56 protein-coding genes, 1 pseudogene and 2 other annotated features (1 of these 59 running past the window's edge) are annotated in these 57,671 nt (G+C 38.3%); of the genes and pseudogenes, 49 read left to right on the forward strand and 8 right to left on the reverse strand.

The window, feature by feature from the left end; translation table 11 throughout:
• The first annotated feature begins 213 nt into the window (after nt 1–213).
• The 5 genes from HMPREF1654_RS05420 (at nt 214) to HMPREF1654_RS05440 (ending at nt 5,950) form a co-directional block, all read left to right on the forward strand.
• The gene (locus HMPREF1654_RS05420; protein ID WP_003076932.1) at nt 214–1,875 is read left to right on the forward strand and encodes a ribonuclease J; all 1,662 of its coding nucleotides are present in this window, start codon (nt 214–216) and stop codon (nt 1,873–1,875) included.
• 104 nt (nt 1,876–1,979) lie between these two features.
• Complete coding sequence (locus tag HMPREF1654_RS05425) at nt 1,980–2,771, forward strand: alpha/beta hydrolase (protein ID WP_014829719.1); 792 nt, start codon at nt 1,980–1,982, stop codon at nt 2,769–2,771.
• A 141-nt stretch (nt 2,772–2,912) separates the two neighbouring features.
• Entirely contained in the window at nt 2,913–3,614 is a 702-nt protein-coding gene (locus HMPREF1654_RS05430) for a matrixin family metalloprotease (protein WP_003076522.1), read from the forward strand.
• A 1-nt stretch (nt 3,615) separates the two neighbouring features.
• Nucleotides 3,616–3,981, forward strand: a complete 366-nt coding sequence (locus tag HMPREF1654_RS05435) for a hypothetical protein (RefSeq protein WP_009568837.1) — start codon at nt 3,616–3,618, stop codon at nt 3,979–3,981.
• 73 nt (nt 3,982–4,054) lie between these two features.
• The gene (locus HMPREF1654_RS05440; protein WP_003076833.1) at nt 4,055–5,950 is read left to right on the forward strand and encodes an ABC-F family ATP-binding cassette domain-containing protein; all 1,896 of its coding nucleotides are present in this window, start codon (nt 4,055–4,057) and stop codon (nt 5,948–5,950) included.
• 104 nt (nt 5,951–6,054) lie between these two features.
• Here the strand turns inward: HMPREF1654_RS05440 and HMPREF1654_RS05445 are convergent, their stop codons facing one another.
• Genes HMPREF1654_RS05445 through murT form a run of 3 tightly spaced genes read right to left on the reverse strand, consistent with a single transcriptional unit; the run spans nt 6,055 to nt 8,471 of the window.
• Nucleotides 6,055–6,312, reverse strand: a complete 258-nt coding sequence (locus tag HMPREF1654_RS05445; protein WP_003076604.1) for a lipopolysaccharide assembly protein LapA domain-containing protein — start codon at nt 6,310–6,312, stop codon at nt 6,055–6,057.
• Between the two features lie 30 nt (nt 6,313–6,342).
• On the reverse strand, nt 6,343–7,128 hold the full coding sequence (gene gatD / locus HMPREF1654_RS05450) for a lipid II isoglutaminyl synthase subunit GatD (protein WP_003076396.1): 786 nt from the start codon (nt 7,126–7,128) through the stop codon (nt 6,343–6,345).
• Nucleotides 7,128–8,471, reverse strand: coding sequence for a lipid II isoglutaminyl synthase subunit MurT (gene murT, locus HMPREF1654_RS05455; protein ID WP_003076245.1), 1,344 nt, complete (start codon nt 8,469–8,471; stop codon nt 7,128–7,130). The genes gatD and murT overlap by 1 nt, the downstream gene beginning before the upstream one ends.
• A gap of 108 nt (nt 8,472–8,579) precedes the next feature.
• On the opposite strand from murT, the gene cdaA reads away from it, so the two are divergent.
• The 6 genes from cdaA to HMPREF1654_RS05485 all read left to right on the forward strand — a co-directional run bounded on the left by cdaA (nt 8,580) and on the right by HMPREF1654_RS05485 (nt 14,113).
• Nucleotides 8,580–9,437, forward strand: coding sequence for a diadenylate cyclase CdaA (cdaA, locus tag HMPREF1654_RS05460; protein WP_003072382.1), 858 nt, complete (start codon nt 8,580–8,582; stop codon nt 9,435–9,437).
• A complete protein-coding gene (locus HMPREF1654_RS05465) occupies nt 9,424–10,152 on the forward strand; it encodes a CdaR family protein (RefSeq protein WP_003076410.1) in 729 nt (242 codons plus the stop codon). The genes cdaA and HMPREF1654_RS05465 overlap by 14 nt, the downstream gene beginning before the upstream one ends.
• 24 nt (nt 10,153–10,176) lie before the next feature.
• Nucleotides 10,177–11,529, forward strand: a complete 1,353-nt coding sequence (glmM, locus tag HMPREF1654_RS05470) for a phosphoglucosamine mutase (RefSeq protein WP_003077033.1) — start codon at nt 10,177–10,179, stop codon at nt 11,527–11,529.
• 106 nt (nt 11,530–11,635) lie between these two features.
• A complete protein-coding gene (serB, locus tag HMPREF1654_RS05475; RefSeq protein ID WP_003076416.1) occupies nt 11,636–12,286 on the forward strand; it encodes a phosphoserine phosphatase SerB in 651 nt (216 codons plus the stop codon).
• Between the two features lie 3 nt (nt 12,287–12,289).
• Entirely contained in the window at nt 12,290–13,402 is a 1,113-nt protein-coding gene (locus HMPREF1654_RS05480; protein ID WP_003076543.1) for a glycerate kinase, read from the forward strand.
• Nucleotides 13,403–13,618: 216 nt separating this feature from the next.
• Entirely contained in the window at nt 13,619–14,113 is a 495-nt protein-coding gene (locus tag HMPREF1654_RS05485) for an EbsA family protein (protein WP_003035038.1), read from the forward strand.
• Here the strand turns inward: HMPREF1654_RS05485 and HMPREF1654_RS05490 are convergent.
• Nucleotides 14,100–14,297, reverse strand: coding sequence for a ferredoxin (locus HMPREF1654_RS05490; protein WP_003035062.1), 198 nt, complete (start codon nt 14,295–14,297; stop codon nt 14,100–14,102). The two genes, HMPREF1654_RS05485 and HMPREF1654_RS05490, sit on opposite strands and share 14 nt — an antisense overlap.
• A 45-nt stretch (nt 14,298–14,342) precedes the next feature.
• Between HMPREF1654_RS05490 and HMPREF1654_RS05495 the strand changes: the two genes are divergently transcribed.
• From HMPREF1654_RS05495 to HMPREF1654_RS05525, 7 genes are all read left to right on the forward strand, one after another.
• Nucleotides 14,343–14,795 (forward strand): SAG1386/EF1546 family surface-associated protein, encoded by a 453-nt coding sequence (locus HMPREF1654_RS05495; RefSeq protein ID WP_003076958.1) that lies wholly within the window; start codon nt 14,343–14,345, stop codon nt 14,793–14,795.
• A 9-nt stretch (nt 14,796–14,804) separates the two neighbouring features.
• Entirely contained in the window at nt 14,805–15,482 is a 678-nt protein-coding gene (gene cmk / locus HMPREF1654_RS05500; protein ID WP_003035090.1) for a (d)CMP kinase, read from the forward strand.
• Nucleotides 15,483–15,508: 26 nt separating this feature from the next.
• Nucleotides 15,509–15,638 (forward strand) — a sequence feature (ribosomal protein L20 leader region).
• A gap of 15 nt (nt 15,639–15,653) precedes the next feature.
• Nucleotides 15,654–16,184 (forward strand): translation initiation factor IF-3, encoded by a 531-nt coding sequence (gene infC / locus HMPREF1654_RS05505; protein WP_003025051.1) that lies wholly within the window; start codon nt 15,654–15,656, stop codon nt 16,182–16,184.
• A 33-nt stretch (nt 16,185–16,217) separates the two neighbouring features.
• Entirely contained in the window at nt 16,218–16,418 is a 201-nt protein-coding gene (gene rpmI / locus HMPREF1654_RS05510) for a 50S ribosomal protein L35 (RefSeq protein ID WP_003025048.1), read from the forward strand.
• Nucleotides 16,419–16,464: 46 nt separating this feature from the next.
• The gene (gene rplT / locus HMPREF1654_RS05515; RefSeq protein WP_003072395.1) at nt 16,465–16,824 is read left to right on the forward strand and encodes a 50S ribosomal protein L20; all 360 of its coding nucleotides are present in this window, start codon (nt 16,465–16,467) and stop codon (nt 16,822–16,824) included.
• Between the two features lie 279 nt (nt 16,825–17,103).
• Nucleotides 17,104–17,490, forward strand: a complete 387-nt coding sequence (gene gloA, locus HMPREF1654_RS05520; RefSeq protein WP_003076252.1) for a lactoylglutathione lyase — start codon at nt 17,104–17,106, stop codon at nt 17,488–17,490.
• A gap of 231 nt (nt 17,491–17,721) precedes the next feature.
• Nucleotides 17,722–19,089, forward strand: a complete 1,368-nt coding sequence (locus HMPREF1654_RS05525; RefSeq protein ID WP_003072399.1) for a polysaccharide deacetylase family protein — start codon at nt 17,722–17,724, stop codon at nt 19,087–19,089.
• A 51-nt stretch (nt 19,090–19,140) separates the two neighbouring features.
• Here the strand turns inward: HMPREF1654_RS05525 and HMPREF1654_RS05530 are convergent, their stop codons facing one another.
• Together HMPREF1654_RS05530 and HMPREF1654_RS05535 are read right to left on the reverse strand one after the other, a co-directional pair.
• The gene (locus HMPREF1654_RS05530) at nt 19,141–20,226 is read right to left on the reverse strand and encodes a DEAD/DEAH box helicase (RefSeq protein ID WP_003077018.1); all 1,086 of its coding nucleotides are present in this window, start codon (nt 20,224–20,226) and stop codon (nt 19,141–19,143) included.
• The gene (locus HMPREF1654_RS05535) at nt 20,213–21,202 is read right to left on the reverse strand and encodes a Gfo/Idh/MocA family protein (RefSeq protein WP_003072403.1); all 990 of its coding nucleotides are present in this window, start codon (nt 21,200–21,202) and stop codon (nt 20,213–20,215) included. The genes HMPREF1654_RS05530 and HMPREF1654_RS05535 overlap by 14 nt, the downstream gene beginning before the upstream one ends.
• Before the next feature lie 104 nt (nt 21,203–21,306).
• On the opposite strand from HMPREF1654_RS05535, the gene udk reads away from it, so the two are divergent.
• Nucleotides 21,307–21,942 (forward strand): uridine kinase, encoded by a 636-nt coding sequence (gene udk, locus HMPREF1654_RS05540; RefSeq protein WP_003076593.1) that lies wholly within the window; start codon nt 21,307–21,309, stop codon nt 21,940–21,942.
• Between the two features lie 488 nt (nt 21,943–22,430).
• On the opposite strand, the gene pepT is transcribed toward udk, so the two are convergent.
• Nucleotides 22,431–23,654, reverse strand: a complete 1,224-nt coding sequence (pepT, locus tag HMPREF1654_RS05545; RefSeq protein ID WP_003076598.1) for a peptidase T — start codon at nt 23,652–23,654, stop codon at nt 22,431–22,433.
• A 378-nt stretch (nt 23,655–24,032) separates the two neighbouring features.
• Here pepT and hemH point away from each other — a divergent pair, with 378 nt between their 5' ends.
• Nucleotides 24,033–25,127: a ferrochelatase gene (gene hemH / locus HMPREF1654_RS05550; protein WP_016670398.1), complete on the forward strand. Its 1,095-nt coding sequence runs from the start codon at nt 24,033–24,035 to the stop codon at nt 25,125–25,127.
• A gap of 603 nt (nt 25,128–25,730) precedes the next feature.
• Here the strand turns inward: hemH and HMPREF1654_RS05555 are convergent.
• Nucleotides 25,731–26,546, reverse strand: a complete 816-nt coding sequence (locus tag HMPREF1654_RS05555) for a Cof-type HAD-IIB family hydrolase (RefSeq protein WP_003076476.1) — start codon at nt 26,544–26,546, stop codon at nt 25,731–25,733.
• Between the two features lie 136 nt (nt 26,547–26,682).
• Here HMPREF1654_RS05555 and lepA point away from each other — a divergent pair, with 136 nt between their 5' ends.
• From lepA to HMPREF1654_RS05705, 29 genes and pseudogenes are all read left to right on the forward strand, one after another.
• Nucleotides 26,683–28,506 carry a translation elongation factor 4 gene (lepA, locus tag HMPREF1654_RS05560; protein WP_003076236.1) on the forward strand — a complete coding sequence of 608 codons (1,824 nt, stop codon included), beginning with the start codon at nt 26,683–26,685 and terminating at the stop codon, nt 28,504–28,506.
• A gap of 719 nt (nt 28,507–29,225) precedes the next feature.
• Nucleotides 29,226–30,128: a UDP-N-acetylmuramate dehydrogenase gene (gene murB, locus HMPREF1654_RS05565; protein ID WP_003076465.1), complete on the forward strand. Its 903-nt coding sequence runs from the start codon at nt 29,226–29,228 to the stop codon at nt 30,126–30,128.
• Nucleotides 30,129–30,223: 95 nt separating this feature from the next.
• A complete protein-coding gene (locus tag HMPREF1654_RS05570) occupies nt 30,224–31,381 on the forward strand; it encodes an ABC transporter ATP-binding protein (RefSeq protein WP_003076856.1) in 1,158 nt (385 codons plus the stop codon).
• Nucleotides 31,362–32,168, forward strand: coding sequence for an ABC transporter permease (locus HMPREF1654_RS05575; RefSeq protein ID WP_003076384.1), 807 nt, complete (start codon nt 31,362–31,364; stop codon nt 32,166–32,168). Before HMPREF1654_RS05570 ends, HMPREF1654_RS05575 begins: the two co-directional genes overlap by 20 nt.
• Complete coding sequence (locus HMPREF1654_RS05580) at nt 32,165–32,938, forward strand: ABC transporter permease (protein WP_003076493.1); 774 nt, start codon at nt 32,165–32,167, stop codon at nt 32,936–32,938. Before HMPREF1654_RS05575 ends, HMPREF1654_RS05580 begins: the two co-directional genes overlap by 4 nt.
• Entirely contained in the window at nt 32,935–34,005 is a 1,071-nt protein-coding gene (locus HMPREF1654_RS05585; RefSeq protein WP_003076371.1) for an ABC transporter substrate-binding protein, read from the forward strand. Before HMPREF1654_RS05580 ends, HMPREF1654_RS05585 begins: the two co-directional genes overlap by 4 nt.
• 380 nt (nt 34,006–34,385) lie before the next feature.
• The gene (locus tag HMPREF1654_RS05590; protein ID WP_003072425.1) at nt 34,386–35,462 is read left to right on the forward strand and encodes an aspartate-semialdehyde dehydrogenase; all 1,077 of its coding nucleotides are present in this window, start codon (nt 34,386–34,388) and stop codon (nt 35,460–35,462) included.
• 45 nt (nt 35,463–35,507) lie between these two features.
• Nucleotides 35,508–36,389: a 4-hydroxy-tetrahydrodipicolinate synthase gene (dapA, locus tag HMPREF1654_RS05595; RefSeq protein WP_003076556.1), complete on the forward strand. Its 882-nt coding sequence runs from the start codon at nt 35,508–35,510 to the stop codon at nt 36,387–36,389.
• 1,062 nt (nt 36,390–37,451) lie between these two features.
• Entirely contained in the window at nt 37,452–38,378 is a 927-nt protein-coding gene (locus HMPREF1654_RS05610) for a cysteine peptidase family C39 domain-containing protein (RefSeq protein ID WP_003076373.1), read from the forward strand.
• 87 nt (nt 38,379–38,465) lie between these two features.
• Nucleotides 38,466–39,308 carry an AraC family transcriptional regulator gene (locus HMPREF1654_RS05615; RefSeq protein ID WP_003076550.1) on the forward strand — a complete coding sequence of 281 codons (843 nt, stop codon included), beginning with the start codon at nt 38,466–38,468 and terminating at the stop codon, nt 39,306–39,308.
• 155 nt (nt 39,309–39,463) lie between these two features.
• Nucleotides 39,464–39,598 (forward strand) — a sequence feature (ribosomal protein L10 leader region).
• Between the two features lie 36 nt (nt 39,599–39,634).
• Nucleotides 39,635–40,135, forward strand: a complete 501-nt coding sequence (gene rplJ, locus HMPREF1654_RS05620) for a 50S ribosomal protein L10 (protein WP_003029380.1) — start codon at nt 39,635–39,637, stop codon at nt 40,133–40,135.
• Between the two features lie 71 nt (nt 40,136–40,206).
• Nucleotides 40,207–40,575 carry a 50S ribosomal protein L7/L12 gene (gene rplL / locus HMPREF1654_RS05625; protein ID WP_003076254.1) on the forward strand — a complete coding sequence of 123 codons (369 nt, stop codon included), beginning with the start codon at nt 40,207–40,209 and terminating at the stop codon, nt 40,573–40,575.
• Nucleotides 40,576–40,849: 274 nt separating this feature from the next.
• Nucleotides 40,850–40,987, forward strand: a pseudogene (locus tag HMPREF1654_RS10235) (DUF5962 family protein); the annotation flags it as partial.
• A 104-nt stretch (nt 40,988–41,091) separates the two neighbouring features.
• A complete protein-coding gene (locus tag HMPREF1654_RS10240; RefSeq protein WP_225791053.1) occupies nt 41,092–41,196 on the forward strand; it encodes a DUF5966 family protein in 105 nt (34 codons plus the stop codon).
• 159 nt (nt 41,197–41,355) lie between these two features.
• Nucleotides 41,356–42,930: an ATP-binding cassette domain-containing protein gene (locus HMPREF1654_RS05630; RefSeq protein ID WP_003076454.1), complete on the forward strand. Its 1,575-nt coding sequence runs from the start codon at nt 41,356–41,358 to the stop codon at nt 42,928–42,930.
• A 239-nt stretch (nt 42,931–43,169) separates the two neighbouring features.
• Nucleotides 43,170–43,688, forward strand: a complete 519-nt coding sequence (gene rimM, locus HMPREF1654_RS05635; protein ID WP_003072468.1) for a ribosome maturation factor RimM — start codon at nt 43,170–43,172, stop codon at nt 43,686–43,688.
• A complete protein-coding gene (trmD, locus tag HMPREF1654_RS05640; protein ID WP_003072469.1) occupies nt 43,678–44,412 on the forward strand; it encodes a tRNA (guanosine(37)-N1)-methyltransferase TrmD in 735 nt (244 codons plus the stop codon). Before rimM ends, trmD begins: the two co-directional genes overlap by 11 nt.
• A gap of 120 nt (nt 44,413–44,532) precedes the next feature.
• Nucleotides 44,533–45,456 carry a metal ABC transporter solute-binding protein, Zn/Mn family gene (locus HMPREF1654_RS05645; protein ID WP_003076329.1) on the forward strand — a complete coding sequence of 308 codons (924 nt, stop codon included), beginning with the start codon at nt 44,533–44,535 and terminating at the stop codon, nt 45,454–45,456.
• A 10-nt stretch (nt 45,457–45,466) separates the two neighbouring features.
• Nucleotides 45,467–48,040, forward strand: a complete 2,574-nt coding sequence (locus HMPREF1654_RS05650) for a pneumococcal-type histidine triad protein (RefSeq protein ID WP_003076546.1) — start codon at nt 45,467–45,469, stop codon at nt 48,038–48,040.
• Nucleotides 48,041–48,269: 229 nt separating this feature from the next.
• A complete protein-coding gene (locus tag HMPREF1654_RS05655; protein ID WP_003076760.1) occupies nt 48,270–48,896 on the forward strand; it encodes an SAP domain-containing protein in 627 nt (208 codons plus the stop codon).
• The gene (locus HMPREF1654_RS05660) at nt 48,893–49,543 is read left to right on the forward strand and encodes a class I SAM-dependent methyltransferase (RefSeq protein WP_003076403.1); all 651 of its coding nucleotides are present in this window, start codon (nt 48,893–48,895) and stop codon (nt 49,541–49,543) included. Before HMPREF1654_RS05655 ends, HMPREF1654_RS05660 begins: the two co-directional genes overlap by 4 nt.
• Before the next feature lie 126 nt (nt 49,544–49,669).
• Nucleotides 49,670–50,167: a GAF domain-containing protein gene (locus HMPREF1654_RS05665; RefSeq protein WP_037584555.1), complete on the forward strand. Its 498-nt coding sequence runs from the start codon at nt 49,670–49,672 to the stop codon at nt 50,165–50,167.
• On the forward strand, nt 50,167–51,831 hold the full coding sequence (dnaX, locus tag HMPREF1654_RS05670; protein ID WP_003076756.1) for a DNA polymerase III subunit gamma/tau: 1,665 nt from the start codon (nt 50,167–50,169) through the stop codon (nt 51,829–51,831). Before HMPREF1654_RS05665 ends, dnaX begins: the two co-directional genes overlap by 1 nt.
• Before the next feature lie 222 nt (nt 51,832–52,053).
• Nucleotides 52,054–52,818 (forward strand): gamma-glutamyl-gamma-aminobutyrate hydrolase family protein, encoded by a 765-nt coding sequence (locus tag HMPREF1654_RS05680; protein WP_003072483.1) that lies wholly within the window; start codon nt 52,054–52,056, stop codon nt 52,816–52,818.
• A 13-nt stretch (nt 52,819–52,831) separates the two neighbouring features.
• On the forward strand, nt 52,832–54,205 hold the full coding sequence (locus HMPREF1654_RS05685) for an APC family permease (RefSeq protein WP_003076270.1): 1,374 nt from the start codon (nt 52,832–52,834) through the stop codon (nt 54,203–54,205).
• Nucleotides 54,206–54,221: 16 nt separating this feature from the next.
• Entirely contained in the window at nt 54,222–54,605 is a 384-nt protein-coding gene (locus tag HMPREF1654_RS05690; protein WP_003076321.1) for a RidA family protein, read from the forward strand.
• Nucleotides 54,602–55,741: a trans-sulfuration enzyme family protein gene (locus tag HMPREF1654_RS05695; RefSeq protein WP_003072489.1), complete on the forward strand. Its 1,140-nt coding sequence runs from the start codon at nt 54,602–54,604 to the stop codon at nt 55,739–55,741. The genes HMPREF1654_RS05690 and HMPREF1654_RS05695 overlap by 4 nt, the downstream gene beginning before the upstream one ends.
• Nucleotides 55,742–55,808: 67 nt before the next feature.
• The gene (gene pepV / locus HMPREF1654_RS05700) at nt 55,809–57,224 is read left to right on the forward strand and encodes a dipeptidase PepV (RefSeq protein ID WP_003076892.1); all 1,416 of its coding nucleotides are present in this window, start codon (nt 55,809–55,811) and stop codon (nt 57,222–57,224) included.
• Nucleotides 57,225–57,343: 119 nt separating this feature from the next.
• Nucleotides 57,344–57,671: the 5' portion of a helix-turn-helix transcriptional regulator gene (locus HMPREF1654_RS05705; RefSeq protein ID WP_003072495.1), read on the forward strand. 347 nt of this gene lie beyond the right edge of the window; the window shows 328 of its 675 coding nt (coding positions 1–328); the start codon lies at nt 57,344–57,346; its stop codon lies off the right edge, out of view.

The following is a 57,671-nucleotide window of genomic DNA, read 5'->3' on the forward strand; positions in this document are numbered from 1 at the left end:
GTCTTTTTTTGAAAAATTTGCTAAAAATCAACTCTCCTTTAACTTAAATATTGTTTTTTCTACAAAAGTTTACCACATTCTTGTATGCTCTCCTCTTTGAAAAAAATCATGAAAAGTAGTATAATAAATAAAATATGCAAAATACTTGCAAAACTGTAATTCGACTTGGGAAGCCAAGGGCCGTTAGTAAGAAAAATATGAAAAGGAGAATCAATGAGCAATATTAAATTGATTGCTTTGGGCGGTGTACGTGAAAATGGAAAAAATCTTTACATCGCTGAAGTGGATGAATCTATTTTTATCCTTGATGTCGGACTAAAGTATCCGGAAAATGAACAGCTTGGTGTGGACTTTGTCATTCCAAATATGGACTATTTATTTGAAAATAAGGACCGCATTGCAGGAGTCTTTTTGACACACGGTCATGCAGACGCGATTGGTGCTCTGCCTTATTTATTGGCGGAAATAAAGGTACCTGTATTTGGTTCGGAACTGACGATTGAGCTGGCCAAGTTATTTGTCAAAGGAAATGATACAGTCAAAAAATTCAATAATTTTCATGTGATTGATGAAGATACAGAGATTGACTTTGGAGATACGGTTGTGTCTTTCTTTAAAACAACACACTCAATTCCAGAGAGTTTAGGAATTATTTTGAAAACGCCTGAAGGCAATATTGTTTACACAGGTGATTTCAAGTTTGATCAAACAGCTAGCCAGTCTTATGCGACAGATTTTGCTCGTTTGGCAGAGATTGGTCGCGAAGGTGTCCTAGCTCTTCTTAGTGATTCTGCCAATGCGGATAGTAGTATTCAAGTGGCAAGTGAGAGTGAAGTTGCAAAGGAAATTAGTGATACGATTGGGGATTGGGATGGGCGCGTGATTGTTGCGGCAGTTGCGAGCAATCTTTCTCGTATTCAGCAAGTTTTTGAAGCAGCTGCTAGAACGGGACGTCGTGTTGTATTAACTGGATTTGATGTTGAAAATATCGTTCGTACAGCTATTCGCTTGAAGAAATTATCCCTTGTAGATGAACGCTTGCTGATTAAACCTAAAGAAATGTCTAAGTTTGAAGATCATGAATTGATCATTTTGGAAACTGGTCGAATGGGTGAGCCCATCAATGGGTTGCGTAAGATGTCTATTGGTCGTCACCGCTATGTAGAAATTAAGGAAGGCGATTTGATTTATATTGTTACCACACCGTCTATCGCAAAAGAAGCCTTGGTGGCACGTGTAGAAAATATGATCTACCAAGCAGGTGGTGTTGTTAAATTGATTACGCAAGATTTACGAGTGTCCGGTCATGGAAATGAACGCGATTTGCAACTGATGTTAAATCTCTTGCAGCCAAAATTCTTGTTTCCGATTCAAGGAGAATACCGTGAATTAGCAGCGCATGCTAAAGCTGCGATGGCTGTTGGAATGTTGCCAGAGAACATTTTTATTCCAAAACGTGGTAGCATTATGGAATATGAAAAAGGCGATTTTTTACCTGCTGGAGCAGTACCTGCTGGTGACGTCATGATTGACGGAAATGCGATTGGTGATGTGGGAAATATTGTTCTGCGTGACCGTAAAGTTTTATCCGAGGACGGTATCTTTATCGTAGCGATTACAGTGAACCGACGTGATAAGAAGATTATTTCCAGAGCGAAGATTCATACACGTGGTTTTGTTTATGCCAAGAAAAGTCGCGATATTTTACGTGAAAGTGCTGATTTAATCAATAAGACAGTTGAAGATTACCTCGCAAAGGATAATTTTGATTGGGGCGAATTGAAGGGGGCTGTACGTGACAATCTTGCGAAATACCTCTTTGAGCAAACGAAACGTCGGCCAGCCATTTTACCAGTTGTAATGGAAGTGCGTTAAGATCGCTGGAGGCATTTGACAAGATAGTAACAAAAATAATGGGGTCAGGACACTTGTTCCAACCCCTTTCTTACATTCATATGTAGATATAAAAAGGAGACAACATGGCATTTTTTGAAATTGAATATCATTCTACAGTATTAGAAATGGAGCGTCGTGTCAATGTCATCTATCCTGATGCAGACGCGGTAGAGCCAAGTCGGATGACAGACACCGATATTCCCGTTCTTTATCTTTTGCATGGTATGGGTGGAAATGAAAATTCTTGGCGGAAGCGGACAAATATTGAGCGTCTATTACGCCATACAAATTTAATTGTAATTATGCCATCAACAGATCTTGCTTGGTACACGAATACTACTTATGGATTAAAATACTATGATGCTATAGCCAAAGAACTGCCTGAAGTCATGCAACGTTTCTTTCCAAATATGAGTCGAAAACGTGAAAAAACATTTATCGCTGGTTTATCTATGGGAGGTTATGGGGCTTATAAAATAGCATTGACAACAGATCAATTCTCTTATGCGGGGTCCTTCTCAGGTGCCATTGGAATCGGTTTGGATGATGTGAATATAGAGGACCTTCCTGGAGGAACACTCAACTATTGGCAAGGTGTGTTTGGTGATTTGAAAGCAGCTGGTGTTGAGCAACATTTTCTAACAACGATGGCAAAGAAGTCAGATAAAAGAACTAAATTCTATGCTTGGTGTGGAGAGCAAGATTTTCTCTATCAAGCAAATGAAATAGCCGTTAAAAAATTACGCGAGTGCGAGTTAGATATTACGTATCATCATGCTCCAGGAAAGCACGAGTGGTATTATTGGGAAAAACAATTAGAAAAATTTCTTAAATGGTTGCCAATTGGTTTTGAAGTAGAGGAACGCCTATCTTAAGTGTGGTATCTTGGGTTCTTATATTTGACAGGGAATGATTTTTAGAGATTTGTTATTTCTATTATGCTCTATCTATTTTAAGAATTTTTTAAGTGAATCTCATTATACTTACTCTTTATATTTTAAATTAGGAGGGCGAGAATGAGGTTTGTATTTGGAATGTTTTCGGCGTTCTTGCGCTTGATGTGGTGTTTGGTTTATACTATTGCCTTGGTAGCACTTCTTTTTGTAGGAAGTTTGTATATCATGAGTCCTTCTAAAACGAATTTTGTTACAATTCTTCAGCAAGATGTGCGACAACTTTATCGTTATATAAATGGGCAAGATCGTCAACGAAGCGTTGGGCAACATGTGAAAGATATTACCAAGCAATTATCAGACAATCATGTTCACCAATCTGGTGTTCGGTGGGATAAAGCAAGTGCTACGGTGTATATAGATACAAAAAATTCAACGCTTCGCTTGGCTTATCAGGAAGCCATTCATGCTTGGAATAAAACAGGTGCATTCACTTTTCAGATAGTAGATGATAAAAAGCAGGCGAATATTGTGGCTACGGAGATGAATAATGCTACTGTGAATGCAGCTGGTGAAGCAGAATCACAAACAAATTTGTTGACTAAACGTTTCACAACTGTAATTGTTCGTTTAAATCGTTATTATCTATTAAACAGTCAATACGGCTACTCTTATGAACGAATCGTAAACACAGCAGAACATGAATTGGGACATGCGATTGGATTAGAACACAATGAAGAAAAATCTGTCATGCAGTCCTCTGGTTCATTTTATAGTATTCAAGCAGTGGACGTTCAAACAGTAAAGGAGTTGTATCAATCATAAAATGTTAAAAAATATATTTAAAGTCATTAGATATTTCCCAGAGCAAGTTTTTTTGTTTCTCTTTAATTCTAGTATTTTTGCATGGTTATGGAAAAGTGGCTCTGATATCGCAAATCGTATTGGAGTGACAGCTGCATGGCGAGAACATATTCCAGCTCCTATCCAAAGTTTTTTTGGCGAAAACAGTCAGGCAGTTCAAGGCTTTTTCAATCATTCAGCTGTTATGTGGTTGATTGGTTCTATGATGATCCTTTGGGTAATCCGTTTTGTAAAAGGAATCATCAAATTCGTTCTTTTCATTTTGATTATTTTATTAGGTATTTACCTCGTGATGCAAAATCAAGAAATTTTACATACTTTTAGATGAAATGCGGTTTATCTTGACCGTATTTTTATTTTCTAGAATGGTAGTTGGACTATGAATTTGCTATAATAGGGTTATGATTATTTTACAAGCAAGCAAGATTGAGCGCTCTTTTGCAGGTGAGCTTCTTTTTAACAATATTAACCTGCAGGTGGATGAGGGTGATCGAATTGCCCTCGTCGGTAAAAATGGAGCTGGAAAGTCAACCCTGCTCAAGATTTTGGTGGGCGAGGAAGAGCCTACTTCTGGTCAGATCAATAAAAAACGAGACCTGTCCCTGTCCTATCTGGCTCAGGACAGCCGCTTTGAGTCGGAGAATACCATCTACGACGAGATGCTGCTGGTCTTTGATAGTCTGCGTCAGCAAGAGAAGCGTTTGCGGCAGATGGAGCTGCAAATGGGAGAATTGTCAGGGGAAGACCTGACTGCTCTCATGACCCAGTACGACCAGCTGTCAGAGGGCTTTCGCCAGAAAGGTGGTTTTACCTACGAGGCCGATATTCGAGCTATTTTGAATGGTTTCAAGTTTGACCAGTCCATGTGGCAGATGAAGATTTCTGAGCTTTCGGGCGGGCAGAATACCCGTCTGGCTCTGGCTAAGATGCTTTTGGAAAAGCCAGAACTGCTGGTACTGGACGAGCCGACCAACCACTTGGATATCGAGACTATTGCCTGGCTGGAGACTTACTTGATTAACTACAGCGGTGCATTGATTATCGTCAGTCACGACCGTTATTTCCTGGACAAGGTTGCAACTATCACGCTGGATTTGACCAAACATTCCTTGGATCGTTATGTGGGCAATTATTCTAGCTTCGTGGTCCAAAAGGAGCAGAAGTTAGCCACTGAAGCTAAGAATTACGAAAAGCAACAGAAAGAAATTGCTGCGCTAGAGGACTTTGTCAATCGCAATCTAGTCCGAGCCTCCACTACCAAGAGGGCTCAGTCCCGCCGCAAACAGCTGGAAAAGATGGAGCGTTTGGACAGGCCGGAGACTGGCAGCCGCTCGGCTAATATGACCTTCAAATCCGATAAGGTTTCTGGAAATGTTGTTCTGACTTTGGAAGACGCAGCTATTGGCTACGGAAAGGAAGTCCTGTCAGAGCCGATTAACCTTGATATTCGCAAGTTTAATGCGGTAGCTATTGTCGGGCCAAATGGGATTGGAAAGACTACCTTGATTAAATCACTAATCGGTCAAGTGCCCTTCATCAGAGGTAAGGAGCAGTTGGGGGCTAATGTGGAAGTAGGCTACTATGACCAGACCCAGAGCAAACTGACTCCCAGCAATACGGTTCTCGATGAGCTATGGAATGACTTCAAGCTGACGCCAGAGGTCGAGATTCGCAATCGCTTAGGCGCTTTCCTCTTCTCGGGAGACGATGTCAAGAAGTCTGTCGGCATGCTATCAGGTGGAGAGCGGGCGCGGCTGCTTCTAGCCAAGCTGTCTATGGAAAACAACAACTTTCTCATCCTAGACGAGCCGACTAACCACCTGGACATTGATAGCAAGGAAGTGCTGGAAAATGCCCTGATTGACTTTGACGGCACCCTGCTCTTTGTCAGCCATGATCGTTACTTTATCAACCGTGTGGCCACCCAGATTATTGAGCTCTCTGAGACAGGCTCCACCCTTTATCTGGGTGATTATGACTACTATCTGGAAAAAAAGGCAGAGCAGGAAGCCTTGTGTGAGGAGGCGGAGCAGGTCAGTCCTGACAAGCCAGCACCTGCCAATAACTATCAGCTTCAAAAGGAAAACCAGAAAGAACAGCGCCGGCTGGCCCGCCGCCTAGAGCAGCTGGAAGCGCAAATCGAGGACTTGGACAGTCAGATCAGTCAGCTTCAGGAAGCCATGCAGGCAACCAACGACGCCGGCGAACTCATGGAGAGCCAGCAGCAAATCGACCAGCTGACCGATGCCCAAGAAGAAGTCCTGCTAGAATGGGAAGAACTGGCGGATAAGGTGTAGGAGTGTGCAGTTTCTGTGTAAAATGAGCTTCTTAGAGATTACAATGTTTTCCCTACCCTTACTAAAAGAGAATATAAAAAAACTAGGCTGGAATAATTTCCAACCTAGTTTGTTGTATGTGAGTTTTCAAGAGCTTCTTTGGTTTTCTTAAGTTCTTTTTTCAGTGAGAAATTTTTCACCATGCTGATGAGGAAGGTCGTGACAGAACCCAGGAGAACTGAGATCAAAATCAATATAATCAAGGGAAGTTTGAAGCTAAATAGGATAAAGCTAACATTGACGCTCTGCATATTGGCCAAGGAAATACCGGCCACCAATAGAATGGTAATTAAAAGCAGGATGTAGTGTAGTTTTTCTTTCATAATGATTCTCCAATATATTTATATTATTCTTTATTCAAATTCAGCCTTGCTCTTGATATCTCCGTATTCTTCTGGGATTTCTTGAGCTAGGATATCTTCATAAGCAGCCAGTTCAATATTTGAGCCATACCTGTTTTTCAGAGCGGTGGTCACCAGACGGTAGGCCAAGTTTGCGTTTCGGGATAAAATGGGGCCATGGAAGTAGGAGCCAAAGACATTTTTATAATGAACGCCTTCGCAACCATCCTCTTGGTTGTTACCATTTCCATAGACAACCTTGCCCAGTGGTTTTTCATCATCAGACAGAAACGTCCGTCCTTGATGATTTTCAAAACCATAGTAAGTTTCATCAAATTCTTCATTATGAATCTTGATGTCGCCGATGTAGCGATTATTAGTCTGATTGAGGGTATAATGTCCCATGATACCTAAGCCCTCGATCCGTCGACCTGATGCTTCGATATAGTATTGGCCTAGGAGTTGGAAGCCGCCGCAGATAGCTAGCATTACGCCATTTTCGTTAATAAAACTTTCTAAAGCCTCTTTTTTAGCTGGCAAGTCACGAGCCACGATCGTTTGCTCATAGTCTTGACCACCCCCAAAGAAGACGATGTCGTAGCTGTCCTTGTCAAAGTCATCTTCTAGAGAGACAATATCGACCTCAACCCTAGCGCCTAACTTTTCAGCCACATACTTGAGCATGAGCACATTTCCATTGTCCCCGTAGGTATTCATGAGATTGCCATAGAGGTGGGCAATCCTTACATCATAGCGATAATCCTGGTTTTCAGGAGAAGTGAGGGATCTATAAACCATTAGTTCATCTCCTTTCTGACAACCTGATTAGAAGCAAGTAGTTCACGAAATTCTAACATGGCGGTGTAGGTTGCTAAGATATAGGCATGTCTGGTTTTCTGATGTTTAATTTCTTCAAAGACTTGACTCAAATCAGCTACTTCATTGATTTGCTTGGCATCATAACCAGTGACTCGCAAGCGACGAGCAATTTCAGAATGACGAACACCACCAGCAATGATATGCGAGATATCCATGTCTAAAATTTTCTCAAAATCAGCGTCCCAAATCCAGCTGGTATCAATGCCATCTGCGTAGTTGGCGTTGAGGAGAACTGACAAACTGAATGAATAAGGAGCAAGCTTGATCATTTCTAGAGCTTGCGTAGCTCCAACTGGATTTTTAATCAGAACTAGCGTGCATTCTTTGTCGCCAATCTTGAACGTTTCCTGACGTCCGAAAACGGCTCTACTTTTGTCAAAACCAGCCTTGATGGTAGCTGAGTCGACTTCAAAGAACTGAGCAACAGAAACGGCTGCTAAAGCGTTGTAGATGTTATAAAGGCCTCCAATATTGATGTGATAGTCTTGATCATCAATGACGAATTCTGAACTATTGTGGTGAAGGCTAGTTAATTGGGTCAGTTTGTAGTTTAATTCAGGGCGTTTAAAATGACAATATTCACAAATATAATCACCTAAATTAGCATAAGTATTGAGCTTGTATTTTAGAATATGCTGACACTTGGGACAGAGGATGCCCTCAGTATTATAATGCGCTAACTCAGCTTGCCCTTTTTTGGTGTCAAATCCATAGTAGCGGACGGGATTCTTCAGTCTGACCGAGTTAAAGAGCGGGCTGTCACCGTTCATCAGTACAGTCGCTTCAGGTACTTTCGCTGCAGCATCGAGAATCATTTGGTAGGTCGTGTAAATCTCTCCGTAACGATCCATTTGGTCACGGAAAATATTGGTAAAGACAAAAAGGCTTGGCTTGATATAGTCACAAATACGAGAAAGACTCGCTTCGTCAATTTCTAGTACAGCAATATTCTTGCCAGATTTGCCTTTCTTAGCGGTCAGGAAAGTTGTGGTAATCCCCGCAATCATATTGGCACCACTGGGATTGGTCACCACTTCTCCGAAAACTTCCTTGAGAATGCCTACCGTCAGAGCTGTAGTTAGAGTTTTACCATTGGTTCCGGTAATAACCACGACCTCATAGTTCTTCGCTAGGTTTTGTAAAATGTTTTTGTCAAATGTTAGGGCAACTTTCCCTGGCAGGGTCGAACCACGCCCCATTTTGCTGAGAACAAAGTGGGAGGACTTGCCTGCCAAAAGGCCCAATGCTGTATTTATCTTCATAAGAAATATTTTATCATAAAAAAGTAAAGAAGGTTACAGAAAAATATCTTGAAAAGTGATATAATAGTCAAGAACGTTTTTTAGGTTGAGAAAGTGAGGACACTGAAAATGAATTTTCAGCAATTGTCCAATCTCCAATATTGGGCTAGTTTATTTTCTAGCCCTTGGAGTATTGTCATCAATATTATCGATATTGCGCTAATTGCTTGGATTTTATTTTATTTTACAAAAGCAATCGCTGGTACCAAAATTATGATTCTTGTTCGAGGGGTTTTAATTTTTGTGCTTGCTCAAATTATTGCCAATGCTATTGGTTTAACCACAGTTTCTTGGTTAATCAACCAAGTCATTACCTATGGAGTAATTGCGGCAGTTGTAATTTTTACACCTGAGATTCGTACAGGTCTGGAAAGATTGGGACGCGCAACGGATTTGTTTTCGACAGCACCCATCAGCTCTGAGGAAAGAATGGTACAGGCATTTGTCAAGGCAGTAGATTATATGAGTCCTCGGAAAATTGGAGCTCTTGTTGCTATCCAAGGAAGTAGAACTTTACAAGAATACATTACCACAGGAATTTCTTTAGATGCTGATGTTTCAGGTGAGTTGTTAATCAATATTTTTATTCCGAATACGCCATTACACGATGGAGCTGTTATTGTAAGAGATAATAAAATAGCCGTTTCTTGCGCTTATCTTCCGCTTACGGAAAACACAGGAATTTCGAAAGAATTTGGGACGCGCCACCGTGCCGCAATCGGTCTTTCAGAAGTGTCAGATGCTCTTACTTTTGTAGTGTCAGAGGAAACGGGAGGTATTTCCATCACACATAACGGGGTTTTCAAACATGATTTGACCTTAAAAGAATTTGAAGCAGAGTTGCGGAAGGTGTTAGTTTCTGATGAGCAGCCAAAATCATCATTTAGAGTTCGTGTGCTAGGAGGTCGGAGACATGAGAAATCATAAGCAGATTTGGTATATTGTTTCTTCTATCTTTTTTGCTGTTGTTTTATTTATTTATGCAACAACGACAAATTACCAAAATAACTCAAGTGCCAGACAAACTAAGTCTGAAACATATACCAATACCTTACCTAGTGTTCCAATTGATATCAAATACAATAGCGAAAAGTATTTTATTAGTGGTTTTGCATCAGAAGTATCAGTAGTGTTAACAGGTTCCAATCGTGTAACACTTGCTAGTGAGATGCAAGAAAGTACTCGAAAGTTTAAAGTTGTAGCGGATTTAACAAAAGCTACGGAAGGAACAAGAGAGGTACCTTTAGCTGTTAAAAATTTACCAAGTGGGTTGACTGCTACTGTTACACCGGCTAAGATTACGGTGAAGATTGGTAAGAAGGCAAGTAAAACATTTGAAGTTAAAACAACTATTAGTTCTGCTCAGTTGGCAGAGGGGTTAACAATTGATCGAGTGACTGTTGGTGACCATAAAGTAACCGTTACAAGTGATGAGGACACGCTAGCCAAGGTCGATCATGTAGAAGCAGTAGTGCCAACTAGTGAAAAAATATCTGCTAACTATTCAGGCAATGCCCCACTACAGGCAGTTGATGCGAATGGTACAGTTTTGCCAAGTGTGATTACTCCTTATGAGACAACCATAAAAATTACTGTTAAATCATCAAGTTCGTCTTCAAGTTCGACGAGCTCATCCAAATAAAAGTATTGAAAGGATTTTAAAAAAATGGGAAAATATTTCGGAACGGACGGAGTTCGTGGAGAAGCAAATGTGGAATTAACGCCAGAATTAGCGTTTAAATTAGGTCGATTTGGTGGCTATGTATTGAGCCAACATGAAAAAGAAGTGCCTCGTGTTTTTGTAGGACGTGACACACGCATCTCAGGAGAATTGCTGGAAAGCGCTCTAGTAGCTGGACTTCTTTCTGTTGGGATTCGTGTTTATAAACTCGGGGTAATTGCAACACCAGGTGTAGCTTATCTGGTGAAATCTGAAAAAGCAAGTGCTGGGGTTATGATTTCAGCTAGCCATAATCCTGCACTTGACAACGGTATTAAATTTTTCGGCGGAGATGGTTATAAGCTAGATGATGATCGCGAGTTAGAAATTGAAGCACTTCTTGATGCTAAAGAAGACAATTTACCACGTCCAAGTGCGGAAGGCTTAGGGACGCTAATGGATTATCCAGAAGGGCTGCGCAAATATCAGCAGTATCTCGTATCGACTGGTCTTGATTTAGACGGAATGAAAGTGGCTTTGGATACAGCGAATGGTGCTGCTTCAACGAGTGCTCGTCAGGTATTTGTAGATTTGGGAGCTAGATTGACAGTTATTGGAGAAAATCCAGATGGGTTGAATATCAATTTAAATGTAGGTTCTACACATCCTGAAAAATTGCAAGAAACAGTTCGTGAATCAGGCTCAGCACTTGGTTTGGCATTTGATGGAGATAGTGATCGCTTGATTGCGGTAGATGAAAATGGTGAGATTGTTGATGGTGATAAAATCATGTACATCATTGGGAGATACCTCTCTGGAAAAGGGTTGCTAGCCCAAAATACAATCGTAACAACTGTTATGTCAAATCTAGGTTTCCATAAAGCCTTGGATCGTGAAGGTATTAATAAAGTGATTACAGCTGTTGGTGACCGTTATGTCGTAGAAGAAATGCGCAAATCGGGTTACAATCTTGGTGGTGAGCAATCAGGGCATGTTATTATCATGGATTATAATACGACGGGTGACGGTCAGCTGACAGCCGTTCAATTGACAAAAGTAATGAGAGAAACAGGCAAAACTTTATCTGAATTAGCTTCAGAAGTAACAATTTATCCGCAAAAATTGGTTAATATCCGTGTTGAAAATACTATGAAGGATAAGGCCATGGAAGTTCCTGCTATTAAAGCTGTGATTGAAAAAATGGAAGAAGAAATGGCTGGAAATGGTCGCATTCTTGTTCGTCCAAGTGGAACGGAGCCTCTTTTACGAGTCATGGCGGAAGCACCAAGTCATGAGGAAGTCGATTATTACGTTAATACAATTGCAGATATTGTACGCGCTGAAATTGGTATTGAATAAAGTAAAAAATCTCTGTTTGTTATATAGGCAGAGATTTTTTACTTTATATTGTAGTTTCTTTTGTCAAGCAAATTTTTATATATTCAAAAATGTATGAGGTAATAATATGAGAGCCATAGGATTATTGGTAATGGATGTGGATAGTACTTTGGTGAAAGAAGAAATAATTGATTTACTAGGGGCTGAAGTAGGAGTTGGTGAGCAGGTTGCAGCTATTACAAAATGTGCCATGCAAGGAAAATATGATTTCGAAGCGGCTCTGCTAGAGCGTGTGACCCTGCTTAAAGGACTCCCTGAGGCCATTTTTAAACAAGTTTCTAAGAAAATTCATTTTACTAAAGGGGCTCGACAGTTGATAGAAGAAATGCATCAGCGTGGTTATAAGGTTGGTATTGTATCAGGTGGATTTCATGAAATAGTAGATGAATTAGCAGTGAAGTTGGACATAGATTATGTAAAAGCTAATCACTTGGAAGTAAAAGATGGCCAGCTGACAGGTAGGGTTTTAGGGACAGTTGTCACAAAAGAAGTCAAAAAAGCAATGCTAAAGCAATGGGCAGAGGAAAACAACTTGACTCTTGCTCAAACCATTGCTGTAGGAGATGGTGCTAATGACCTTCCAATGATATTAACAGCAGGAATTGGGATTGCTTTTAATGCCAAGCCTATTGTGAGAGCGCAAGCACCTTATCAAATTCATCAGAATGACTTGTATCAGGTCGTAAAACTTTTGGAAGAGATAGAAAGCGAGGATTAGAGTATGCATATTTTAATTGTACCTGACTCTTTTAAAGAAAGTTTATCGGCTAAAAGTGTTGCAGAGGCCATAAAAGAAGGTTTTTCTAAGGCAATCCCGGAAGCAACATTTGATTTACTACCTATTGGAGATGGTGGCGAAGGAACAGTTGCTGCTTTAGTCGCCTCAATGAAATTATCCGAATATGAAAGGACAGTAACCGGACCATTCGGCGAGGCAGTTACGATGAAATATGCTCGTAAAGGCGATGTGGCTCTCTTTGAAATGGCTGACTTGGTTGGGTTGGCGAGTATCTCATCAGAAAAAAGAAACCCTTTGACTCTTGATACCAGAGGATTAGGAGAGTTAATTTTGTATCTCGCCAAAGAAGATGTGAGGCAAATTTATATTGGCGTAGGTGGTTCGGCTACCAATGATGGTGGAATTGGAATGGCAGCTGGATTGGGTTATGAATTTTTTGATAAGGATAATCACTTGCTCCAAGCAAAGGGTTCGTCTTTAGACCGTGTGGCTCGCATTTCAGCGGATAAAGTTCCTGCAAGTTTAGGAAATTTGGATATTCAGATTCTGACAGATGTTATGAATCCTCTCTGTGGTGAAAACGGATCTACATACATTTTTGGGGGTCAAAAAGGCTTGCCTGATTTGCTATTTTCTCAAGTAGATCAAGCCATGGCAACGTTTTATAAACAGGCGAATCCAACAATCTTTTCACTGGCTGGTGCCGGTGCTGGAGGAGGTATGGCAGCAGGGCTAGTGACATTTGCGCATGGAAAAATTGTATCAGGGATTGATACTTGTCTCAACTTGCTCGATTTTGATAATCGTGTCAAAAAGGCTGATTTAGTGATTGTGGGTGAAGGTCGAATGGATCAGCAAAGTCTGTCAGGTAAAGCCCCTATTGGAGTAGCAAGGAGAACGCCAATCAATATTCCTGTAATTGCTATTTGTGGTAGTCTAAGGAATGATTTACCAGATTTTCCAGTAGAGAACATTCAGGCTGCTTTTCCAATCATTTCTCAAGTCGAACCTTTAATTATTACTTTAGATAGGGCAGAAGAAAACCTCGTCCGAACAGCACAAAATATCGGAAATTTATTGAGAATGAAAATATGACCATCCATTCTGTCGGTTGAATATTAGGAAAATAAAATGTCAAGTTACTTGTGAGTCAGTTGAGGTATTCTTCTCTTAACATAGCTATCATTTTCGACTACTGTGATAAGGGATGAGAGAGATAGTATCTTGCCTCCTTAATTTTTTTCTTTGTTGTTTAATCTCACTCCCATTTTTCTTTTTTTTATGATAAACTATATAAGAGGAGGTGTAGATATGATAAAGATTTTTGGGCAATTGCGTTACCATTGGCAGCCAGATCTTTCTCTTCTAATTATTTATTGGTCTTTATCGGTTATTCCGATTTTTATAGGTTTTGCATTTTTGTTTGAAAGTTCAGAAGTTCCGTTTTTAGTCCTGTTCTCTTTCTTTTTATTCATGGTATTATTGGGAATTGGCGTGCATAGATATTTTACGATATATGACGATGGGATTTTAAGAATCATAACGGCAAACCCATTTACACCTTCAAAGATTGAAATTTCAACGATTCGTAAGGTAGAGGTAACAAAGACCTCTATTACTCTCTTCTTTGATGGCAAAGAAAAAGGCCGTACGTTTTGTATGCGCAAGTGGCCTAAGAAGTATTTTGTAAATGCTTTGGCTTTGAATGACCATTTTAAAGGGGAAGTTGAATTAGTGGATAATTTAACCCATGTAGACTATTTTGAACTATATTATGCTCATCCTAAAAAAACTACTCTTTCATAAGAGCTTTTGTAGGACAGTTTTTGATCGCTTCAATAATATCAGGTGTTTCGGGAACTTCCTTTTCCAGAAGCTCATTATCTTTATAAAATTTGACAATACCATTATCATGGTAATCAAATAGGTCAGAATAGGTTTGACAAAGACCACAAGCAATGCATCGTTCAGGAATGAGTGTAACTTTCATACTCATATTGTAATCGGAATTTGGAAAAAATACAAGGAGGAAGTCATGGCAAAGGAACCATGGGAAGAAGATATTTACGACAAGGGAGAAAATGAATTGGCGAGAAGCAAAAAAACGAACGGTGTAGTAGCTAATCGTGTGTTGACGATTTTAGCTGTTATTTTTTTCGTTATAGTGATTGTAATGGTAGGAATGATGATTTATTTATCTACTGGTGGAAGTAGTAAGAAAGCAGCAACGGAGGGCTTTTATAATGCTGCAAAAACTACTAGTAAATCAAGTGAAAGTTCTAGTGCTCCCACTTCTTCTAAAGCAGCAAGTGATAGCAGTCAGCCGCAATCATCTGAAGGAACGATTACCGTTCAGGCTGGAGAAGGAGAAGCTGCCATTGCTGCGCGTGCGGGGATTTCAATTGCGGAATTAGAGCGTTTAAATCCGTCTCACATGACAACAGGTGCGTGGTACGCTAATCCAGGTGATGTAGTAAAAATTCGATAGGAGTGCCGAATGAAACAGATTCAAATTGCTATTGATGGCCCAGCTTCAAGTGGAAAGTCAACAGTTGCAAAAATTATTGCAAAAGATTTTGATTACACTTACTTGGATACAGGTGCGATGTATCGTGCAGCGACTTACTTAGCTTTAAAAAATGATTTATCAGCGGAAAAATGGTCTGAAATTGTTGCGCTATTAGATACTTATCCTGTTAGTTTTGGACGTGGTAAAAATGGAGAGCAACTCGTTTTTGTTGGAGATGTAGATGTGACGCATCCGATTCGAGAAAATGAAGTCACTAACAATGTTTCTTGGGTGTCTGCAATTCCAGAAGTACGAGAAAAGTTGGTTGATTTACAACGAGAAATTGCCACTCAAGGCGGTATTGTTATGGATGGGCGTGACATTGGAACAGTTGTTTTGCCTCATGCAGAGTTAAAAATTTTTCTTGTAGCCTCAGTTGAGGAAAGAGCTCAACGCCGCTATAAAGAAAATCTTGAAAAAGGTATTCCAACTGATTTGGAAACCCTCAAAAAAGAAATTTCAGATCGTGATTATAAGGACAGTCACCGTTCAGTTTCTCCTTTAAAACCAGCAGATGATGCTATTCATTTTGATACGACTGGTGTCGGAATTGTGGAAGTTGTGAATTTTATCGAAGAAAAAGCTAAAAAAATCCTTGACAAATAATCCGAAACTTGTTATCATATAAAAGTTGAGAAAAGCAGAAGTGAGAACTTCTCGCCTTGCGACTAACGTTGTCTGGCTCTACGGATTAAGTTTCAGGAATGAAATACTATCATGTAGTGCGGACTTGCGTTAGCAAGTCCGCTCTTGTTTTTCTCTAAAAATAAAAAAGAGGTGAAAACCATAGCAAAACAAGACTTATTCATCAATGATGAAATTCGTGTACGTGAAGTTCGTTTGATCGGTCTTGATGGTGAGCAATTGGGCATTAAACCACTTAGCGAAGCGCAAGCGATTGCTGACGATGCAAATGTGGATCTTGTTCTGATTCAACCACAAGCTAAACCGCCTGTTGCAAAAATTATGGACTATGGAAAGTTCAAGTTTGAGTATCAGAAAAAACAAAAAGAGCAACGCAAAAAACAAAGTGTTGTTACTGTGAAAGAAGTTCGTCTTAGTCCAACTATTGACAAAGGTGACTTTGATACAAAACTTCGTAATGCACGCAAGTTCCTTGAAAAAGGAAATAAAGTGAAAGTTTCTATTCGCTTTAAAGGGCGGATGATTACTCACAAAGAAATCGGAGCGAAAGTATTAGCCGACTTTGCTCAAGCAACGCAGGATATTGCGATTATTGAACAAAGAGCTAAGATGGATGGACGTCAAATGTTCATGCAGTTAGCACCAATCCCTGACAAAAAGTAATCTGTTAGAAGTTAGAAAAAGGAGAAAAATATCATGCCAAAACAAAAAACACACCGCGCATCAGCTAAACGTTTCAAACGTACAGGTTCTGGTGGCTTGAAACGTTTCCGTGCTTACACTTCTCACCGTTTCCACGGAAAAACTAAAAAACAACGTCGTCATCTTCGTAAAGCAGCAATGGTGCATTCAGGAGATTTCAAACGTATCAAAGCAATGCTGACAGGTCTTAAATAAGAGATTTTGCAGTAGATTATTCTAGGAAATATTGGAGGAAATATAAATGGCACGTGTTAAAGGTGGCGTTGTATCGCGCAAACGTCGTAAACGTATTTTAAAATTAGCTAAAGGTTACTATGGTGCAAAACATATCTTGTTCCGTACAGCAAAAGAACAAGTAATGAACTCATACTACTATGCATATCGTGACCGTCGTCAAAAGAAACGTGATTTCCGTAAATTGTGGATTACGCGTATCAATGCGGCAGCTCGTATGAATGGACTTTCATATTCACAATTGATGCATGGTCTGAAATTGGCTGAAATTGAAGTAAACCGTAAAATGCTTGCTGACTTAGCTGTCAATGATACAGCAGCTTTCACAGCTCTTGCAGATGCGGCTAAAGCAAAATTAGGTAAATAAAGAAAAAGAGGCTGGGACGAATTGTTCCCAGCCTCAAAGCATACTATGGTACAAGTCAATGATGCAGTGCTTGCTAGTTCAATGGTTTACTTTGAGGTTGCAAGAGGAAATTTTGCGCAACAAGTCTCAAGATGAGTTGCTTTTTGAGCTTAGAAACTTTAGAAGAATGGGATAGGAATAACTTTTTGGTTAGTCCTATTTGCTGCTATCTGTTTTTTATGGCCGAGGCTAGAGAAAAGTTGTAATTTACGATATAATAAAAAGTAAAGGAGGATAATGATGACTTCTAAAATGTTACATACTTGTTTGCGAGTGGAGAGTTTAGAACAATCTATTGCATTTTATGCAGATGCATTTGGATTTAAAGAATTACGGCGCAAAGATTTCCCAGAACATCAGTTTACAATTGCTTATTTGGGACTTGAAGGTGATGAGTATGAGTTAGAATTGACTTATAACTATGATCATGGACCTTATATGATTGGAGATGGTTTTGCTCATATGGCTTTGAGTACGCCTGATTTGCTGAAGCTTCACGCTGAACATACTGCTAAGGGTTATGAAGTTACCCAACCAAATGGTCTTCCTGGGACGAAACCGAATTATTATTTTATTAAAGACCCAGATGGCTATAAAGTTGAAGTTATACAAGAAAAGACCCTTTAAGTTTTCGCACTAAAAAATGAAAGGCTTGAAAAATAATTACGTTTTTAGCCTTTTTTGTTAGATGGAATAGTTTTGGAAATGATATCCTTTGTTGCGCAAGTTGAAGGTATAGTTACCGAATTTACAATAGTTTTGTGGTAAAATGCTACGTCTTGCAGTTGGTGTACATAGTTATAAAGTTCTATAATTTTGAAGCAAAGTCATGAAGAGATATCTAAGAAAGGTCGTGGAGTGAAAAAAATAATTCTCATTGTGCTGAATGTCTTTCTTTTAAGTATTGTTATTTTTGGAAGTTTTCAGGTTAAAAAATTATTGCAAAAGAGAAAATTAGATCATCAAATTGTCCAGATTTTAAAAAAGGCAGATACCAAATATAATCAAGATTCAGTACGAAAGCAGACAAGACGCATAGGAAGTCGTTATATTACATCTTATTATCCACTAACAGATAGTGGTAAGCAAGATATTGGCATTGTTAAGGAGAAAATCAATGAAGATATTCGAAGGCTTTCCAATAAAAAAAATCGGAATTTGGAGATTGATAGGTTAGTTTTTTATATTAGCCAACTAACTGCAACAGATTTTTCAGGAGTTAGGAAGGTTAATATTAAGAGAATTTCTTATCCGATATTGACTACAAAAGTTGGAGAAGTTGAAGAGGATTTCCTTGATTTTGTTTATGTATCATCTGATAATAAAGTGTTTAGCTTAAATCGTTTGCTTAAAAATGTTGAGCAAGGTAAAAAAATCTTATTAAAAGATATTCACCAGAAGATTGCTGCGCTCAATAAAGTTGAGGGACAGAAAATTTTACAGGAATTTCAAGCGAAAGATATCTCTCAATGGGTATTTAGTTATGAAAGGGGAAAACTTAAGCTATTTTATAAAAACAATGAGCGAGTTTCAAAGATAGAAGTTCCCTTATCAACCTTATATGAAGTGATTGATGAGCATTATTTAAAAGGAGAGGAATTGGTGGCTTATCAGTCTTACCTAGCTAAAAAACAGCAAAAATTAGTAGCTTTGACGTTTGACGATGGTCCCAATGCAGAAACAACACCACATGCTTTGGATATTTTAGCTAAGTACCATGTCAAGGGAACTTTCTTCATGTTGGGAAAAAATGTGGCTGGAAATGAACAACTGATCAAACGCGTCCATAATGAGGGACACGAAATCGGCAATCATAGTTGGAGTCATCCACTGTTGACAACTCTTTCTCTTGACCAAGCGAAAAAACAGATTGAGGAAACACAAGTAGCCCTTCAATCTGTTATTGGGGAAAGTCCAAAATTGATGCGTCCACCTTATGGAGCAATCAATGACACGATCCGAAATGCGATTGATATGTCTTTTGTTATGTGGAATGTGGATAGTTTGGATTGGAAAAATCGCAACACTCAGTCTATTATGGAGCAAGTAAAAAAACAGACAACTTCGGGCTCTATCATTTTAATGCATGACATTCATCAAACGACTATTAACGCTTTACCGAGTGTGATTGAGTATTTACAAAAGAATGGTTACACCTTGGTTACTGTAAGTGAGCTCTTGCAACATCGACTAGAGGGACATCAGTTATATTATGGAGGATATTAAATAGAAAAAGGGATAGGATGATTACTTCCTATCTCTTTTTCTATAACATTTTTATTTCAGATAAAGTTCACGGTTTTTTAAGATAATTTCTTGAACTTGGGCATATTTTTGAAGTGTTTTTAATTCTTCTGGGTGGCTGATGAATGTAATGACAGATCCTTTTTTGCCCATTCGTCCAGTTCGCCCAGCACGGTGTGTATAGGTTTCAAGGTCGATAGGTAGGTCATAGTTGATGACGCATTCGAGAGAATCAATATCAATTCCTCTAGCTACTAAGTCAGTAGCTAGTAACAGCGTAAGTTCGTCATTTTTAAACTGATCTAAGATAACCTTGCGGAATTTTATGTTGACATCACTAGCTAAGGATACAGCCTGAATGTGACGATATTGTAATTTTTCCTCTGCACTTCCTAAGTTTGAAAGGATGTTGAAAAAGACAAGAGCACGAAATTCTGATACATGAGCGAGCTTTCGCAAGTATTCAACTTTGTCGCGTTGTTTGACCTGCATATAAAAATGCTGAATATTATCAAGTTGTTGATTGTCTAATTTGATTTGAAGTGTATTTTCAGCAAGTTTCTTTTGATCAAATTTAGCAGTCGCACTCATATAAATCAATTGATGTTCACGAGGTACATGATGTAGAATATGTTGAATAAAATGATATTGCGAATCACTAAGTAACTGATCAAATTCATCCAGAACGATTGTATCAACATTCATCATTTTTATTTTTCGAAGTTTGATAAGTTCAAAGACGCGTCCAGGTGTTCCAATGAGAATTTCTGGCCCTTTTTTTAAACGTTCAATTTGTCGCTTTTGACTGGAACCGGATAGAAATAATTGAGTTGTTAAGCCAAGTGGTTCAGCCCACATTTTGGTGACGTCGAAAATTTGTCCAGCAAGCTCTGTATTGGGAGCCAAGATTAGTAATTGCTGGGATCTCTTGGGCTTTAGCTTTAGAAGGTTGGGAAAAAGATAGGCAAGTGTTTTTCCAGTTCCGGTAGGGCTTATCCCAAGGACATTTTCTCCTTCTGTAATAGGCGAAAAGAGTTGCTCTTGAATAGGAGTTAAATGCTCAAAGCCAAGTTTGGTGAGTTGATTTTGCCAAATTTTCGGAAAATTAGTTGTTATCATGATCAGCCTCAAATCTAATGCCAGCATCTTGTCGCATGCTAAACAGAATTTTATGCACAGTAGTAGCAGCATCTAGCCAATTTTGGTAAGTTTCTTGTTTTATCTCACCACTTAATACTTGAGCGAATTGTTTGGCTTCTTCTGCCATGGTGTGAGAAGAGCGCGTAATTTCAAGAGTCTTTTTCTCTTTATTTAAATCTTGAAAAACAGCCGATGTGATAAATTCAATCGAATTTAAGGTCAATGTACCGTCTGTTGTGTAAATCTCGGCAGGGAAAAAGCTATTGATATTTTTTCCAGTTTGGATAGTCACTTGAAATTCTGGATAGATCAAGCTTCCTATCCCATTTAAATCGATAGTATTTGGCAACTGTTGAGCGGTGTAATAAGCACTTGCTGGCGCTCCAAACAGCCGTACAGCAGCATAGATAGGATAAATACCTAAATCCATTAGAGCACCGCCTGAAAACTTAGCAGAAAAGACGTTTGGCTCTTGTCCAGCTAACAGAGCTGGCATTTTGGAAGAATACTTCGCATAGGTGAAATGTGCCCCAAGAATCGTTTTATTTTTGAGAAAGTCTGTGATGATGTCAAATGCTTGTTCATGATAGTTTCGAGCTGCTTCAAAAATGTAAACATGTTGTTCTTGAGCTAATGTTACCAATTCAGCCCATTCTTCTGGGCATGAAACAGCAGGTTTTTCCACAATCACATGCTTATTCGCTAAAATAGCAGCTTTTGCTTGAGGAAAATGTAGAGAATTTGGGCTTGCAATATAGACAATATCAATAGAGCTTGCTAAAAAATCAGCTATGTCTGTACTACACTGGACATCTGTATAATGACTGGCAAATGTTTGAGCGGTTTGTATTGTTCGTGAATAGACCGTAGTCAGTTGATACTGTTTTGTCGAATGAGCAGCCTTGACAAATTGGTGAGCAATATCGCCTGTTCCAATTGTTCCGAGTTTTAACATCATGATCTCCTTGTGTTTAATCTTGTTATTTCTTTTGTGTTACCTCTTTCATTATATCATGATTTGGTGTAAAATAGATAGGATGATAAGAAATGGAGTGAATAATGCAAAATAGACCGATTATTATTGGTGTGACAGGTGGGTCTGGCGGTGGTAAGACGAGTGTTTCAAGAGCCATTCTTTCAAATTTTCCAAATGAAAAAATTTCTATGATTGAGCATGATTCCTATTATAAGGACCAATCTCATTTGACATTTGAAGAGCGAATCAAGACCAACTATGATCACCCTTTCGCTTTTGATACAGACTTGATGATTGCACAAATCAAGGAATTGTTAGCCGGACGTCCAGTAGACATTCCGACTTATGATTATACAGCTCATACACGTAGCGATAAGACCTATCGTCAAGTTCCGCAAGATGTCTTTATTGTAGAGGGGATTCTTGTTTTAGAAGATAAACGTTTGCGTGATTTAATGGATATTAAGATTTTTGTGGATACAGATGATGATGTTCGGATTATTCGCAGGATTAAACGAGATATGGATGAACGCGGTCGCAGTTTAGATAGTGTGATTGAGCAATATCTAGGTGTGGTAAAACCCATGTATCATCAGTTTATCGAGCCCACTAAGCGCTATGCAGATGTGATTATTCCAGAGGGAGCATCTAATACGGTAGCGATTGATTTGATTACAACAAAAATTGAAAAAATCTTGCAAGAAGCAAGGGAACAATAAAAAGGAAGTCTAGTGAGAAATTGCTAGACTTTTTAAGTTATGAGAATGAATGTTGGCAAAAGGAAAAGGAAGTTTCGTGCATATTTGATATCTTTTGTATGTTTGCTGACTTTTGTATTGGAGGAGCTACAAAATAATGGTTGTGAGCTAAAGCAAAAAACTTGTTTTCTTAGTAGCTAGCTAAGTTGAGTTGCTTTGAGAAAGAAGAAAAAGTGAGGCAGACAACGATATTGGCTTTTAGTTTTTGGGGGTGCTAAGGGAGCAAAATGGACTTTGAAACATTTTTAAGGATTCTTTCATTGCTTTTGCTTTGCAGTCGTACAGGATTTCTATCTGGTCAGCATTCAATCTTTTTATTGTCTTATTGATTGATTTTTTATGGGTCTAATGGTAAGGCCTTTTAGTAAATTAAAATGGGAGTGGACGAAGAGAAAAAACCTTTAGTTCTACCATAATAGGAGCTAAAGGTTTTTCTATTTGATTGGGAGCTACTCATCTTTGTAGGAAACAATACCAATAATAGTATCAACGGCACGTTCCATTGTTTGCAGACTGACGTATTCGAAGCGTCCATGCATGTTTTCACCACCGGCAAAGATATTTGGTGTTGGAATCCCCATAAAGGAAATTTTAGAGCCATCCGTCCCGCCACGAATAGGTTCAATAATCGGTTTGATGTCCAATTTGTTCATGACTGCTTTTGCGATATTGATTGGTGTCATGTCTTTTTCAATGACTTGGCGCATATTGTAGTATTGATCTTTCAGTTCTAAATGAACCCGTTCACCACGTTTTTCGTTCATTTTATTGGTAATGGAGCGCATGAATTCTTTGCGTTTTTCAAAGGTTACTGTATCAAAGTCACGAATGATATAACTTGCTTTTGCTTCCTCAACAGTTCCTTCTACATTCATAAGATGATAGAAGCCTTCGTAGCCATCTGTTAACTCAGGGCGGTCACCATTTGGCAATTGATTATGAAAGTCAATAGCTAATTGCAGAGCATTAATCATTTGGCCTTTGGCTGTCCCTGGGTGGACATTGCGTCCTTGGAAAGTGATTTCTGCACTAGCTGCAGAGAAAGTTTCAAATTGAAGTTCTCCAAGCGGGCCACCGTCAACCGTATAAGCGAAATCTACATCGAAATCTATCGCATCAAACTTGTCAGCTCCAACACCAATTTCTTCATCTGGACCAAAACCAACTCGAATTTCGCCGTGTTTGATTTCCGGGTGACCTGATAGATACTCAATTGCTGTCATAATTTCAGCGATACCTGATTTATCATCAGATCCAAGAAGAGTCGTTCCATCGGTTGTAATTAAGGTTTGTCCTTTGTATTTTTTCAAACTAGCAAAATCAGCAGGGTCAAGATTAAAACCAGACTGCCCAAGCGGAATCACTTCGCCATCATAATTTTCAATAATTTGTGGATTGACACCTTCTGCGTTGAAATCTGCGGTGTCCATGTGAGAAATAAGACCGATTTTGCGCGTGAAACTTGGGTCATTTGCAGGAAGAGTACCGATGGCGTAGCCGTTAGGTAAGTAGTAGACATTTTCCAAGCCGACCCGCTTCATCTCAGGGATGAGGATATTAGTCGCAAAGTCCACTTGACTCTGGGTGCTGGGAGTAGTAGTGGAGGTCTCGTCTGAGCGTGTATTGACTTTAACATAAGTCAGAAAACGGTTTAAAAGATTAGGGTATTTCATAAAAACTCCTCTTTCATTTATTCAAATCTATTTTAGCATAATTGGGGAAAGGTGAGAAATATTTTTTACTGCTGTCGCTTCTAACTAACGTCTTAAAAACCATTTTATATAAGCGTTAAAAAATATGAATTTCACAGGGAAGGCTTTAAAAGATGAAGTCGCAAACTATTTTTCAGTTCTGGAGAGCAGCAATCCGTTCTGTTTTATTTTTGTTTTTCAATTGTTAAAATGTCTGAATTATTAAATTTGTATTTTCTTCGTAGAGAATGGGATTTTAGGCTATTCAAGTCTTTTTTAAGATGTTAAAATGAAAGAAATTACAAGTAAACCATTGAAAGGCTAGTTTGGTTTTCACAAGGGGATTGAAGAGGAAAGATGATGAAGAAAGCAGTTCTAATGATGACTTTTGGCTCGCCAGAGGAGATTAGCTTTGAGGGAGTGGCTGAATTTTTTACCAATATTCGCCGCGGTGTCAGGCCGCAAGACCATGAGATTCAGACCCTCTATGATAACTATGTCCTCATCGATGGAACGCCTCTGCAGCGTATCAGTCTAGAAGAGGTGGAAAAGGTCCGTCAGCGTTTATCTGGTGAATATGCGGTTTATTTTGCCAATAAATTCTCACGTCCTTTTATCCCAGACGTGATTGAGCAGATGGAAGAGGATGGTATTGAGGAATGTATCTGTTTGATCCTAGAGCCGCATTTTTCTTACTATTCTGTCATGGGCTATGAGAAGTTCATCCAGAGTGATCGCATCCACTTTAATATCATTAAGGAATGGTATCAAGAAGAAGCTATTCTTGATTATTGGGCAGAGGAACTGAGAAAGATTCTTACAGAAGAGGTTGGAGAGGAGACCTTCAAGATTTTCTTTTCAGCCCACAGTGTGCCTATTCTGGCTTTAGATTTTGGAGATCCTTACATTGATCAGATCTATGACAATGCCCGCTTGATTACTGACAGGTTGGGTTTGACAGAGGAGGATTATCTCAATGTTTGGCAGAGTGAGAGTGACATTGGACTCCCTTGGATCAAACCTGACGTGCTGGACTACATGCGCCAGCAAGAAACACATCCTCAGCATTATATTTTTGTGCCGATTAGCTTTATCAGTGAGCATATAGAGGTCCTTTTTGACAATGACGTGGAGTGCAAGGAACTTTGCGAAGATCTGGGTGTTGCCTATCATAGACCGCCTATGCCCAATGCAGATGACCGTTTAATTGAGGCCCTGATTCAAAGTATTCGCCGCCATGAGCATGAACCCTTCAAAGAATGTTTTCCAGAAGAAGAAACCTTTGATGAATTGCAGCCGTCGGAGGAGAGCAGTCAGATTCTGGCAGAAGGTGCAGAGCTGAAAATGCCAGATTTTGTCAAGAAATTGATTGAGAAAAAAGGACGCGAAAATGTTAAAATGCCATACTTTGTCAAGAAAATGCTGGAGAAAGCAGGAAAACTGCCTAAAAGCTGATTATGCATTTTCGTTGCTGACTTTATAACATGATTTCAGAAGGGAAATTCGCGATACTTTGGCACCAAGATTTGATCAGGGAACTGCTTTGCCAGTAGTCTTTGTGCCAGCACTAAGAATATGTAACTTTACATGGAGGAAAGCCGTTGCGATGGCCAATTATGTTTTTGGACATAATCCTTATCGGCTTTATGTTTATCATTTTCTAATTATGGAGGAGATGTAGCGGAGCACTCTGGCTGGATTAGGATCATTGTGTTAAGATCTGTTTACTGCACCGTATCAGCAGCTTTCTGACAGAAGCTAGGCATTCCCATCTTACCAACTACCTGCAAGTATACTGGAAAATGTGAAAAAAGAAGGGATAGAGATTTTCTAATCTCGATACTTTTTAGATTGCAACAAAAAAAGGCTGAGACACTTTTGTTTCAGCCTCGCTTTGTTCTGATCAACAGTTTCCCAGATTGTTTAATCTAACAAGGTAATAAAAGATAAACTAAGTAATAACAAAATAATGTGAAAGATCCTTTTAATCTCAGTCTAGAGGCAAGAGGATGAAGTAAAATTTTAAAAAATTACTTCTGTCCCACCATCTTTTATATCTCATTGATTCAAAATAAACTTTTCAATAGCTGTGGCGACACCGTTCGCATCATTGGTATCTGTCACATAATTGGCTAGTTTTTTAACATGATCGCTAGAATTGCCCATAGCAACGCCAAGACCTGCAAATTGGATCATTTCAATGTCGTTGTTGGCATCACCAAGTGCCATAATTTCTTGAGGTTCAATCTCTAAGTGTTGAGCTAATTGCTTAAGAGCTGTTGCTTTAGTAGTGCCCTTTGGCATGGCTTCGTAAATGACCGGTTGTGAGCGAACACCGCTGAAACGTTGAGAAATCTGCGAACCAAATTGTTTTTCAAAGGTATCTAACTCATTAGGCTGGGCTAAAAACATAGCTTGAAATATAATATTTTTACCGCTGATAGCTTCTTCGAGACTGATTTCTGTTGGGGTTGTGAAGACAAGGCTAGCGTCATAGGTGACTAGGTCGCTTGGTTTTTCGTCAACTACTAAATAGCGTTCTTCGTCAAAAAGAGTCAGTTGGGCAGGAGTTTGCTTGGCGATTCTGTCCAGATAAAGCATATCCTCTGCACTTAGCTCTTTCCAATCAACAAGCTTCCAATCCTTTGTTTGATGAGTGGAGCAGCCGTTATTGATAATGACATATTCATTATCTCTACTCAGTCCTAATTGTTCATAATAAGGTTTCACTCCGACTAGAGGGCGGCCTGTACAAAGAACCAGCTTTACTCCATGTTCGACAGCTTGATGAATCGCTTGAATATGTGCTTGGGGAATTTCTTTTTGACTATTTAAAAGCGTACCGTCCATGTCTAATGCGATTAGTTTAATCATAGCATTCTCGTTTCTGTAAATGTATTTATTTTTATTATAGCACAAATGAAACGGAATATGGCATGCCTTTTCAAGACTGGTAAAAGTCACCTTTCTTATGTTATAATAAATAGAATACCCGAAAAGGAAGAGAAAAATGAATGTAGATGAATTAAAAAAGCGGCAGGAGCGGATTCGGAATTTCTCCATCATTGCTCACATTGACCACGGTAAGTCAACCTTGGCAGATCGAATTTTGGAAGCGACGGATACTGTATCCAGCCGGGAAATGCAAGCTCAACTTTTAGATAGTATGGATTTGGAAAGGGAGCGGGGCATTACTATTAAGCTCAATGCGATTGAACTCAATTATAGAGCTAAGAACGGTGAAACTTATATTTTTCATTTGATTGATACACCAGGGCATGTGGACTTTACTTATGAAGTATCGCGATCGTTGGCAGCCTGTGAAGGGGCTATTCTGGTGGTCGATGCAGCACAAGGTATTGAAGCACAAACTTTAGCCAATGTTTATCTTGCCTTAGATAATGATTTGGAAATCTTACCAGTTATCAATAAAATTGACCTTCCAGCTGCTGATCCAGAGCGAGTTCGAACAGAGATTGAAGATGTCATTGGTTTGGATGCAAGCGAAGCTGTGTTGGCTTCGGCTAAAGCTGGTATCGGGATTGAAGAAATCTTGGAGCAAATCGTGGAGAAAGTTCCTGCACCGACAGGCAATGTGGCAGCACCGCTCAAGGCTCTCATTTTTGATTCGGTTTACGATGCCTATCGTGGAGTAATCCTGCAAGTGCGGGTTATGGACGGTGTGGTCAAGCCAGGAGATACCATTCAGCTCATGAGCAATGGTAAGACCTTTGACGTGACTGAAGTCGGCATCTTCACTCCGAAAGCCATTGGTCGTGATTTCTTGGCTACTGGGGATGTTGGTTATATTGCAGCTTCGATTAAGACTGTTCAAGATACTCGGGTTGGTGACACAGTGACTTTGGCAGATGATCCAGCAGATGAACCGCTTCATGGCTACAAGCAAATGAATCCTATGGTTTTTGCTGGCCTCTATCCTATTGAGTCCAATAAGTACAATGACTTGCGTGAGGCTTTGGAAAAACTCCAGCTGAATGATGCTAGTCTACAATTTGAACCAGAGACATCTCAGGCACTAGGTTTTGGTTTTCGTTGTGGATTCTTAGGCTTGCTACACATGGATGTCATTCAGGAGCGCTTGGAGCGCGAGTTTAATATTGATCTGATTATGACAGCACCTTCTGTTATCTATAAGGTCAATATGACAGATGGTACCTCGCTTGATGTGTCTAATCCGAGCGAGTTTCCGGAGCCAACCAAGATTGAGTCAATCGAGGAGCCTTATGTTAAAGCTCAAATCATGGTGCCACAGGAATTTGTTGGAGCAGTGATGGAGTTGGCTCAGCGCAAGCGCGGTGACTTTGTGACCATGGACTATATTGATGAAAATCGGGTCAATGTCATCTATCAAATCCCGCTGGCGGAAATCGTTTTTGACTTCTTTGACAAGCTCAAGTCTTCTACTCGTGGTTATGCTAGTTTTGACTATGAAATTTCAGAATATCGTAAGTCTAATCTTGTCAAGATGGATATTCTCCTCAATGGTGACAAGGTTGATGCTCTTAGCTTTATTGTTCACAAGGAATTTGCTTATGAACGTGGAAAATTGATTGCCGAAAAATTAAAGAAAATTATCCCACGTCAGCAATTTGAAGTGCCAATTCAAGCCGCTATCGGTCAGAAAATTGTGGCTCGGACAGACATTAAAGCCCTGCGTAAAAACGTCTTGGCTAAGTGTTATGGTGGTGACGTATCCCGGAAGCGTAAACTCCTAGAAAAACAAAAAGCTGGTAAGAAACGGATGAAAGCGATTGGCTCTGTTGAAGTACCACAGGAAGCCTTCCTCAGTGTTCTCAGTATGGATGACGAATAATTTTTTATAAATACGAAAGAAGCTAATAATACATCTCAAAATCTCAAGTTTGTTGTAATTAATAATGAACAACACAGTGTCTATTTTAGTCTTTGAAGAGTGGGACAGAATCAAAATTTGACAATCTTTGGTTCTGTTCTACTCTATTTTTAATTATTCAGAAAGTGTTTTTTTAACATAAATATAATAAGAGGACAGGAGGTTATGATAAATAAAAGAAAGTAATACTTCATGATATGTTTAACACTGTTAGTTAGCGTTTCCCTTGTGGACTGTAGTTCAAAAGGAACAGTTGTGCAGATGATAACGAAGCCTATCAAGTGAATCTCGTAATGAAATTAAGGCAGTACCTGATTAACTGAATTTTCAAAAGAGACGAGAAAGATTCTCTTATTGCGTTTGAAAGTGATCGAAAGACACTCGTAACGTTCATTTCTTATATTGAAACGAGATGGAGTTTGAGTAAAGAAAACTCAAAGATTTAAAGAAAAAATTTCAACTTGGTAGTCAAACCTAAACATTGAGAGAGCGGGAAGAAGTTGATTTCTATGAAATCATGGATTGTCTCTCGCTCTCTTTTAAATAGCCAATGACATCTACAAGGAAAGAATTTTACAATTATTTTTAGGAGTGATTAAGAGAATATTTTTCTTTAATTTATCGTAAATATTTCTTAAATTTGGTATAATAAAGTGAATTTTGTTTAAGAGAGAGAAAATATGTCAACTTTAGAAATGTTAAAATCGGAATTGAATGGAATTGATGTTCGCTTCAATGAACCTTTAAAACAATATACATATACAAAAGTAGGTGGAGCTGCTGATTATTTGGTTTTTCCACGAAATCGTTATGAATTGGCACGAGTGGTGAAATTTGCTAATCGGGAACAGATCCCTTGGATGGTGCTAGGGAATGCAAGCAATATCATCGTTCGTGATGGTGGTATTCGTGGATTTGTGATTATGTTTGATAAGTTAAATAATGTGGCAGTAGATGGTTATACGATTGAAGCAGAAGCAGGTGCCAATCTGATTGAGACGACTCATGTTGCACTTCATCACAGTCTGACAGGTTTTGAGTTTGCTTGTGGTATTCCAGGCAGCATTGGCGGTGCTGTTTTTATGAATGCTGGTGCTTATGGGGGCGAAATTGCACATATTTTACTTTCTTGTAAGGTGCTGACGCGCGATGGAGAAATCAAGACTCTCAGTGCTCAAGATATGAAATTTGGTTATCGCCGTTCATATGTTCAACAGACAGGAGATGTGGTAATTTCTGCCAAGTTTGCCCTAGCGCCAGGTATGCATCGTGTGATTCGTCAGGAAATGGAACGATTGACACATCTTCGTCAATTGAAGCAGCCTTTGGAGTATCCTTCTTGTGGGTCTGTTTTTAAGCGTCCGACGGGACATTTTGCAGGGCAATTGATTAGTGAAGCAAATTTAAAAGGATACCGTATTGGCGGGGTAGAAGTTTCTACAAAGCATGCAGGTTTTATGGTCAATGTTGATAACGGAACAGCTGCTGATTATGAAAATTTGATTGCACATGTGATTGAGGCTGTCAAAGTTCAGTCAGGTGTTACCTTGGAAAGAGAAGTTCGAATTATTGGTGAGAAGTGATAATAATATTGAACTTTTTGATAACATCTCCAAGAAAATGAGTCAAGACAAGACTTTAAACTGTCAATCTATGAAAAAGAAGGAATTTATGGCAATTGAACAAACCAATCATTGAATTTAAAAATGTATCAAAAGTTTTTGAGGATAATAATACAGTTGTCTTAAAAGACATCAATTTTGAATTAGAAGAAGGGAAGTTTTACACTCTTTTAGGTGCTTCTGGATCAGGAAAATCAACCATTCTAAATATCATCGCTGGCTTATTGGAAGCATCAAGCGGTGATGTTTTTCTTGACGGCGTCCGAATCAATGATATTCCGACCAATGAACGTGATGTGCACACAGTGTTTCAGTCTTATGCCCTTTTTCCTCATATGACCGTTTTTGAAAATATAGCATTTCCGTTGCGTTTGCGTAAGGTTGAAAAAAAAGAAATAGAGCGTCGTGTTACGGAAGTTTTGAAAATGGTGCGTTTAGATGGTTTTGGGAAACGATCTATTCGTAAATTGTCCGGTGGACAGCGGCAACGTGTCGCAATAGCACGTGCTATTGTCAATGAACCACGTGTTGTTTTGTTGGATGAACCTTTATCTGCATTGGATTTAAAGTTACGGACAGATATGCAGTATGAATTACGGGAATTGCAACAGCGTCTGGGAATAACCTTTGTCTTTGTTACTCATGACCAAGAAGAGGCGCTGGCTATGAGTGACTGGATTTTTGTTATGAATGAGGGAGAGATTGTTCAGTCAGGAACACCTGTTGATATATATGACGAACCTATCAATCACTTTGTAGCGACCTTTATCGGCGAATCTAATATTCTTCCAGGAAAGATGATTGAAGACTATCTGGTTGAGTTCAATGGCAAGCAATTTGAAGCAGTAGATGGAGGGATGCGTCCTAATGAGCAGGTGGAAGTGGTCATTCGTCCAGAAGATTTACAAATTACGCTTCCAGAAGAAGGGAAACTACAAGTTAAGGTTGATACGCAACTTTTCCGCGGAGTGCATTATGAGATTATCGCTTATGATGACTTGGGTAATGAGTGGATGATTCATTCGACTCGCAAGGCCATTGTCGGAGAAGAAATCGGGCTAGATTTTGAACCGGAAGATATTCATATTATGCGTCTCAATGAAACAGAAGAAGAGTTTGATGCTCGGATTGAAGAATATGTCGAGATGGAAGAGCAGGAAGCAGGCTTAATCAATGCTATTGAGGAGGAGCGCGATGAAGAAAACAACCTCTGATCTTTTTGTTGCTCCTTATATTCTTTGGATTCTATTGTTTGTATTAGCGCCTGTTGCCATGATTGTTTGGCAGTCGTTTTTCAATATTGAAGGTCACTTTACTCTTGAAAATTATAAGACCTACTTCGCTTCGCAAAATCTAACCTATCTTAAAATGAGTTTGAATTCAGTCTTGTATGCAGGAATTATCACAGTTGTTACCTTGGTAATTAGTTACCCTACTGCGTTTTTGTTGACACAATTAAAGCATAAACAGCTTTGGTTGATGCTCATTATTTTACCGACCTGGGTGAATTTGTTGCTCAAAGCTTACGCTTTTATCGGGATTTTTGGACAAAATGGTTCAGTCAATCAGTTTTTAAGTTTTATCGGGATTGGTTCTCAGCAAATTTTGTTCACAGACTTTTCTTTTATTTTTGTTGCTAGTTATATTGAGCTACCCTTTATGATATTGCCGATTTTTAATGTCTTAGAGGACATGGATGAGAATCTGGTTCATGCTAGCTATGATCTGGGCGCCAATCGCTGGCAAACGTTTCGTCATGTGGTTTTTCCACTTTCTATGAATGGAGTGAGAAGTGGTGTTCAGTCTGTCTTTATTCCTAGCCTCAGTCTCTTTATGCTGACGCGTTTAATTGGTGGCAATCGAGTTATTACACTTGGTACAGCGATTGAGCAACATTTCCTAACTACGCAAAATTGGGGCATGGGCTCAACGATTGGTGTTGTCTTGATTGTAGCTATGCTCGTTATCATGTGGGCAACAAAAGAAAGGGGGGAACGATGAAAAAAACAGCTAGTATTTACTTAACAGTCGTCTTCTTAATTCTTTATTTACCGATTTTCTATTTGATTGGCTATGCCTTTAATGCTGGTGAGGATATGAACAAGTTCACAGGGTTTAGCCTAATACATTTTCAAAAGATGTTCAGCGACAGTCGTCTGATGTTAATCTTGGCACAAACTTTTTTTCTGGCTTTTTTGTCTTCTTTGATTGCAACAGCTATCGGGACGTTTGGTGCTATTTATATTTATCAGGCAAGAAAAAAATATCAAGAAGCCTTTTTGTCGGTCAATAATATTTTAATGGTAGCACCAGATGTTATGATTGGTGCGAGTTTCTTGATTTTATTTACAACCGTCAAATTTCAATTAGGTTTTCTATCTGTTCTGGCCAGTCATATAGCTTTTTCAATCCCGATCGTAGTCTTGATGATTTTGCCGCGACTAAAAGAGATGAATGATGATATGATTAAAGCAGCCTATGATTTAGGAGCAAATCAAGTTCAGATGTTAAAGGAAATCATGTTGCCTTATTTGACACCAGCGATTATTGCAGGATATTTTATGGCATTTACCTATTCTTTGGATGATTTTGCCGTGACATTCTTTGTAACTGGGAATGGTTTTTCAACTTTGTCTGTTGAGATTTATTCGCGAGCTCGCCAAGGAATCTCACTGGAAATCAATGCTCTCTCTGCTTTAGTATTTCTTTTTAGTATTCTTTTAGTAATTGGCTATTACTTTATTTCTCGTGAGAAGGAGGATGTGGCATGAAAAAACTTTATTCGTTTTTAATAGGTATTATTGCCATTATCCTTGTTCTCTGGGGATGGAGTCGCCACATTGAAAGTCGTACAAAAAGAGGATTTGGTGACAAATTAGTCATCTATAATTGGGGAGATTATATTGACCCAGAACTATTAACAAAATTTACTAAAGAAACTGGTATTCAGGTTCAATATGAAACCTTTGATTCCAATGAATCCATGTACACGAAGATTAAACAAGGTGGGACAACCTACGATATTGCTATTCCCAGTGAATACATGATTTCTAAGATGATGTCGGAACGATTATTAGAAAAGCTGGACCATTCGCAGATTAAAGGGCTAGAAAATATTGGCAAAAGGTTCTTAAATCAATCGTTCGATCCTAAAAATCAATATTCTATTCCTTACTTTTGGGGAACGCTAGGTATTGTTTATAATACTGAATTGGTGAAAACAGTTCCTAAGCATTGGAGTGACTTGTGGCGACCTGAATATAAAAACTCTATCATGATGATTGATGGAGCACGCGAAGTGATGGGTATCGGCCTAAATGCCCTAGGCTATAGTTTAAATTCTAAAAATCCCAAGCAATTACAAGAGGCAGTTAACAAACTCTATAGATTGACACCAAATATCAAAGCAATTGTAGCAGATGAGATGAAGGGGTATATGATTCAAAATAATGCGGCCATTGGTGTTAGTTTCTCTGGGGAGGCACGGCAAATGTTAGCAAAAAACGATAAACTTCGTTACATTGTCCCCACAGAAGCCAGCAATCTTTGGTTTGATAATATCGTCATTCCTAAGACGGTTAAAAATAAAAAAGCTGCCTATCAATTTATCAACTTTATGTTAAAACCTGAAAATGCCTATAAAAATGCTTTGTATGTTGGTTATTCAACACCAAATGTACCAGCTAAGGCAATGCTCCCTAAAGAAGTACAGGAAGATAAAGCTTTTTATCCAGATGAGGAAACTTTGAAGCATTTAGAAGTCTATCAACAACTCGGCGCAAAATGGTTGGGGATTTATAACGATTTGTATCTTCAAATGAAGATGTATCGGAAATAAAAAACAGTGAGAATTTCTTCAAATTTCGTTAGTATTAATAGTCCGAGAGTTTGTGAGAGGTGACAGATGATGAAAGTGAAATTTGTCAATTTTCTTATAGCTTTTCTTACGGATTTTGTCAGTTTCATCTCAAATCTTAAATGCTCTATCGGAACTTTTGTTCCCTCTTTCTTCCCCTCTAACCTCAATTGTCTGAAATATGAGATTTACGCAGCGAACATCTTTAAGGCTGTTTGTCAACTGTAGTGAATGCCTTAGCATCAGTATGAGAAAGAATCAAATCGGTTCTTTCTTTTTTCTTATAAGTCTTTTCAATTTATTAGAAAAGTAGTATAATACCAGCAATACACAAATTTTTTGAAAATTCAGAGAGGTATGTTATGGGATACACAGTTGCTGTGGTGGGGGCTACAGGTGCCGTTGGGGCTCAAATGATCAAAATGTTAGAGGAGTCATGCCTTCCAATTGAAAAAGTACGCTATTTGGCTTCAGTCCGTTCGGCAGGGAAGAAGCTGCGTTTTAGAGACCAAGAAGTGATCATTGAGGAAACAACTGAGGAAGCTTTTGCTGGTGTGGATATTGCCCTTTTTTCAGCAGGTGGATCAACGTCTGCCAAATATGCACCTTATGCTGTAAAAGCAGGTGCAGTTGTAGTGGATAACACCTCTTATTTTCGACAAAATCCGGATGTTCCATTAGTGGTTCCCGAGGTCAATGCGCATGCACTTGCCAACCATAAAGGGATTATTGCTTGTCCAAACTGTTCAACCATTCAGATGATGGTAGCTCTTGAGCCAGTTCGTCAGAAATGGGGCTTGGAGCGTATTATTGTATCGACCTATCAAGCTGTATCTGGAGCTGGTATGGGTGCTATTCTTGAGACCAAACGTGAACTGCGTGAGGTTTTAAATGATGAGGTGGCTCCGCGTGATCTTAAAGCTGAAATCCTACCTTCTGGCAGCGACAAAAAACACTATCCAATTGCTTTCAATGCTCTGGCGCAAATCGATGTCTTTACGGACAATGACTATACCTATGAAGAGATGAAGATGACGAATGAGACCAAGAAAATCATGGAAGATGATACGATTGCAGTTTCTGCAACCTGTGTTCGTATTCCGGTTCTATCAGCTCATTCAGAATCTATTTATATCGAAACAAAAGAGAAAGCTTCTATTGAGGAAGTGAAAACAGCGATTGCAAACTTTCCAGGAGCAGTATTGGAAGATGATGTTGCTCATCAAATTTATCCCCAAGCTGTCAATGCTGTTGGGAAACGAGAGACATTCGTTGGACGAATTCGTAAGGATCTGGATGCCGAAAAAGGAATTCACATGTGGATAGTGTCAGATAATCTTTTAAAAGGGGCAGCTTGGAACTCTGTACAAATTGCTGAAACTCTACATGAGCGTGGATTGGTCCATCCAACAGCGGATCTTGTTTTTAAATTGATGTAAAACATGAGATAGAGTGGGATCTTGTAAACTAGGAGGACGATAGTTATGTCTATAGAAGATTTAAAAAAAGCAAGAATAATTACAGCACTTGTCACACCTTTTAAAGGGGATGGTAGTATTAACTTTGAAGTTCTTCCTAAATTAATTGAACATCTTTTAGCGCATCATACAGAAGGATTGATTATCGCAGGAACGACTGGCGAAAGCCCAACTCTGACGCATGAAGAAGAGTTGGAATTATTTGCAGCAGTTCAAAAGATTGTAAAAGGACGCGTTCCGTTGATAGCTGGAATTGGTACAAATGATACTCGAGACTCCGTTGAATTTGCGCGTGAAGTTGATAAATTTGGTGGTTTTGTTGCTGGTCTTGCTGTGACTCCTTATTACAACAAACCGACTCAAGAAGGCTTATATCAGCATTATAAAGCGATTGCGGAGGCTTCAAATCTGCCAATTATTGTTTATAATGTTCCTAGCCGAACGGTTGCTGGTTTGACAGTAGAAACTACCTTGCGCTTGGCACAATTGCAAAATATTATTGCTATCAAAGACTGTACAGGTATAGAGCCCCTGACTCATTTGGTTGAAAATGCTCCAAAAGACTTTCTAATTTATACTGGAGAAGATGGACAAGCTTTTCATGCAAAGGCTATTGGAGCTCAGGGAGTTGTATCTGTGGCAGCTCATACCAATGGAGATGATTTTTATGAAATGTTTGCAGCTTTAGATAAGGGTAACCTAGAAAAAGCTGCTCAGATTCAACGTCAGTTATTACCCAAAATAGAAGCTCTCTTTTCCATAACAAACCCAGCTCCACTTAAAACTGTGCTAAATAATCAAGGTTTTGAAGTCGGATCACTCCGCCTCCCATTGGTTGCTTGTACAGAGCAAGAAAAAGCCGTTATTCTTTCAGTTTTTGAAGATTGAAGGAAGCGTTTTAGGTTTGTAAAATGTTGGGAACATTTACGATGAACTAGTGAATTTTTTATTACGGAGGACTTTAGCATTTAAATCTGCAAGAAGAAATGTTTGAAAAGACAAAACTAGGCTGAATGGAAAGACTGATATTACAAGATTGTCATATTTTCTGTTATGATGAGATAAAAGTGGGAGATTTAGTATAATAGAAATGGATAAATTGAAAGTTGATGAGAAGTTGGAGCATATTAAGAAAAGAAAATTGAGAATCAGTTCCATTGAAATTATGGCGATTTTAGGATTATTAATTTGGCTACTCACAATATTTTTAAGAAAATATTATTCAATTAATTCAGTTGTTCCTATATGTTATGTGGAGGAGCATGGATTGCAACAGCTATGCTAAAACAACCTTTTAGTCCAACATTCAGTGCAAATAAAGTCTCAACTATTGAATTTTCTAAAAAGACACTTATGTATATATGTATAGTGGTTGTACTGAGGTCTTTTATTAATGAGTTATTACCATTGGGTAATACTAGTGTAGTATTTGACGTATACGATGTGCTTGCTACTGTACTAGCGGAAATTATAGCTTTTAGCATACTTGTCATTCTAAAAGAAAAGACTTTAATAGATTACCGTTGATTTTGGGAAGATTAAAAAGCCAGTGTCGAACTGAACAAGGAATAAAAACACATTAGACGGTAGAATGAAACATTCTATCGTCTTTTCGTATTAGTTCTTACCATTTTCTCTTTTTCCGACAATTTAATAAATCTACGAATCAAAAGGGATAGCTTTTCACTCCAATTATAAAAAACGATCAAAAAGTCTTGTAATTTTTTTCTTATGTTACCATTGTTAATAGTTAGAAAAAATTGTCAATTAGTGCAGTAAAAGCTTAGCCTTTGATGTGTTTAGACAATAGTTTCATTTTTTAATAGCTGTTTTGATTTACAATAAAACATGTGAAATTTCTTTCTTCTACGCAAACCTATAAATTCCGTACAAATTTGATGGGGGGATAAATTTTCCTATCGTTTATACTATAGGCAAGGAGGTAGGAAGATGAATTTATACTTTGGTGATATTCCGATTTGTTATTCTCATTCGACGGCTATGGCCTTACAGGCTGCGGGCTATGATTTTCGCTCGGACTACCTAGAAGCTATCATGGTCATGGGTAATGGATCTACCCTTGTGAAAAAAGATGACAGACATCCTTTGGTTTTCTTTGATAATGGCATGCCAGATGAGTCCATTAGTCATTGTTTACAAATTCTTGGATTTGACTATGAGGAGTTTTTCTGTGATTCTTCAGAGCCAGTCAATGTGATAGAACTAAAAGAAAAACTCAAGACATATCTAGACCATGGCTCTGTTATTGTAGGTCCTTTGGATATGGGATATCTGACTTATAATCTCAATTATAACCATCTACAAGGTGTGGATCATTTTGTTTCAGTTTATGACATGGATGAGGATTGGATTTATTTCCATGATCCGGCAGGCTATCCTTGTGTGAAAATGGATTTTCGTGATTTTTGTAAAGCGTGGAAAGCAGAAGCGATTGACTATAAAAGAGGAGCTTATTCCATGTGGGGAAATTTGCAAAGAAATAAGCTTCCAACAAGTCAGGAGATTTATCACAGTGTATCTGTTATCATGAAACAACGATATGAAAATGGTGAGGTTGGTATAATTGAGGACTATGCTAAAACTATTCGAGCAAACGGCTTAAATGCGGAACAAAAACAACTCCATCAATTTTTTTCATTTCGTTTGGCAGCAGTTAGAAGTCTTTACTTGAGTCAATTTTTGAAAGATTATGATCCTGTCAGAGCAGACTTGAAGGAAAAAATTGCTGTGCTTTTTAGCCAAGCCTATCTGGACAGCAGGCAGGAAGCCTATAATTCTTTAGCAGATACCCTGATGGAGATTGCCCAATTGGATGGACAGTTTAGGAATTTGTGCCTTCAATGTATCAAGGGATAAAACTCTGAAAGATTATTGTACTAAAGGTAAAGAAGTTAGAGATTTTGGTATCTTTACATAGGATAGAAAAATGAATAGAGGTAAAATATGCAGATAATTCAATTTTTTAATGAAACAATTAACTACATTGAAAGTGTGCTGGATAGCGAAATAGATGAAGATAAAATTACCCATTTATCCACTTATTCTTATCCTATGTTTAGCAGACTATTTTCTATATTAACAGATACACCATTGTCAGAGTATATTAGAAGTAGAAGGTTGACAGAAGCGGCTGTTTTACTGAGAGATACCAATATTAAAGTTATTGATATAGCGATGAAGTATGGATATGAATCATCTGATTCATTTGGGACTGCATTCAAAAAATTTCATGGATTTACACCTTCAGAGGTAAGAAATGGAAAACCATTCAAAATAGTTTCACGAGTGCAGCTAGCACTAAGTGTAAGAGGAGGAAGAAGTATGAACATCACAATTCAAAAGAAAAATTCATTTACAGTTGCAGGTAGGAATGAACAAAATATCAATTCATCATTATGTCCGAGTGTTTGGAATAAACTATATGGAGAATATCGTCATGATGAATTAGCAAGATTGGGAGAAGGTCAAAGTGTCGGTGTTTGTTACAATGTAGAACAACCAAGTACTATTAATTACATAGCAGGGTATATCGTTACAGATGTAGATAAAGCAAAAAGTATGGGTTTAGATGTTTTGAAAGTTGAAGAAGCGGAATATGCCATTGTAGAGTTAACAGGAAGTGTTCCGGAATGTATTCATAATGGTTGGAAATATGCAATAGAAGTATTTTTCCCAGAACATGGTTATGTCCATTCAGGAAAACCTGACTTTGAATATTATTATGAAGGGGATATGGATAGTAAAGACTACAAAATGGAACTTTGGATTCCAATTGTAAAAGCATAATAAACATAAGATAGTTAGAGCAGATCTTTATGGTCTGCTTTTTTATTTTTCCAATAATTTAATAAATCTGCTAACTAAAAAGAATAGATTTTCGTTCTAATTATAAAAATTATTAAAAACTCTTGCAATCTTTTTTTTCTTATGTTACAATCATTAATGGTTTGAAAAAACTGCCTAAGACAGTAGGGGAGCTCGACTCATAAAAATCCTACCGAGGACAAAACGGATCATGTAAAAGAAACGTATTGTACTTTCGTGTCTAGGTTTGGGCGCGTTTTTCTTTTGGAAAATCCCCAAGCAAAATAATTACGGAGGTGAAACACTAAATGAGTGAAGCAAGTATTGCAAAAAAAGCGGAACTAGTTGATGTAGTTGCTGAAAAAATGAAAGCAGCTGCAAGTATCGTTGTTGTTGATGCTCGTGGTCTTACAGTTGAACAAGACACAGTTCTTCGTCGTAATCTTCGTGGAAGCGAAGTTGAGTATAAAGTTATCAAAAACTCAATCTTACGTCGTGCAGCTGAAAAAGCTGGACTTGAAGGCCTTGCTGATGCTTTTGTTGGACCATCTGCTGTTGCATTTTCAAATGAAGATGTTGTAGCACCAGCAAAAATCATCAATGATTTTACTAAAGAAGCTGATGCACTTGAAATTAAAGGTGGGGCTATTGAAGGTGCTGTTGCATCTAAAGAAGAAATTGTTGCTCTTGCAACTCTTCCAAACCGCGAAGGACTTCTATCTATGCTACTATCTGTACTTCAAGCGCCAGTTCGCAACGTTGCTCTCGCAGTCAAAGCTGTTGCAGACAACAAAGAAGAAGCGGCTTAATGTTAAGTTGCGCGTAGCCTATGCTACAAACTAATAATAAAATAACGAAAATATATTTGGAGGAAATAACAATGGCATTGAACATTGAAAATATTATTGCTGAAATTAAAGAAGCTTCAATCCTTGAATTGAACGACCTTGTAAAAGCTATCGAAGAAGAATTTGGTGTAACTGCAGCTGCTCCTGTAGCTGTAGCTGCTGCTGGTGCTGGTGAAGCCGCAGCTGCGAAAGATTCATTTGATATTGAATTGACTGCAGCCGGTGACAAGAAAGTTGGCGTTATCAAAGCTGTTCGTGAAATCACAGGTCTTGGACTTAAAGAAGCTAAAGAACTTGTTGATGGAGCACCAACTGTTCTTAAAGAAGGTGTTGCAGCGGCAGAAGCTGAAGAAATCAAAGCGAAATTGGAAGAAGCTGGAGCTTCAGTTACTCTTAAATAAGGAGTACATACCAATTTGGGAGTGGAATCCCGATTTACCAGTCTTTGATTGCGATAAGCAAATGAAAAAAACAGGTTAAATCATTTGATTCCCTGCTAAAAATCCCTGTCAAAATTTGTTTGGCAGGGATTTTTGTTTTTTTAAAGAATTATTTATCTCAAGCGAGAACTGTTTTCATAATTCTCGCTTTTTTGCGTTTAAGGAGGAAGCATGCAGAAGGAAATACAATCGTCATGTTACATCGTGATTTCCTATCTAGTCCGACAAATGGGGATACCAAGTTTATAAGGAACTCAAAGAACATTACGAGGAAGTGACTGGGGGACTCTTCTCGAAGAGAGAAATCACTAGTCAACTAGAAATTGCCCTCCAAGAGCACCGTGAAGTAGACTTTGAAGACCATGAAAGAGAAAGATTATCTGATTCTTCCTCTCATTCCCATGGCTGTGAGAGTGATTGCCTTGATTCTTTGGTGACCCCTAATCCTAGCAAGTGGGCTATTCTTGATGGACTAGCCTGTGCTATCCTTTTACAGAGGTCTACGGATTCTATCTTCTCTTTAAAGAACCCGAGCTTTATACAGCAGATCTGACACAAAATGAATTTCTGAGTTTTACTTGACTCATTATTTTAATAGATGTATAATGCATTTAAAGAAAAACAAAGAACTTCCTAAGAGATCAGAAACTGTAACCAATACTTGTAATATTTGCAGTTAATAGATTAGAAACGGTAATATGGAGAGGAATGCTAGCCTCTCTATTTTTCTAGGAGGACATTATGAATAAAATTTTTCACTATCTGGATAAGAAAACGAAATTTTATACTGTCATCGGGGCACTGGCAAATGGAGGATTGGCTCTTGCTCAACCTTTAGTAGTATCTCGAGCTTTGTCCTTAAACCAAGGAGAACTAACCTATTTTAAGATAGTGCAATTTGCTCTTTTTGGTTTTACAGTCTACTTTGTCTTGTATAGCTTGATGCTCTTTTGCAATCACACGCATAACGTATTTCGACGTGAGATTCAGATGAATATGAGAGCAGATTTATTTGGTAAGTTAATGACAAATAAGGATTATAGTGAAGATGAAAAAATCACCATGCTCACACAGGATATGGAGTATTTGGGGGATAATTATTTAGAAAAGTACATTAACATAATTTGCTGGGGATTTGTTGCTTTACTAACAGCAATTTATATTATTACGCAAAATCTGTTACTGGGGAGTATTTTTGTCTTCTTTACTATCTTACGCCCTATTCCTCAATATTTAATGAACAAAAGGCTCAAACATACTGGTGACGATATGGCTCAAGGCAGAGTGGAGGTTCATAATCAGGTATCTGACAGCATCCGAGGGGCGCAGACTCTGCTTATGAATCAAGCGATTCTGGAAAATAGACAAAAATTATGGAATGTAAATTGGAAATATCAACGAGCTATCCAAAACTTTTGCTTCACCCATAATATCGTCTTCTTTTGTAATGGCTTTATGGTATTTCTGAGTCAGGTTTTACCGCTTGTGTTAGGTTTCTTCTTTGCCATGAATGGTCATAGGGTATCTGTCGCTAGTCTTGTCGCCATGTATATCGCAGCTGGTCAGTTGGTGAGTCCTATCCAGACAATCATGTATGATACAGTAGATATCCAAGGGGCAAAAACGACTGCGGACAAGATTTATGGAGTATTAGACAGTAAAGATGATAAACAACTGGCGAAAGATGATATGCAAGAACTTCGTGCCCTGCACATCCAAAATTTAAGTAAATCTTATGGTAGCAGACAGCTTTTTACCCATCTGAATTTGGACATCCAAACTGGTCAGAAAGTTTTAATCAAGGGACCGAGTGGCTGTGGGAAATCGACCTTGTTTCGGATAATTATTGGTGAGGAGCAGGCTGATGAAGGTCAGATTACTGGTGTGACAACAACTAATAACTATACATCTCATTTTGTATCTAGTGTTGGTATTATTAGCCAGCATCCATTCCTTTTTAATGACACAGTTCGATATAATTTGACTTTGGGACAAGTCTTTTCTGATGAAGATTTGTGGTTTGTTTTAAAACAAGTCAAGCTCGACAATGAATTAACAGAAGGGTTGGACTTTATTGTCAGTAACAATGGTGACAATATTTCGGGTGGTCAGAGGGTTCGGATAGAACTGGCAAGATTTCTCCTGCGTAAAAAGGATGTTTTACTAGTAGATGAGGTAACCGCTGCTTTGGACGAGGAAAACAGCCAGATGGTGCGTGAGCTACTGTTTTCTCTACCTGTTATGATGCTAGAAATTGCTCACCATATTGAGGATGAAAGTAGATATAATCAAATTTTAGACTTAGGAAAATATTGAGCTATTTTTGATAGCTCTTTTTTTGTGATAGAAGCTCCAAGCTATATATAATACGCTTGAGCTAATTTATAGAAAGTATAGGAAAACTCCCCTTATAGTTTTAGTGAATTTTTGTTTTTTCATTGTCCACTATAAGGGGAGTATATCACATCACGGCGTGGGTGGGGTTATTTGTTTTCTTGAGAATTCCCTTTATTCATGATAAAATAAATAGGATAATGCTAGTATTTGGAGAGAAAATGAACTATTATAATGTTGGAAAAATTGTAAATACGCAAGGTTTGCAAGGGGAAATGCGTGTACTATCGGTGACGGATTTTGCAGAGGAACGTTTTAAAAAGGGAAGTATGTTGGCCCTTTTTGATAAGAAAGATAATTTTGTCATGAATGTGGAAATTGCTAGTCATCGTAAGATGAAAAATTTTGATATTATCAAATTCAAAGGAATGTACCATATCAATGACATTGAGAAATATCGTGATTTTACTTTGAAAGTGGCTGAAGAAGATTTATCGGATTTAGATGAGGGCGAATTTTATTATCATGAAATTATTGGCTTGAATGTTTATGAACAGGATATTTTGATTGGAACAATTAAAGAAATTTTGCAGCCCGGTGCCAATGATGTCTGGGTGGTAAAGCGCAAAGGCAAGCGTGATTTACTGTTGCCTTATATTCCACCTGTTGTATTGAATATTGATCTTGAAAATAGTCGAGTAGACGTGGAAATTCCGGAAGGACTGGACGATGAAAATTGATATTTTGACCCTATTTCCGGAGATGTTTGCCCCTTTAGAGCATTCAATAGTTGGCAAGGCGCGCGAAAAAGGATTACTAGAGATTCACTATCATAATTTTCGAGAAAATGCAGAGAAATCGAGACACGTTGATGACGAGCCTTATGGGGGCGGTCAGGGAATGCTGCTCAGAGCGCAACCAATTTTTGATGCTTATGATGCGATTGAAAAAAATCAGCCACGAGTCGTTTTGTTGGATCCTGCTGGTCGAACATTTAATCAAGCCTATGCGGAAGAACTTTCTCAAGAAGAAGAATTAATCTTTATCTGCGGGCATTATGAAGGTTATGATGAGCGGATTAAGAGTTTGGTGACAGACGAGGTTTCTCTTGGAGATTATGTTTTGACCGGTGGAGAGTTGGCTGCTATGACGATGATTGATGCGACGGTACGACTGATTCCTGAAGTTCTTGGTAAGGAAGTTAGTCATACTGATGACAGTTTTTCATCAGGTCTTTTAGAATATCCTCAATATACGCGCCCTTATGATTTTCGTGGAATGGTTGTGCCAGATATTTTGATGAGCGGTCATCATGAAAATATTCGAAAATGGCGTCTGTATGAGAGTCTGAAAAAGACTTATGAACGTCGTCCAGATTTATTAGAAAAATATGAATTAACAGCCGAAGAAGCAGGAATGCTAGAAGAGATTCATAGAGAAAAGAGCAATGATATAAAAGATTAAAAGTTTTCTAATTTAGAGGGCTTTTTCTTATTGTAAAAAAAATAGATAAAAAATTCTTGACAGTTAATTTCTATCGTGGTATCATATTAACCGGTTAATAAACTGGTTAAGGAGTGGTTTATGAAATTAAAGAAATATCTATTTTCTATTTTTGTGGTAGGATTGACTTTGTTGTTGACAGCGTGTGGAACAAGTCCAAAAAAACAGAGTAAAGGTCTGAAAATTGTAACAAGTTTTTATCCGATTTATGCTATGGTCAAAGAAGTATCAGGCGATTTAAATGATGTTCGGATGATTCAATCCAGTAGCGGTATTCATTCCTTTGAACCATCAGCCAACGATGTAGCAGCTATCTATGATGCAGATGTCTTTGTTTATCATTCTCATACGTTAGAATCTTGGGCTGGAAGTTTAGATCCGAGTTTGAAAAAATCTAAAGTGAAGGTACTTGAAGCTTCAGAAGGGATGAAGCTGGAGCGTGTGCCGGGATTAGAAGATGTAGCTGCTGGTGAGGGAGTGGATGAAAAGACTCTTTACGATCCACATACATGGTTAGACCCAGAAAAAGTGGCAGAAGAAGCACAGATTATCGCTGATAAACTTTCGAAGATTGATAGTAAAAATAAAGAAACCTATCAAAAAAACGCGAAAGAGCTGGTAGGTAAGGCAAAAGAATTGACTAAAAAATATCAACCGATTTTCAAAGCTGCAAGGCAAAAAACATTTGTGACTCAGCATACTGCCTTTTCTTATTTGGCGAAGCGATTTGGATTGAGGCAATTAGGCATCGCAGGCATTTCACCAGAACAAGAACCAAGTCCACGTCAATTGACAGAAATTGAAGAATTTGTCAAAACTTATAAAGTTAAAACTATTTTTGTGGAAAGCAATGCTTCATCAAAAGTTGCTAAAACCCTGGTCAAATCTACGGGCGTTAAACTAAAACAATTAAATCCTTTGGAAGCTGATCCGCAAAATAATAATACTTATCTTGAAAATCTAGAAGCCAATCTAGCGACATTGGCAAAAGAATTGAAAAAATGAGAGGAGAATCATGAAGAAAAAATATCTTATCGGTTCTGTTGCAGTTGTTGTCCTAAGTTTGTGTAGCTATGAGCTGGGACGTCATCAGTTTGTATCTAGCAAGGAAAATAACCGTGTTGCTTATGTAAATGGAAAATCTAAAGCAAACAAAGGCAAGCAAGCAGAGAACTTGTCGCCTGATGAAGTGAGCGCAAAAGAAGGAATCAATGCGGAACAGATTGTTGTCAAAATTACAGACCAAGGTTACGTAACTTCTCACGGTGATCATTATCATTATTATAATGGGAAAGTCCCTTATGATGCGATTATCAGTGAAGAGCTGATTATGCGGGATCCAAACTATACCTTGCAGCAGTCTGATATTATCAACGAAGTGAAAGATGGCTACATTATCAAGGTAAATGGGAAATATTACCTTTACTTGAAAGATCCAAATCATACCAGTAATGTTCGTACAAAAGAAGAAATTGCTCGCCAAAGGGCAGAATATAGTGGCAAAGGCCATAAGAGAGCGAAAGGTGGTGCTGTAACAACAGCTGTCAAAGAAGCTCGTGCACAAGGTCGTTATACGACGGATGATGGCTATGTTTTCAATCCGACAGATGTGATAGAAGATACTGGAGATGGCTTCATTGTACCGCATGGCAATCATTTCCATTATATTCCAAAGAAAGATTTGTCTCCTAGTGAGTTAGCAGCGGCTCAAAATTATTGGGATAATAAAATTGGGAAAAATCGTCCGTCTTATTCAGCAAATCCAGGTCATACTCCTCATCTAAACGGAACTATTCATAATCCGGCATTGAACTATCGTCCGTCAAATCCAGGGGTCTCACCTCGTCCAGAAAATCATCACGCAAGTCGTCCTTCTCAACAAGCACCCAAACAAGCTGAGCAAAAACGAGGGAATAAAGCTGAAATCATACGATTGCTACGACAATTGTATGCAACTCCTTTGAATCAACGGCATGTGGAATCAGACGGTTTAGTGTTTGATCCTGCGCAAATTACAAGTCGAACTTCCAGTGGTGTGGCTGTTCCGCATGGCAATCATTATCATTTTATCTATTATCGTGATATGTCTGACTTGGAACGAAAGATTTCTCAAATGATTACACCAGGTGAGGACTATTCGGAAGCTAAACAATCGGATCAAGCTCAACAAGGGCATCAAACTACGCCTGGTAAGAACGAGCAAAATGCTGGCAAAACTTCTGATAAAAATGGGAAAAAAGAAGGGTCTACTGAAACAGAAGTTAGTGATGAGCAAATTAAAGCCTTTATCGATAAGGCAGAAGCTTTGCTAGATAAAGTGCCAGATAAACGTCAAAAGGCAAGTTTTGAAGAACAAATTGCTAGTTTGAAATCTAATCTTTTATTAGGTCTAACAGAAAAATCATCCCTTCTTGAACAAGCGAAATCCTTGTTAGCCGAAATGGTGAAGGCAACTGGTTCAGCTGATAATTCTGCTTCTCAAAGAACAGCGTTTGCGAATAAAGCGAGAGTCGTATTGAATTCTATTCGTAAGACACTGATTTCAAAAGGAGCTTCAAAGGATAAGTTGGATCAAGTAGATGACTTGCTCCAAAAAGTTGCAGATAAGAATGCAGATAAATTGGCTTTGTTAGATAAAATCTTAAAACTGTCAACAGAAGTGCTACACCCTGACCGCGCAGGTAAAGCAAATTCGCAAATTGCTTATACGGCTGATGAAGTAGCATTAGCTAAAGCTGCAGGTCGTTATGCAACATCGGACGGTTATATCTTTGATCCACATGATGTGATTAAAGATGAAGGAGATGGCTATACTGCTCCACACATGACACACAGCCACTATATTCCTAAGAATGATTTGTCAGAGTCTGAGCGTAAGGCAACGGAAGAGTATCTGAAAACGAAAACTCCGAAAAAGAAAGAGGAGAAGCCAAGTACGGATCCAAAACAACCTCAAAAAGAGACTGCACAAGCAATCTATGAGCGTGTGACACCGGCTAAAAAGGTACCTGTTGAGGCAATGCCATATAATACAGCTTATGTCGTTGATTATAAAAATGGTCAATTGATTATTCCGCATTATGACCATTATCATAATATCTCTCTTTCTTGGTTTGATGAAGGACTTTACAAAGCACCTGACGGCTACAGTATGGAAGATTTTCTTGCTACAGTGAAATATTACGTCACTCATCCAGATGATCGTCCACATTCTAACAACGGTTTTGGGAATGCCAGCCAGCATGGTAAGAAGAAACAATCATCCGATAGTGACAAGAACTATGCACCAAATGAAGAGCCGAAAGAGAAGGATAACAACGCTTCAAGCAAAGAAAATGCTAATGAAAATTCGAAAGCAACTGAAGAAAAGCCAACTGTTGATCCAAAAGAGGAAGCTGAAAAAGCACTAGCTAATAAATATGGCTTATCCTTGCAAGAGTTTAATAAAAAGCTGATTAATATTGCTCTTAAATACAATGTGAGTTTAGAAAATTTCAGCTATCAACCAGAAAATAAAACAGTTAGCTTTACAGATGCCTCTGGTACGACCAAAGTTGTCAATGTTCTCACAGGAAAACTGGTCTCTTAATAATGCACCCCTCAAGAGTTGGAAATTTATTTTCCAGCTCTTTTATATTTTTGGACTTAAAGGTAAAGTAGGTTGAAGCGTTCGAATGAATCGACAGTCTCAACTGAAACTGATTTACCTCGCTAGAATGATAGGCGTTTTTTACAAACGGGGAAACTCTATCATTTTTGAGGAATTACTTTGCTAGTGGTATAATAGGCTATAGCAAAAGAGAAAAGGAAAATAAGCAATGCAGGATAGACCAGATTTTACAATGATAAAGACCTATCAAGAGTTTTCACAATACTATTGGTATCGTGCAGAATTAGCAGAGATTTGTAAACAGTTGGGATTGGAGTATTCAGGTATCAAAAAAGAGCTAGAAGAGGAAATCAAACAGTATTTTGCAGGGAATGTCAGCCAACAGAGAGTCTATAAAAAGATCAAGAAAAAGAAAGGTGCAGAGTTGACTTTAGATACCTCTTTGTTGTTCTGCGGCTTTGCCTTTAATGCGCACTTTCGGAAGTTTTTTGCTCAGCAAACAGGCATTCAACCTTTTAAATTTACAGCGAATATGGCAACTGCTTGGCGGAAGGTAAAAGCAGAAAAAGATGTCGAATTCACACTGCGAGATATGCTAGCGATATATCAAGGACAATCAAGCTATGCTCAATATGATACTTCTAGCTGTCAGTGGAATCAATTTGTCAAAGATTTCTGCGCTGACACAAGCAATGCTTCTTTTCAGCCTAAACTAAAAGTTGCCGCGATTCTTTGGCAGAAAGTAAAAGAAAGCAAGAGTCCGAAAGTGTATTCATCGCAATTGGTTAAGCGATATGAGTCGGAAATTAGTGATTATCGAAGGGAGAAAGTATGAATGCTGTTATCATTAGCGTCGCTATTTTGTTTTTCTTACTTTTTTTATATTTACTCAAACAATCCAAGAAACCGACAGGTCTAGTGGGCATTTGGATGATGAAAATCTGGAATCAGGTTTATTTCCCTATGGTTGAGTGGGCGATTAGCCAACTAGAGCAGCAAAATGTCAAAAATATTTTAGATGTTGGAATAGGAAATGGTCAATCCACTCTCTATCTCAAACAGTATTTTCCAAATAGCAAGGTTGTCGGAATTGATATTTCGAAAACAGCTATTACCCAAGCTAAAAAATGGAACATTGCAGATTTGAATTTTGAACTCAAAGATGTGGGTCAAACAACTTATTCAGCAGAGTCATTTGACTTGATAACTGCTTTTCAGACACATTTTCATTGGCCAGATTTATCCAGAGCTTTTTCTGAGTTGAGGCGAATTCTAAGGCGAGACGGGCTTATCTTGCTGGCCTGTGAATGGAGCAAGTTAACCTACTTCCAGCCAGAGCTTAAGAAAGAGGAAGAATTTGCAGCTTTTTTAAATAACAAGGGTCTTAAGCTGGTTAGCAGTCAGAGAAAAAATCAATGGATTTTGTATAAAATTGTTAAAAAGCCAGAAGGTGTTATAGAAAATAAAGTGTGTTATTTATAACAATAGTTGGAGATGCTATGTGTGGTTTATAGATTCTTTAATTTGCTTCCCCTTACAAAACTGGATAGAAGCAAAAATATAAAGTTTTTAGCACAGTCTGCTGTCTTTTTTGATATAATAGAAAGTATGAATCAATCAGAAAAAATTTCAAATTATCAATTACTTTTAGACCAGCTTGAAGCACTACTAGAGGGTGAAAGAAATGCTTTGGCTAATTTGTCAAACAGCTCTGCTCTGCTAAACCAAGCCTTGCCGCATTCCGTTTTTACAGGTTTTTATCTTTCTGACGGAAATGAGTTGGTTTTAGGGCCTTTTCAAGGTGGTGTTTCCTGTGTACATATTGGTTTTGGGCAAGGCGTTTGCGGAGAGGCTGCTGCTAGTCGGCAGACAGTAATCGTCGAAGATGTTACTCAGTATGATAACTACATTTCCTGTGATAGCAGGGCACGTAGTGAGATTGTGGTGCCTATGGTAAAGGATGGTCGCTTAGTAGGAGTTTTAGATTTGGATTCTCATTTGCTGGGGGACTATGATGAGATTGATCGGGAATATTTAGAAAATTTTGTAGCTATCTTGCTAGAGAAAACAAATTGGAATTTTGAAATGTTTGGAGACAAATCCTAATGTATCAAGCTTTATATCGGAAATACAGAAGTCAAACTTTCGGTCAGTTAGTTGGGCAGAAAGTTGTAGCAACAACTTTACGGCAGGCAGTTGAACAGGATAAAATCAGCCATGCTTACCTTTTTTCAGGTCCTAGAGGAACAGGAAAGACTAGCGTAGCCAAGATTTTTGCCAAAGCCATGAATTGCTCTCATCAAAAGAATGGTGAACCTTGTAATGAGTGCTATATTTGTCAAGCTATAACAGAAGGAAGCCTAGAGGATGTTATTGAGATTGATGCAGCTTCCAATAATGGTGTGGATGAAATCCGAGATATTCGCGACAAATCTACTTATGCTCCTAGTCTAGCAAAACATAAAGTTTATATCATTGATGAGGTTCATATGCTCTCAACTGGAGCTTTTAACGCTCTTCTCAAGACTTTGGAAGAACCGACAGAAAATGTGGTCTTTATCTTAGCAACGACAGAATTGCACAAGATACCAGCTACTATTCTGTCACGGGTGCAACGCTTTGAGTTCAAATCAATTAAGACCAAGGATATTGTTGCTCATGTTGAATGGATTTTGCAGCAGGAAAATATTGGATTTGAAAATGATGCGGTGCAGGTTATCGCCAGACGGGCAGAAGGTGGGATGCGGGATGCCTTATCTATCTTGGATCAAGCTCTCAGTCTCACTCAAGACAATCAGCTGACAACAGCTATTTCAGAAGAAATTACTGGCTCTATTAGTCTAGGTGCACTGGATGCTTATGTGACAGCTGTGTTGATGCATGATACATCAGCAGCATTAGAAAATCTTGATGTGATTTTTGATAGTGGTAAAAATATGGCTCGTTTTGTCACTGACCTGTTACAATATCTTAGAGATTTGCTCATTGTTAAAACAGGTGGTGAAAATCCCCATATAAGTGAAATCTTTTTAGCTAATCTCAATACACCACAAGAAAGATTGTTTGAGCTGATTGAGATTGCAACGAAAAGCCTTTCGGAAATCAAAAATAGTTTGCAGCCTAAAATTTATACAGAAATGATGACCATTCGACTAGCAGAAGAGCAACAAAAAGTAGAATTACCATCCAATCTAGTAAGCGAGATAGAAACACTAAAAGATGAAATTAGCCAGCTTAAGGGTCAATTGGCAAATTTACAGCCAAGTTCCACTTTTAGTCAGTCAACACAAACAACCCGTTCAGTCAAATCAAGCAAGGGTTATCGCGTGGATCGACAGAAAGTAAATGCCATTTTGCAAGAAGCAGTTGAAAATCCTAACTTAGCCCGTAGCAATTTGACTAAATTACAGAATGCTTGGGGAGAAATTATCGAAAGTTTAGCTGGTGCAGATAAGGCACTTTTAGTTGGTTCGCAACCTGTAGCAGCTAATGAGAATCACGCAATTCTCGCCTTTGAGTCGAGCTTTAATGCAGAGCAAACAATGAAGCGGGAAAATCTCAATACGATGTTTGGGAATTTATTAAGTACTGTGGCTGGATTTTCTCCGGATATTTTAGCAGTTTCGATGACTGATTGGACAGAAATTCGCGCTGAGTTTTCTGCTAAGGCACGCGGAGAAAGTACCAATTCAACAGAAGAGGAAAAGGAAACTGTCATTCCAGAAGGTTTTGATTTCTTATCGGAAAAAATTTCGATTCAGGAAGATTGAAGATCTTTTATAATTCTTTAAGATAAAAAAATTGATAATGGTGTTTATACCATTATCAATTTTTTGTTATCAGCTTTATTGATTCCTTTGATAGATTGAATTATAATTTTTTTAATAAAATTATAATTTTGTGTTGAAAACGCATTCGCTTTATTATATAATAAAAGTGTAATTAAATTATAAAATTTTATAATAAAAATAATATTTATAAAGGAGAATGCGATGCCAATCATAGGAATTTCAGCAAGTATCATTGTTGACCAATCAGGGATGTTTCCTGGCTACCACAGAAGCTATGTGAATGAAGATTATGTCAATTCGGTTATTCGCAATGGGGGAGTAGCTTGTATCCTTCCGATTTCTGACAATGAGGAAGTACTAGATAGTTATTTGGAAATCATTGATGGTTTAATTTTATCAGGAGGACATGATATTTGTTCTTTCAATTATAATGAAGAGCCGAGTCCTAAAATGGGAGATATTTTTCCAGCTCGTGATAAGTTCGATTTTGCACTCTTGGAACGTGCAACTAAAAAGGGTATTCCTATTTTAGGAATCTGCCGTGGTGCACAAATTATTAATGTATATCATGGAGGAGCCTTGTATCAAGATTTATCCTATTGCGATACAGCTAAGATAAAACACTGGCAGGGTAGCTGTCCTGATATGGTCACTCATTCAGTGGATGTAGAAGACGATTCTTTGTTGCATCAAATTCTACGAGTTAATAAGATTACGGTCAATTCTTTTCACCATCAAATTATGAAAGATGTTGCTAAAGAATTTAATGTTGTCGGTAGAGCTCCTGATGGGGTTATTGAAGCCATTGAACATACTGATTATCCGTTTATGATAGGTGTCCAATGGCATCCAGAAATGCTTCATAGAGTATCAGAAGAGATGAATCGTATATTTGCTGCTCTAATTGACCATGCTCAACAGAAAAAATTAAAGCAATCGGTTGTAAATGTGTGCCAAGCCGGCTAGAAAGTGAATGAAAATGAAGAAGAAACTCGGATTTTATTCCATTGTATTATTGACTATCAACTCCATTATTGGAACAGGAATTTTCCTCTCGCCAGGGAGCGTTGTTGCTACAGCTGGAGATAAAGCACTGTCAATTTATTTGATGGCAGCTGTTTTCGCTTCTGTTCTAGCAGTAACGTTTGCTTCTGCAGCCAAGTATGTGGCACAAGGGGGAGCTTCTTATGCTTATGCTAAGGCAGCTTTTGGAGAAAATATTGGATTTTATGTGGGGATTACTCGTTTTATTGCAGCTAGTATCGCTTGGGGTGTTCTTGGAACGGCTGTTGTGAAAACAGTGCTGAATATCTTCCGTCTAGATAGCTCAAACCTTGTTCTAATTACGATTGGTTTTGTATTTTTAATGGGGATTCTAATGGGAATTAACCTTTTAGGAACTCAGATTTTTGAATTGATAAATAACCTTTCAACGATTGGAAAAGTGGGGGCTCTTTTGACTACGATTTTGGTTGGGGTAGGCATTATCCTCCTTACAGGTGTCAATGAATTTAACACGATTAAAAACTTAACAGATGCTGCAGGTACAAAATTGGGAGCTAACTTGGATTTATCAGGCTATGTTACAGCTGTTATAGCAGCTTTCTATGCTTTTACAGGATTTGAGAGCGTGGCAAGTGGTGCACAGGATATGGAAGCACCAGAGAAAAACTTACCAAAAGCTATTCCATTAGCAATTGGGATTATTGCAGTTATCTATATTGGTATTGTCGGGATAGCTATGATGATTAACCCTGCGGCCATTGTGGCAACGAAGGAAGTTGTAGCACTCGCTGCAGTTTTCACAAATCCAATTATTCGCACTATTATTCTAGTTGGAGCGTTAATATCTATGTTTGGAATTAATGTAGCAGCATCTTTCCATACGCCACGAATCTTGGAGGCGATGGCTTTACAAGGGCAAGTGCCAGAGTGGTTCAAAAAACGGACAGAAAATGGTTTTCCGACTCGTGCTTTCTTTGTAACAATTGGGATTGCAATTTTACTTCCTATGGCATTCCGTTATAATATGACTAGTATCATTGTACTTAGCTCGATCTCTCGCTTTATTCAATTTTTAGTTGTGCCAGTGGCTGTCATTATCTTTTATTTCGGTAAGCAAAAGGAAAGTATTGTTGAAACAGCTAAAAAGAGTTTTACAACTGATGTTATCATTCCTTTCCTTGGTGCAATTTTGACTGCCGTACTTCTCTATAAATTTAATTGGAGTGGACAATTCACTGTTGTTAGTAAGACAGGTGCGACTTCTCTAAATATCTTTGCGATTAGTGCGATGGTTATTGGTTATGTTGTGCTCCCTATTGTGCTCATGATTTGGAGAAAGAAAAAATAGAAAGTAGGTTATAAATATGAAACGTTTAACAAGTACAAGCATTCCAGCAGCTGTGGGAAGTTATTCTCCGGCCAGTCAAGTAGGTCATCTCATTTTCACATCGGGTCAACTTCCGATTAACTGTGAAACCGGGAAAATTGATCAGCCAAATTCAGTTGAATGGCAAGTAGAGCAATCTCTCAAGAATATCCGTTCAATTCTCGAAGATAATCATTCATCTATGGAACATATTATTAAAACCACGGTTTTTTTAGCAAATATTGAAGATTTTGCTACCTTTAATCAAGTATACCAATCATTCTTTGAAGGGAGTTATCCAGCACGTACAGCCTTTCAAGTTGGTGCTCTTCCAATGGGTGCCTTAGTAGAAATTGAAGCTATTGCAGAGGTAGCAGAATGAAACAGAACACAAAATTATTGCATGGTTACAAAGTGATTGATCCTTATACAGGGGCTGCGTCGATTCCAATTTACCAAACATCAACGTTTCATAATCAGTGTTTGTACGATGACTGTCAACAGTATCTCTATACTCGTTTTTCAAATCCGACAGTTGAAGCGTTAGAAGATGGTTTGAAATCTCTTGAAAATGCAAATTATGCTGTCAGTTTTTCATCTGGCATGGCGGCAATTTCAAATGTGCTCATGTTACTCAACGCAGGAGACCATGTTATTTTTCCAAAGGAAGTTTATGGTGGTACTTGCCAGTTTGTAACCAAGATTTTGTCAAAGTATCAGATAGACTATACCTTTGTGGATATGGCGGATTTAGCGCAAGTAAAGAGAGCATTACAAGAGAATACACGTATGCTTTATCTAGAAACACCATCAAATCCTTTGTTAAAAGTATGTGATATTCGTGCTTTAGTTGATTTAGCGAAACAATATCATTTGATTACTGTGGCGGATAATACATTTATGACGACTTTGTCTCAAGAGCCATTGGCACTTGGTGTGGATATTGTGGTAGAAAGCATTACTAAGTTTATCAATGGTCACAGTGATGTAGTTGCAGGTCTGGTTGCGACAAATTCAAAAGAACACTATGAAACTTTGAAACTATTTCAGAAGAATTTTGGTGCAATCTTAGGAGTCGAAGATGCTTGGTTGATTCTTCGTGGTATGAAAACAATGGGGATTCGTATGGATCACGCAGTCAGTAACGCTCAGAAAATGGCAGAATTTTTAAAACAGCATCCCAAGATTAAAACAGTTCATTATCCAGGATTAAAGACACATCCAAATCATGATATTCACATGAATCAAGCAAAAGATGGTGGAGCGGTTTTATCTTTTGAATTGGAAAGTTGTGAGGATTTAATGACATTTACAAATAAAGTGACGATTCCCATTCTTGCTGTAAGTTTAGGTGGTGTGGAGTCCATTCTCTCTCATCCGGCAACAATGTCACATGCCTGTCTAAGCCCAGAAGAACGCGAAGAACAAGGTGTAGTTGATGGACTCCTGCGTTTGTCTTGTGGCATTGAAAATATTGACGATTTGATAGCAGATTTTGAACAGGCATTAGCAGATTAAAAAATGCAGAATGAGGCATAAAATATTTTAGATGTTTTGTGCCTTTTGTATAGAAAGAAAGATAAATATGGAAAAAACAAAAATAGATTGGCTTGATGAAGTATTGGTGCGCAAAGCAGAGCTATTGGAGATATTAGAGAAATTATTGCGTATTCCCTCAGTAAGAAATGAAATGAATGCAAATTCGAATTGTCCAGTTGGGATTGAATCCAGACGTGCTTTGGTAGAGATGATGAAAATTGGACAAGAAGCTGGTTTTACTCCTCGTGATTTTGGTCCTCTGGTAGGACGACTTGATTGGGGAGCAGATGATTTAGAGCCTTTTGCAATTCTTGGGCATGTTGATGTAGTACCCGTAGGTGATGATTGGAAGACTGATCCTTTTGTTCCGACTTATAAAGACGGCAAACTCTATGCGAGAGGAAGTTTGGACGATAAAGGCCCACTGGTTTGCGCTTTCTTTGCGATGAAATTACTCAAAGAATTAGGTTTTACTCCGAAAAAACAAGTACAAATGATCATTGGAACGGATGAAGAATCGGACTGGAAGTGCTTGACATCTTACCAAAAACAAGCTACATTACCAGAACAAGGATTTGTACCGGATGCGTATTTTCCAATTGTTAATGGTGAGAAAGGTGTAGCGCATCTGATTTTCCATTATGAAGCGGAACAAGTTATTGCTAAATATCAACTTTTACAATTTACAGCAGGCTTAAAGGAAAACATGGTACCAGCATTAGCCCAAGCAATACTTGTCGGAGATAAAATTACAAAATTAGCTATAGATTATGAAATTTATTTAGATCAGCAAGGGTTATTAGGAGAATGTTCTATTGAAGGCAATCAACTTCATCTAACTTTACACGGTAAGTCTACCCATGGGTCATCTCCGCAAAAGGGGATCAATGCTGCAACCTATTTAGCAGCATTTCTAAAACATTATGACTTTGGTTCAAGACATGTAAGTTCATTTTTATATACAGCAGGTGATTTGTTGCATCTCTCTCATAATGGAATGAAATTAGGAATTGCTAACCATGATGAGCAAATGGGAGATTTAACTATAAATCTTGGCTTAGCCAACTTCAATTTGCAACATGGCGGTAAATTAGTGATTGATATTCGTTATCCAAAAAGTATAACTCCAAATGAGATGACTAAAGCGATTCTTCAAGTTGGAGAGGAATCACAACAGTTTGAAGTCATAGAGCAAAAACCCCCTCACTATGTGTCTGGAAGTTCTCCATTGGTGAAAAAACTACTTGATATATATGAAGAGCAAACTGGTCAAAAAGGGAGTGAACGGGTTATTGGAGGTGCAACCTATGCAAGATTGCTGAAGGAAGGTGTAGCGTTTGGAGCGCTTTTTCCAACTACGCAGGATACCATGCACCAAGCTGATGAACATATCCCTGTAGCAGATTTATTAAAAGCAACTGCCATCTATGCGCAAGCGATAGCAGAGTTAGCATGTATGTAGCAATAGAATCTTACTAACTAAATGAGATAGATATTCCACTAAAGTATCTTAAACATTTGTGATTTAAAGATGAATGTGATAGACTGAACAAAGATAAAGCAATGAATAGGATGACGATTATGGATAAACGTTTGCAAATCTATGTTCCTTTACTAGATTTTCTATCAGCAATTCTTGGAGAAGATACTGAAGTAGTATTACAAGATCTTACAAAAGGATTCGACCACTCTTTGGTCTACATCCGTAATAATCTCTCAAATAGAGAAGTTGGCGCTCCAGCAACGGATTTTGTATTAGATATTGTACAGTCAAAATTGTATAAACAGACAAATTTTCTAGTCAATTATCGAACGAAAACAGAATCGGGAAGACAGCTATATTCATCCAGTTTTTTTATAAAAGACAAACGAGATGGACTGCTGGGGATGATTTGTATAAATGCAGATA

Origin of the sequence: Streptococcus intermedius SK54 = ATCC 27335, assembly GCF_000413475.1 — a bacterium.
GTDB lineage: Bacteria > Bacillota > Bacilli > Lactobacillales > Streptococcaceae > Streptococcus > Streptococcus intermedius.

Coding starts and splice junctions, on each gene's coding strand:
- HMPREF1654_RS05420 (WP_003076932.1), top strand. CDS start 214: ATGAGCAATATTAAATTGATTGCTTTGGGCGGTGTACGTGAAAATGGA.
- HMPREF1654_RS05425 (WP_014829719.1), top strand. CDS start 1,980: ATGGCATTTTTTGAAATTGAATATCATTCTACAGTATTAGAAATGGAG.
- HMPREF1654_RS05430 (WP_003076522.1), top strand. CDS start 2,913: ATGAGGTTTGTATTTGGAATGTTTTCGGCGTTCTTGCGCTTGATGTGG.
- HMPREF1654_RS05435 (WP_009568837.1), top strand. CDS start 3,616: ATGTTAAAAAATATATTTAAAGTCATTAGATATTTCCCAGAGCAAGTT.
- HMPREF1654_RS05440 (WP_003076833.1), top strand. CDS start 4,055: ATGATTATTTTACAAGCAAGCAAGATTGAGCGCTCTTTTGCAGGTGAG.
- HMPREF1654_RS05445 (WP_003076604.1), bottom strand. CDS start 6,312: ATGAAAGAAAAACTACACTACATCCTGCTTTTAATTACCATTCTATTG.
- gatD (WP_003076396.1), bottom strand. CDS start 7,128: ATGGTTTATAGATCCCTCACTTCTCCTGAAAACCAGGATTATCGCTAT.
- murT (WP_003076245.1), bottom strand. CDS start 8,471: ATGAAGATAAATACAGCATTGGGCCTTTTGGCAGGCAAGTCCTCCCAC.
- cdaA (WP_003072382.1), top strand. CDS start 8,580: ATGAATTTTCAGCAATTGTCCAATCTCCAATATTGGGCTAGTTTATTT.
- HMPREF1654_RS05465 (WP_003076410.1), top strand. CDS start 9,424: ATGAGAAATCATAAGCAGATTTGGTATATTGTTTCTTCTATCTTTTTT.
- glmM (WP_003077033.1), top strand. CDS start 10,177: ATGGGAAAATATTTCGGAACGGACGGAGTTCGTGGAGAAGCAAATGTG.
- serB (WP_003076416.1), top strand. CDS start 11,636: ATGAGAGCCATAGGATTATTGGTAATGGATGTGGATAGTACTTTGGTG.
- HMPREF1654_RS05480 (WP_003076543.1), top strand. CDS start 12,290: ATGCATATTTTAATTGTACCTGACTCTTTTAAAGAAAGTTTATCGGCT.
- HMPREF1654_RS05485 (WP_003035038.1), top strand. CDS start 13,619: ATGATAAAGATTTTTGGGCAATTGCGTTACCATTGGCAGCCAGATCTT.
- HMPREF1654_RS05490 (WP_003035062.1), bottom strand. CDS start 14,297: ATGAAAGTTACACTCATTCCTGAACGATGCATTGCTTGTGGTCTTTGT.
- HMPREF1654_RS05495 (WP_003076958.1), top strand. CDS start 14,343: ATGGCAAAGGAACCATGGGAAGAAGATATTTACGACAAGGGAGAAAAT.
- cmk (WP_003035090.1), top strand. CDS start 14,805: ATGAAACAGATTCAAATTGCTATTGATGGCCCAGCTTCAAGTGGAAAG.
- rpmI (WP_003025048.1), top strand. CDS start 16,218: ATGCCAAAACAAAAAACACACCGCGCATCAGCTAAACGTTTCAAACGT.
- rplT (WP_003072395.1), top strand. CDS start 16,465: ATGGCACGTGTTAAAGGTGGCGTTGTATCGCGCAAACGTCGTAAACGT.
- gloA (WP_003076252.1), top strand. CDS start 17,104: ATGACTTCTAAAATGTTACATACTTGTTTGCGAGTGGAGAGTTTAGAA.
- HMPREF1654_RS05530 (WP_003077018.1), bottom strand. CDS start 20,226: ATGATAACAACTAATTTTCCGAAAATTTGGCAAAATCAACTCACCAAA.
- HMPREF1654_RS05535 (WP_003072403.1), bottom strand. CDS start 21,202: ATGTTAAAACTCGGAACAATTGGAACAGGCGATATTGCTCACCAATTT.
- udk (WP_003076593.1), top strand. CDS start 21,307: ATGCAAAATAGACCGATTATTATTGGTGTGACAGGTGGGTCTGGCGGT.
- pepT (WP_003076598.1), bottom strand. CDS start 23,654: ATGAAATACCCTAATCTTTTAAACCGTTTTCTGACTTATGTTAAAGTC.
- hemH (WP_016670398.1), top strand. CDS start 24,033: ATGAAGAAAGCAGTTCTAATGATGACTTTTGGCTCGCCAGAGGAGATT.
- HMPREF1654_RS05555 (WP_003076476.1), bottom strand. CDS start 26,546: ATGATTAAACTAATCGCATTAGACATGGACGGTACGCTTTTAAATAGT.
- lepA (WP_003076236.1), top strand. CDS start 26,683: ATGAATGTAGATGAATTAAAAAAGCGGCAGGAGCGGATTCGGAATTTC.
- murB (WP_003076465.1), top strand. CDS start 29,226: ATGTCAACTTTAGAAATGTTAAAATCGGAATTGAATGGAATTGATGTT.
- HMPREF1654_RS05575 (WP_003076384.1), top strand. CDS start 31,362: ATGAAGAAAACAACCTCTGATCTTTTTGTTGCTCCTTATATTCTTTGG.
- HMPREF1654_RS05580 (WP_003076493.1), top strand. CDS start 32,165: ATGAAAAAAACAGCTAGTATTTACTTAACAGTCGTCTTCTTAATTCTT.
- HMPREF1654_RS05585 (WP_003076371.1), top strand. CDS start 32,935: ATGAAAAAACTTTATTCGTTTTTAATAGGTATTATTGCCATTATCCTT.
- HMPREF1654_RS05590 (WP_003072425.1), top strand. CDS start 34,386: ATGGGATACACAGTTGCTGTGGTGGGGGCTACAGGTGCCGTTGGGGCT.
- dapA (WP_003076556.1), top strand. CDS start 35,508: ATGTCTATAGAAGATTTAAAAAAAGCAAGAATAATTACAGCACTTGTC.
- HMPREF1654_RS05610 (WP_003076373.1), top strand. CDS start 37,452: ATGAATTTATACTTTGGTGATATTCCGATTTGTTATTCTCATTCGACG.
- HMPREF1654_RS05615 (WP_003076550.1), top strand. CDS start 38,466: ATGCAGATAATTCAATTTTTTAATGAAACAATTAACTACATTGAAAGT.
- rplJ (WP_003029380.1), top strand. CDS start 39,635: ATGAGTGAAGCAAGTATTGCAAAAAAAGCGGAACTAGTTGATGTAGTT.
- rplL (WP_003076254.1), top strand. CDS start 40,207: ATGGCATTGAACATTGAAAATATTATTGCTGAAATTAAAGAAGCTTCA.
- HMPREF1654_RS05630 (WP_003076454.1), top strand. CDS start 41,356: ATGAATAAAATTTTTCACTATCTGGATAAGAAAACGAAATTTTATACT.
- rimM (WP_003072468.1), top strand. CDS start 43,170: ATGAACTATTATAATGTTGGAAAAATTGTAAATACGCAAGGTTTGCAA.
- trmD (WP_003072469.1), top strand. CDS start 43,678: ATGAAAATTGATATTTTGACCCTATTTCCGGAGATGTTTGCCCCTTTA.
- HMPREF1654_RS05645 (WP_003076329.1), top strand. CDS start 44,533: ATGAAATTAAAGAAATATCTATTTTCTATTTTTGTGGTAGGATTGACT.
- HMPREF1654_RS05650 (WP_003076546.1), top strand. CDS start 45,467: ATGAAGAAAAAATATCTTATCGGTTCTGTTGCAGTTGTTGTCCTAAGT.
- HMPREF1654_RS05655 (WP_003076760.1), top strand. CDS start 48,270: ATGCAGGATAGACCAGATTTTACAATGATAAAGACCTATCAAGAGTTT.
- HMPREF1654_RS05660 (WP_003076403.1), top strand. CDS start 48,893: ATGAATGCTGTTATCATTAGCGTCGCTATTTTGTTTTTCTTACTTTTT.
- HMPREF1654_RS05665 (WP_037584555.1), top strand. CDS start 49,670: ATGAATCAATCAGAAAAAATTTCAAATTATCAATTACTTTTAGACCAG.
- dnaX (WP_003076756.1), top strand. CDS start 50,167: ATGTATCAAGCTTTATATCGGAAATACAGAAGTCAAACTTTCGGTCAG.
- HMPREF1654_RS05680 (WP_003072483.1), top strand. CDS start 52,054: ATGCCAATCATAGGAATTTCAGCAAGTATCATTGTTGACCAATCAGGG.
- HMPREF1654_RS05685 (WP_003076270.1), top strand. CDS start 52,832: ATGAAGAAGAAACTCGGATTTTATTCCATTGTATTATTGACTATCAAC.
- HMPREF1654_RS05690 (WP_003076321.1), top strand. CDS start 54,222: ATGAAACGTTTAACAAGTACAAGCATTCCAGCAGCTGTGGGAAGTTAT.
- HMPREF1654_RS05695 (WP_003072489.1), top strand. CDS start 54,602: ATGAAACAGAACACAAAATTATTGCATGGTTACAAAGTGATTGATCCT.
- pepV (WP_003076892.1), top strand. CDS start 55,809: ATGGAAAAAACAAAAATAGATTGGCTTGATGAAGTATTGGTGCGCAAA.